This is a genomic window from Bacteroides sp. D55t1_190419_B8, assembly GCF_015558905.1.
Classification (GTDB): domain Bacteria; phylum Bacteroidota; class Bacteroidia; order Bacteroidales; family Bacteroidaceae; genus Bacteroides; species Bacteroides vicugnae.
On the sequence record NZ_JADMOU010000008.1, the window covers coordinates 173,014 to 214,847 of the forward strand.

Consider the following 41,834-nt stretch of genomic DNA (forward strand, 5'->3'; position numbering starts at 1 on the left):
GTATATTACCGTCCAATGTTTCTGTCTGTCCGTATCCGGCTCCATAGCCGTCGTTCGGGAGCAGCCAGCCCAATGGCATGTCATGTTTCTTATAGCGGTCGATTACTGCACGTGCGGAGAATTGGTAGTTGTTCTTTTCTCCGTTCAGCGTTTCTTTGATTCCACCGTTATCTTTCTGGCTTTCTTTATACCGCTTGCCGTCCTCAAACAGAATGCCTTTCTCGTTTTCTACCCAGTAGTCGCGATTATAAGCATTGAGGTGTCCCTGATAGAAGCCGAATTTTGGCAACAGAACAGGGTTTCCAGTCAGTTGGTAGAAGTCATTCAACAAGGCTACTGCCCCGTCGTTAATCATATAGAATACATCCAGATAGTCTGATTCGTGGTACAGTTTTACTTTCCCCTGTTCAGTGGCTCCGAAGTCATACTTTCCTTTCTTGAAAGTGTACCACATCATGCCGTACCCATTTGTAGACCAGTAGTAAGGAGTGGGTGATGCAACTCCCCCGTCTGTCCAGCTATTCTGGTTTTCGATGGAGATAACTTTACCTTTATGGGAAAAACGTCCGTTCTGGACACCGCCGCCGTAAAAGTATTCTTGCGGGTCTTCTTTCAAGGTCAAGGTCACTTTTCCTTTCTCAAAAAGAGGTGCTTCCAGTTCTTCTACCACAACGGTGTTAGTCGCCAAGTTAGTTACTTTGAGCAATGAGGTCTTTTTATCCAACCGGACTTTTATCTTTTCAGTAGTCAGAAAGACGAAATCGTCATTCTCTTCCAATTCCAGTTGGGAGAGTTCTTTCCGAGGATTGTCTACCAATATCTGCGCTTCCGGTTTGGCTTGAGGCTCTCTAATCACTTTTCCTGAGTTATCTTGAAATACACGGAAGATGTTTTCGCCGTAGAAATCCAATGTCATTCGCCGGTTATTGGAGAATAGAATTTCGACGGTGGTGGGATTTATCTTTCTTGCACTAACAACTGGCGATATATGTCCCGCCACCTTCATCCCGACTGTATTTGCATATAACCCGGGCTGAATTGACGAAAGAAAAAAGATCACGAATAATCCTGATACAAACAAAAGCTGCTTCATACCGCCGCCTTTTATAATTAAATTTCTCATGCGTATTGTAAGTTAGTGAATATAATCACACATAGTGAAAGTTATTTTATGCTCAATAAAAAACGTAAATAAAGAGGACACTTCGAAAAGTATGAAGCTTGTCAAGCAGCTACTTTATAAAAGTGCCCTCCATTTATATAAGAACCTATTTCAGAACTGTTAGATTAGAGTTTGCGCCCCAGTCCAAACTCAGCAACTTGCGCAGACGAACCTCCTGAACTATACGATCTATACTGTACTTTGACATACCGATAAGTTGATTCTGGTATATTAAAATACTGAATATCATACAAGTCCTCAACAATGCTGATAACTTCATCATTTATTTTTGTAAAACTTACATTGTCATTACTGCCATAAATATCTACGGACAACACCTGTAAGAAGCCATTATTCTGTTTTCTATGTTGCCAATAGAAATAATTGAAAGTTTGTGCCTCTTGCATATCAACTGTAAAGTTCGGATCTGTCGTCCCCTCATAACCATTCATTGATTTACCTGGTTTAATCATTGATAAATAAGTAGTTTGCTTACCATCCAATATATCTTCCGGTTTTCCGGTATTACCATCTGTCACGTAATTCTGTCCATTAGCATATTTTGCAAAAGTAGACACCGTCCACGAATCACGATCCAATCTGATATCACCGATAATCTCCAATGTAATAACATCCGTCACTCCGCTGTCATCAACTGCCGCCACATTGACTGTCACTTCACCTGCCGCAATCCCTTTAATCACACCTGTCTCTGACAGTTCAACAAATGCATCGCTACCTTCAGCAAGAGTAAAAATTAGATCTTGATAGCTTGCATTAGCAGGCAATACTTTGATTGCCGTATTCAAATCCAAGGTTTCGTTTATATTGATAGATTCTGGCATAGCACTTTTATCAATGCCTTCAACCAATACAGCCGGGGCTTTCCCCTGTTCCACGACAAGTTCTACCTGATGATTTTCATCATAAGTCAGAGACATCTTGGCAGTGCGGCCGTTGATATCTTCCGACAAAGCCACGTCTATCATTATCTTACCATCCTCAATATAACCGGAACACCAACTCTCGTGATTAACAATATACACTACACTCGCATCAAGCCCCTCAGCCAGCCTGTAGTCACATGTCAAACTTCCTCCTTCATAATCGATACTCATCGGTTCAGTTGATACAGTCACCCAATTATCGGGTACAACAACCGTTTTCTCATCATCGTCACAGGCAGCAACAAAAACTCCTACAAAAAGTAACAATAATGTCACTACCCATATATTCGTTATTTTCTTCATATTCTTAAAATTTTTAGATTATTATTCGTGTTATAATTCCATCATCTATAGTCATCCAGATTGGTTTCCGTAATCTGATGAACATTTGGTCGCGGCATAGGATAACCCATTCCGTTAATTTCCTCTTTCAATTGTTTAATCTGTTCTTCCGTAATTTCAAATGACTTGCTTCCATAGTCGTTCAATGTTGTCTTAACCGGATATAAGAATCCCCACTTTTCAAAGAAATCAAGCATATTCAAACCGGATATAGCACACACCTGACGTACAAAATCCAATTGGTTCATACCTTGGTTCGCCCCCTTGTCACTCGGACTCTCATGCGTACGGAAGTATTCATATAAATCATGATAAAAATCTTTCTTTTCCAACACATCTATCATGTACAATTTAAGTTGCCAAAATGGTACTAATTGAGTCTCACGAGTTATGCTTGAAATACCCGGGAGGCAATGAGGACGTTTTCCATCCACTATTAACGAGGTAGCACCTTGATAGATATTAACATATGTTCCCAATGTCTGATCGTTCTCGTCTTTTAATGTACATCCGTCCACCAACAACTTACAAGGCCTGCCAAATGATGTTTGTATAAAAAGAGACATAATATTATTGGTAACTTCAGTCTGACCAGACCATTTCAGCCCTGGACGTGTCTGGTTGCAATGACCGACCTCATGCGCAGGCCCCCAACAACGAGCAGGAAAATTGTCAGGTTTACAGAACGGTTCCGCATAGTAATCACTGGCATTATAAACCGTGCGATAATCTGACGCATTCGGGCTACTCGCCTTATAGTCAATACAAAAGTGCATCCGGTTGTTGAACATCCGGTCATATTCGACAAGCCCCATAAACTCTTCCTCCAAATACACCAAACGATCCAAATTTTCAATGGTTTTCGTTATCTCCGTATCATACTTTTTAAAATCAGATATTCTCCATGTCAGATGTGAGTATTCTCCTAAGACATCAATATCCTGATACTTGGCATTGTCACGAATGGAACTCCAATCACTTTCCCGGTTTTTCCTGACATCGAAATAACCATTCACTTTCCCCATCGCAAAATGCACTTTCACCGTTTTCATTTCAATAACCTTCTTCTGATTACCATCAGCATCCTCAAACCGAAGAGGTATGTCATCGCCTACATGATTCAGAATATAAATCAAACCACCCACTTCTACTGTCACCTCATTATATCCTTCCGACAGCTCGTAGGTTTTTGAATTATTATAGCCGCCGTTCAAATCCTGGATAAGCATTGAAACCTTACCACCCTCATAAATATCACCAACAAATATAGACAAGGTTTCACCAGCCTTTGCATAGATTCCGGTCGGATTATCTCTCAAACTATATTTGGAAGTCTTGTTGGCTGTAGCCATTATCGCAGGATTCTGATAAGGACGATAATCTGCCAATCGGTAGGAGGAGTCATAATCACCACTCAACAAAGCAAGCCCCAATTCTTTCAAATATTGATTAGGAATCTGCTTAATCTGTTTTTCTGTTACTCCTTCCTTAAGCTTCATGCCCATATTATCAGCAAAAATAACGGCCGGATCGAATTTATTATTGCTAGCTTCATAAAATTCCATCTCAGCACAACTTACCCTGTCCTCATAAGCTTTGTTTATTGTAAAACGGACATACCTGACATTTTCTATCGGTTCCGACAGCTTTATGGTAAACGGAGTATGTACTCCGTCCCCTCTCGAATAATCTCCTATCTTTATAAATTCATCAGGTTTTCCGGCAGTCGACACTTCTACACTAAACTGGTCAAATGCCCCCCATTTATTTCCTGCATCAGTGCGAGGAGTATAAACTATACTATTCAGCGTATGCTCCTTTTCCAATTCATATCTGATAAAAAACGGATATGAAACCGCCCCGAACGCAGAATTGAAATATGTTTTCTTATTTCCGTCATAAGACATTTTCAAAGTCAACGGATTCTTATCTGAATCTTTGCTTTGCGTTTCTTCAGAAGTAGCCTCTCCACCAATCACTTTTATTAATCTGTCAGCAGAACTGGGTGCAGATTCCTGAGATATTGTAATATTACATTTATGATTATCATCGTATGCTAATGTTAATACCGAAGTTCTTACTCTCTCCGTAAAAGAACGTTCGCACACAATTGTCATTTTACCATTTTCAACTACAGCAGTCAACCAATCGTCTCCTTTATTACTCAAAGCAGATATTATCCGGCTCATATCCAATCCTTGTCCTAATACAAATTCACGGCTTTCCGTCCCTCCTTCATAAGAGAAATTCATGGATTCTGTAGATATGGTAATCCAGTCATCCGGAATAGCGGAGTTTGTATTGTCACTACACGAGAAGGCTAAACAAGGGTAAAGTAAAGATAAAAAGATTATCTGCAACTTACACCACCGATCTTTTATGAAACGTATTTTTGTATTTCTCATGACTTCATTTCGATATTTTATGTGTGAAGCAAAGGTGAAGCCGGTACAAAAGAAACCGGCTTCCGCCTTAATCTATCAAGTTTTCAAACGGTTAATTCCACAACGGATTTTGAACCGTCAACTCACTCTTCTGCATCTCATTGTAAGGTACAGGATACAGTAACATTGCCTTTGACCATGGATACCTGTCTACCACAATGCGATTGTAATATGAATCGGCGCCAATTTTTTCATTAAACTCAATAGCGGTGTTTTTAGCACTATTGTACGTTTTTACAGCCGACTTACTGATATCCATACCATAACGTACCAACGACTTGTTCTCATTATCTTTAATCCATTCACCGGTAGTCTCATCTTGCGACCATCCCGCACGCATCCATCTGTGCATATCGAAGTAATAGTTTCCTTCTCCCAACATTTCAATGATACGCTCACGATAGATAGCCTCACGCTGCAAGTCCTGATTTCCAATAATATTCTTTCCATAAGGTGCAGCCTTCGTTGCCAATTCCCTATAGCCCGGAATACCGGCACGTTCACGTACCAAATCCAGATATTTGATGATATTCTCATCGCCCGGATTAATTTCATTACATACTTCCGCATAGTATAAATAGAAATCCGCCAACCGGAAATAAATCCACGGACGTCCCCAGTCCGTCGGGTTTGAGCCTTCTTTTAAAAGTGTGCGGTTATTAAATTTATAGAGCAGATAACCAGCCCTTGCATGCATAGTGTTGTCCCTGTAAGCCGCGCCTCCAGAACTGAAATACGCTCCCCAATCTGGATAACTGCTTCTTTGTATATGCCAACTCTTGCCCTCATATGTAACATCAGCATAAAAACGAGGTTCACGATTCACGTACATATTAAAGATGTGCTTGTCAACATGTTTAGTCTTATTACAAACATTTGCCCAATTAGTGAATCCATTTTCATTATAATCCGGGTCTTCACTAATATCCAACCCGCTGTCCGTAAAGAACAGGTCGATGATATTCTGATAAAAACCGACATTTCCCATTCCACTGGGAATGTCTCCGGGAATCGTACGGGCTTCCATCTTAAGGGTAACACCATCATTATAGTCATTATTTCCGTTCGCCCAAAGAATCTCATCGTTATAGTACTGAAACAATTCGTAGATAGATGTATGCGGATCCCTGTCCTCAGAATAATACAGATCCATACCATGCGATTCGGCAAATCTCAACAAAGCTTCCAGGTGTTTCTTTGCAGTTTGCCATTTATTGTCGTCACGATCAGGGAAAAGACGTTTTCCGTCTTTATTTGTCAAACTTAATGCTTCCCTATAGCCACCGTTAAACAAAGGAGAAGCTGCATATACCCATAAACGGGCACGCAATGCCAAAGCTGCCGCTTTTGTCGGACGCAAAATTTCCCGGAGATTATACATGCTGTTATCATGAGTATAATCTTGCCCTGTACCTGTCTTTATCGTTTCAGGCAAATCATCCCTATATTCACCATTTATTACAGATTCCAACAACTGATCAATATGTCCCACCATCTCATCAACAGAAGCGCGGGCATAATCTACGTTTTCATCAGATGGATCGGCAGTCTCGGGAATAATAGGCGTAGGACCATACAACTCAAACAGTAAGAAATAATTATATGCAAGCAAATAAGTGACATCAGCTTTATAACGACGCATCTCCTCTACTGAAATATAACCGTCGGCATTGATCGGATCACCTATGCTTTCAGGAGCCATATCCAAGAATATCATGGCTTGACGAATCTGTTTATAACAGTTCCACCAACGATTGTGAGTCGTGCTACTGGGAGTAAAAGTATTCTGCCCGAATTTCAGCACATTCGGATGAGCGCAAACTATTTCTCCAGAATAGATGGCTTGCGCATTAACAGTACCATTAGAATTTTGCACATCCAAACCTACTTCCGAGTAATTCGGACAAGTCTGATAGATTTCCCCATACCATTGCTTGATATATTTAGCTTTGGAAAAAACCTCTTCTTTGTCCAGATTCTGTGCAAGTTCTTTAGAAACATCCAGATAATCAGAGCAAGAAGCCAACATACCTGCCAGTGAAATGGCGGTCGCCGTACATATTGTTTTTATGATATTCATAATGTATTATTCTTATAATTGATATTGGTTAAAAAGTCACATCAAGACCAAATGTCCAGGTCGCATTAATCGGGTATCTCGCGCCACTGTTCCCTATTTCCGGATCCCACAACTTAACGTGATCCCATACGGCAAGATTACTTCCCTGCACATATACGCGAAGATTCTGCATTTTCCATTTCTGCACCAGTTTCTTATCAAACTGATATCCCAGTTCTACATTTTTCAAACGAAGGAAGCTCCCGTCCCTATACCACCATGTACTATTCAGAGTATTATTGCTATAATTATTGGTATGCAAACGAGGATACAATACGTCCATATTATTGGGATCATTTGCGCTCCAGTGATCGGCTGCCTGTACACGTGCGGAAGACTGATCCTTTCCGTTAGCAAACGGAACAAAATAGTTGGTGTTCGCTTTCAAATTGACGGATGCCTTACCCACACCCTGGAAGAATACTCCGGCATAAATACCTTTATATTGTACATTAAGGCCAAAACCATAAACGATTTGCGGGTTATTCGGAAGAACACCGCTATAGTAAGTCTGGTCATTATCATCAATAGCACCGTCACCATTCAAATCCTTATATTTGATATCACCCGGCTTCACGTCAGAAGAATAAGTCGCAATTCCATCTTTTAACTTATAGTTGTAGCTACCGTCAGCCTTTTGGGTAATAATAAAATCCTGATTGGTAAATAATCCGTCCGCAACATATATCTTGTTCGTCCCAATAGAAGTTCCGGTTTGAGCAAGCCACGGATAAGCTTGAGGGATTTCATCTTTTTCTACAATCTTATTAACCGCATAGGTCACGTTACCTCTGGCCGAAAGCACCCAGTCTCTTCCTATGTTATGTTTTACTGTTATACTAGCATCAAAACCCTTATTGGTCGTCACACCGAAGTTTTGCCAGGGATTTTCACGAAAACCGGTAGCAGTAGGAATAGTTACGCGCTGAATCAAAATATCTTCACGGCGATTACTGAAATAATCGGCAGTAATATCAACACGTCCACGGAACAGGCCTAAATCAATACCAAAGTTTGCCTTCTTCTCAATCTCCCAGCTAATGTACGGAGCAGCAAATGTATTTTCATAGATTCGTCCCATATCATTCGTAGGACCGCCGTTCACACCTGCATTTAAACCAACATTCTGGCTACCGCTATCTGTTAAGAGCTCTCTATACACAAAACGGTCACTTCCTGTATTATCATTGCCTGTAAGACCGTAAGAAGCTCTTAAACGTAATTTGCTAAGAATATTCAGGATATTTTCTTTTTGCATAAATTTCTCGGCATGTACATTCCAGGCAGCACCTACTGCAGGGAAAACACCCCAACGGTTACCGGGAGCGAAATTCTCACTACCTGTTGCACCAAAACTGGCTTCCAATACATATCGGTTATCGTAAGCATAAGTTCCGCGCATTACAATATTCTGTTTGCGGTAAGGCAACAGTTTCAAGCCACCGACATCTTGTGAACCATCCGATTTTCTGGAACCCTGGTACTGAGTTTCTTTTTGGTTGTACACAAAAGTGCCTGTAACGGCATGTTTCTTTCCAAAAGTACGCTCGTAATTCAACTGCGCTTCAATATAAATCTTCTTTGTACCACTGCTTGTGCTGACAGAAGCTTCCCCAAGCGGGCTACCCTCCGCAAATAACTTCTTGGTAAGCAACCCATTTTCATCCCGACCTGTAACCGTATACTTATCCGGGCTCATTGAACGTTTTAAAGTAGAACTGAAATCAGCGTCGAAGCTTATACTACCTTGAACGGACAATCCTTTGGTTATGAAATCGAGCTTTTGTTTCAAAGTCGCTTTGGTTTGCATGGCAACAGACCACTTTTTAGAATAACCGGAATAATTCAACAAGTTATAAGGGTTATAACGGCCGTCCGCATCCGTATCACACACAGCCGCTGTACCGTCCGACCATACAAAAGGCACCAGATGTGTGGGGAAAAGTATAATGTGCTTGAAAATCTGGTCTGAAGTATTTCCTGGATTATTCTGAGTTCTATACTGCCCACTCATATCCACGGAAAGTTTAGTCGTCGGAGTTATATCCATATCCACATTGGAACGTAAATTATAACGTTCCAGACCAATATTAGCATTATAATCGTCAAGTGGATTCGACTTGAACATACCATTTTCCTTGTAGTAAGCTCCTGATACAAAGAATTTAGTTTTCTCCGAACCACCCCGCAAATTAATCGTATAACGTTGGTTCTGTGTGTTATTTGACAATAAGTCTGTCCAGATAGAATTCGGATATAAATCCGGATCAACACCATCCCGGTATCTTGCCAGTGCTTCCGCACTATATGGAGCATTATTCTGCATATAACCGTCCCAATTAGGATTTCCAGCATCATTCCAGGACGCTTCATTCCACATTGACAAATAATCCCAGGAATTCATCAACTCCGGCATACGTGTAGGAGTCGCAATGCTATATTGCGCATTGAAACTGATAATCGTTTTTTGAGCACGTCCACGTTTGGTAGTTATCAAAACTACCCCGTTAGCTCCCTCGGAACCATATACAGCAGTGGCAGCGGCATCTTTCAAGACTGTAAATGTCTCTATTTCATCTGTATCAAGATCGTTCATACTACGAGGCACACCATCTACCAACACCAAAGGGCTTGTACCACCAGCATATGAACTTTGACCGCGAATCCAGAAATCAGCATCATCATTTCCCGGTTCACCTGAACGCTGGATAGCAATCACACCTGCCACCTGACCGGCAATCGTATTTGACAAACTACGTGTCGGTATAGCGATCTCGGCAGGTTTCATTGTATTGACAGAAGACACAACACTTTCTTTCTTTTGTGAACCATAACCAATAACGACTACATCATCCAGATTTACATTAGATTCTGCCATAGCAATGTTGATAATGCTTTTTTCTTTCACTTTCTGTTCCACGCTATTATAACCAATATAGCGGAATTCCAATACCTCACCTTCCCGAGCCTTAATTGTATATTTACCATCCATGTCTGTCAATACGCCGTTGATAGTGCCTTTCACTATTACCGTAGCTCCGATAATAGGTTCTCCCGTCCCATCAGAAACAACACCGGTGACGGTTTTGACCGTTCCTTTTTTAGCTGCCGACACTTCCTTGGAAGCAGGTGACAACACTATCTGCCGGTTCTGAAATTTGAATGTAATAGTAGTCGAGCCGAACATTTTACGAAGCGCCAGACGTATTTCTTCATTCTTACAGTTCAAACTTACCAATTGCTCTGTATTTATCTCAGTTGCGTCATAAAAGAACAAGTACCCCGAAGCCTTCTCTACTTTTGTCATGGCTTCTTTCAAAGGTATTTTACTGAACGATATGCTAATCTTTTCCGTACCGCTTTGAGCGAATATTCCAATAGAAAAGAGGCATACAATAATTAATAAATGAATTTTCTTGTATTCCATAAGTAAATTAGATATTTTATATTCCATACATTTTTTATTCCAAGTGTTTTTCAAATCAATGCAAGATCATAGTTTCACATAGGCTTTCATATTTAAAGGTTTAACAATATTTTTTACATATTATAAAGCCGGGGATTACCAACCGGCATGTTCATTCTTGTTTTCACGTGAATCGGCACTGCGTCTTTTTTCCCTTGTATAAATCCATTCGATTTCGTCTGTGCGTATTTTTCCATCATGTGTTGCGACGGCTTTTATTTTATTTATTCCATCTTCTAATGTTACATTATCAAAAACATAATGTACGTCAGTATACCCTTTACGAATACCAGTCAGTTCCTTTCCGTTGAGATATACTTTCGGAATACCAATATTGGAATAGACAGTCACAGAAGTCTGTTTCCGTTCTCGATCAGTGTTACGGCGTTGAGTCAGATAGAGTACCGGATCTTCGCTCCAGTTGGCTTTGTACCAGTAATAAGAGTCTTTTTTCATTTTCCGGTCAAAAGTCATCAACCCCTTCAGGTTACGGGCAGGTACGCCTCCACGGCTCCACATCGGCACGCCAAAGTCAAACATATTCCATAAATAGGAAGCAATGATATAAGGATGTTTCGAGATGACACTCCATTGATACTCATGTGTTTTGGTTTGGAATGTTTCGGGATAGAAAGGTTTTCCCCAGTTCAAGGCATCACCAAGATATTCTGTCTGATGATCCGGATTAGCGTCCGCGCCATATTCTGTTAACATCAGTTTCTGCCACGGATATTTCTCTTCAAGCCCTTTCACCCACGGTTCAATATCTTGCAGTTTCTTCTCATACCACCCGAAATAACGGTTCATTCCCTGAATATCAGCATTCTGATTCACCGCATGCTCAGCGTGTCCGAAGCCATTGACGGCTACTGTATAGCGGTCCGGATCCTCTGTCTTGGCAAGGTCATGAAGTGCCTGTGTCAGTCCGGCCGTATATTCGTGAGGTTGATATACTTCATTATGTAATCCCCAGACATAAATAGAAGGATGATTGAAACTCTGACGAATCAATTCACGGAGTTGAGATTGTGCGTTTTCGGCTTCATACCCTGTCACACGATTCACAAAAGGTATTTCAGCCCAAATGACAAGTCCCAATGAATCACAGCAAGAATACAGATAATCCGACTGCTGATAGTGGGCAAAACGAACAGTTGTTGCTCCTATGTCCATAATTTGTGCCAAATCAAAGTCATGTTCCTTATTAGTGAGAGCACTCCCCAGCCCCCACCAATCCTGATGACGGGTTACTCCATACATCGGATACTTCTCACCGTTCAGATAAAATCCCTTACCGGCTATAATCTCATATTTACGGATACCCAACGGTTGGACTACTTCGTCAATTACTTTTCCATCCGCCATCAGACGTGAAACAACTTTGTATAAATAAGGATCCTTACGTCCTTGCCAGAGATGAGGCCTGTTCAACTCAAAAGAGGAGACATAAGTTTGTGTTCCTTGTGGAGTTAGTTCCAAAAGAAGACGATGAGAATCCACTTTCTTTCCCTCTCGTGTATAAATGATGTTTTCAAGCACCAGACTGGCAGGAGTCAGGCTACCGTTATCCAGTTTTACCTTCACAGCAATATCTGCCGAACGTCTAGATACGTTTTTCTGGGTAATATACACTCCCGGAGAAGCACAATCGGTTACTGTTATGTTATTTTGCTCAGTAATAATAAGCCAAACCGGACGATAAATTCCTCCATACACACCGAAAAGGTTATGATTCACAGGAATAACATCCGCACGGGAAGCATTGTCAGCTTTCACCATGATTTCGTTTTCAGCACCGAGCTTTAAAGCGGTTCCGATTTCAAAAGCAAAAGCACTGTATCCTCCTTTATGTGTGCCGACAAGCTTACCGTTCACATAAACCTCGGTGTTTGCGCCCACACCTTCAAACCGAAGAAATACACGCTTCCCTTTCAAGCCTTCGCCAAAGAATTGTTTTTTTTTATAATAGCCGACTCCTTCGTAAAAGGAAGCCGCTTTTACCTGCATATCTTTAGCATTCCATGTATGAGGCAAATTTACTGTTTCCCATTTCCCATTCCACTGGGCAGCCACTTTTACCGGCTCTTCCGAAAAGGGACCGCGTTTGAACAACCATCCTTCATTGAAAGAGGTCACTTCACGGGCAGCAAGAGAGAAGAACTGCCCGAGAAGCATCAATAATATAAATGTAGAATTGAACTTCATAATCTAATTCCCTGTTTGGTTTATGTCAAAGCATCCCGATAAATTCCCTTTGTTCCTTTAGCTGCACGAACTTTAAGCCGGATGACATAAGGTTCATCCGGACTCTTCTCAGGGATAGATATGTTATACTCGTTACGGGCTGTTTCGACAACATTCATCTCTTCGCCGGTTCCCAACAAGGCAGCTTTTTCAACTGAAATTCCTTTCGGAGTTTTTACCACTAGACGTTCACTATATGGTTGATTAAATACTATCATATACACTTCACCATTTTTGCCGCGTGTGTAATATCCCCAATCCTGTTTGTCGAATCCGGCATAATCACAAGCATAGACAGCTTCTCCATAACGGTGCATCCATTTGCCGATAGCTGTAGCCAACGCTTTTTCTTCCGGACGAAAATCTCCATCTGCCTGCGGGCCAAAGTTTACAACCATATTTCCACCCATAGAGACAGCATGTACAATACGATCAATTACCTCAATCGGAGTTTTGACATAACTCAATGACCAGTCTTTGTGATATCCCCATTGGTTTTCAGGAATAGTCATACAAGCTTCCCAGTCCCATTGCGTTACTTTAAGATCTTTCACCGGATCGGGCAGCCGACGCTCGTAACCGGATTCATAGTCTCCCATCAGGCGTCCGTTACTGTCGAAATGGCGTTTTCCATTATCATCGGCGCGCAGACGGCTGTTAATAGTAACGCCTGGCAGCATTTCTTTCAACATTTGCTCCGCATGAGCAGTCCACCAGCCATTCTTCTTGATACTGGCATCCCATGTACCGTCAAACCAAAAATCTTTCACTGTCGGGTAACGCGTAGCCAATTCTTTCAACTGATTGTCCGTAAACTCCAGAAAGCGGCTGAATGCAATACTATCTTCTTCGGATTTGATACTATAACGGTAGTCGGGATGGCTCCAATCCATTACAGAGAAATAAAAGTGCACATCAATGCCTTCGTCATTATAGGCTTTTACCATTTCGCCCAATACATCTTTTTTATAAGGAGTATTCGCAACCGTATATTTTGAATATTTGCTTGGCCACAAACAGAAGCCTTCATGATGCTTCGTTGTAATCTTTACGTACTTGGCACCCATTTCTTTCGCCATTTTAGCCCATTTCTTTGCGTCAAATTTTGTGGGATTCCATTGTTCCATCAATTTCAACCATTCGTCAGCAGGTACTTTTGCCCAACTTTTCAACCATTCGGCTGCTCCACCATACACTTTCCCATTCCATTCTCCTCCGGGAATGGCATATAGTCCCCAATGGATAAAAGCCCCCAGACGATTATCGCGGAATTTTTGCATAGCAGGATCTTGTCTTTTACCGTCATTCGTAGCTCCATATTTCAAAGGAATCTCCTTTTTAGTCTCCTGGGCAAAGGTTACAGAACCGACAGTAATTAATAATAATAGCAGCGTTATCAATTTGCTTTTCATGTGATAAATAATATTAGAGGTTCAATGATGCACTAAAAATTAAAGCACCGTAAAAGTATAGGAGACATACAATTTCCATAAACGTAAATATTGCAAAAAGAAAGCTTGTGAATCCGCATGGAAGAAACGACCACATTTTATGGAAGATTTGGGTACATTTTGCTTCTTCTTTCCAATTTCTCACAAGTTATACCCCACACAATTCTAGCAAATAACAACCACAAAACAAGCTTATAAGAACCTGTCCAAATCTGTACGGTTATGGATTAATTCATTCTACAAGCTCTTGTCTTATGCATCTTACAATAAAATAGACTAAGAACCTATATGAATGATGTATTTTGTTTCTATTCACTAATCGCCGACCTCTGTTGCCTATCTAGCCAACTAGAGTCGGCTGTTTAGACAACAGTAGTCAGCTAGATAGACAACAATAGTTGGCTTCTCATATGCAAACTATTTAATTTGATAAGATTGTCATAGCTGAGATGAAGGCTACGAACTGTGAAGATACAAAACTGCGAAAGTGTAAACACTGTGAAGGCGTGAAGACCGTGAAGAAGAAAGTTACTCTTTGTCTGTTCACAGGGAACAGCTGTCAGACAGATAATTATCTTCCAGTGAAGAAAGTGAAAGAGATGGATTCAACTTTATTGTGTCTTTAGTCATTTTCGGTACGATTCGTCCATTTCAAAATGGAAATGAACAAATCAGGACTACTCTCCTTTTTTACTCCGTACTGCTTGTGGAGCAACTCCAAAATATGATTTGAAGGATTTACTGAAGTAACGAGGTGAAGAAAAACCTAATCGGATAGAAATCTCTGAAATATTAAACTCGGAATGGTTCTTTAACAGAAACATAGCTTCATCAAGTTTTACTTTTAAAATAAACTCATTCGGAGTCAATCCGGTTATCTGTTTGAATTGCATATATAGTTTGCTGCGCCCCATACAAAGTTCAGAAGCAAGTGTCGTAACATCAAATTCCTGATTTTCAAAATTCTCTTTTATAATACTGACACATTTCACCAGCAACTCCCTATCACGTTCATTAATAACTTCCGGTACAGAAGACTCTGTTACTGTTTTATCTGCATAATGAGCGATCAGGCGCTTCTTATTCTTTATGAGATTATTGCAACGGGCTAATAATACCTTTACATTAAATGGCTTCGTTACATAATCATCCGCTCCGAACATCAAACCTTCCACAACATATTCTACAGAAGTTTGGGCAGTCAGCAGAACTACAGAAATATGAGAAAGTTCCACATTGGTTTTAATCTTATAACATAATTCCTTTCCTGACATTTCAGGCATCATCACATCACTCACTATCAAATCAGGCTGTATTTGTTGTGCCATCACCCAACCTTCGCGCCCATTCCGTGCAATATATACCTTATACATCGGTAAAAAGATGTCCTCCAACATAGATAATAATTCTTCATTATCATCAACCAAAAGAACAGCAGGCTTATCTCCTTTCACACTTTCTTGCAGAGACGGATGTTGTGCCGGCTCAATAATCTGATCATGAATGGGAACGGTCTCCTGAACAATAACCGACTCCCGTCCCTCCGTAACCGCCATCTCTTCATCACTAAAATGCCGGTTTCCCAAAGGAAGAAACAAAGTAAACTTAGTCCCCTTACCTACTGTACTCTCCACATCTATCTTTCCATGATGCATAGTCATAATTCCTTTAGCCAAAGCCAATCCGATTCCTGTCCCCAAAGTAAAAGCTGAGGAAGAATTGTCTGTCTGATAGAATCGGTCAAAAATCTTCGAGATCTGTTCTGCCGGGATTCCTATACCTGTATCACAAACCGAAACCAAAGCCTGGGAAGCAATTTTTCTGACCTCAATCGTTATCATACCTTTATTAGATGTATATTTAAAGGCATTTGACAACAGATTAAAGATCACTTTTTGCATTTGTGTCGAATCAAACCATACGGAAATTGATTCTTCCACATGATTAAAACGATAATTGATTTCCTTCTTTTGAGCATATTCATAAAAGCACATATAAATCTGACGAGTAAAAGTGACTAAATTTTGTTCTTCTACCTTCAGTTTCAAATATCCTTGCTCCTGCTTACGGAAATCAAGCAATTCGGATATCAGGTCCCGCATATGCCAAGCGTTTTTATAGATACGAAGAATACGGTTATACACAGATGTACTTAATTTATCCATTTGCATCAACACTTCAATCTGTCCTAGGATAAGAGTAAGTGGAGTGCGAAACTCGTGAGAAATATTTGTAAAAAAACGTAGTTTTGCCTGATTTAGTTCTTCAATTCTCTCCTTTTCTTTCCGCTCAAATTCCAAAGAAGACTTTAAAGCAGCCTGCCGTGTTTTAAAACGGATAAATGCGATCATTACCCCTAGTAAGCAAAGGAGATAGAAAAGATATGCCCATATAGTAGCATAAAAAGGGGTGGAAACATGTACATTCAAATAAATCTCACTCTCCGGCTTCGGGTTATCCCATGAACGAACCCTAAGTATATAATCTCCGGGAGGCAAATTTGTATAAGTAATTGTGGTTCCGGAAGTTTGAGTCCAGGTCTTATCAAAACCCTCCAAGCAATATTCAAACAAACGGTTCTGCTCATTATTATAATCAAATGTGGCAAATTCCACTGTTATGTTATTTTGCTTGTAACTCAAAAATATATCCGACGTCTTTGCCAGTATATCAGACAAAATACCTGTATTGTCATTAGGAATGATCTCCTCATTAAAAATAAGTAACTTATCAAAATTCAAGAAATTTCTGACCGGTGTTGCATATAAGGATTGTTCCTGAAACAAGGCTAACCCATTGGTACCACCTATAAAAATAACCGATTTCTCACTACGATATAAAGCGGAGCCTTGACTATAAGTCTGATTGAAGAGATGATATGTATCTTCTACTGTCTCTTTTTCCCGACTAAAGACAGAAAGCCCTTTTCCATGTAAAAGATAGAGCCTTTGGTCTTCAACCGATTCACATATATAATAACAGTAATCACTCGGAAGGCTATGATTCAAAGTACTGTATGATTTAAAAGCTTGCTCTTTTTCCTGATATTTGAATATTCCCGAACCTATCGTACAGAAATATACATCTCTTCTGCTATCCTCAAAGATATGCACAACTTTAAATCTCCCTATTGCAGCAGTATCCTTGGCATCCAATAGGTAACGAGTTACCTTCGATGATGGTAAATGCACACAAATAACCCCTCCACTAGCCGACGCAAGCCACATACGATGACGGCTATCAATCAAAAAGGTTTCATATGCATATTCCCGGCTCACCAACTTTTGAATAGTAGTATCTTCCGAAAGCGGAGAAAATTTCTCCGTCATCGGATCCATAAAAATCGGACCACCCTGTGTCAAAAGAGCAAGCCCACCCTTATACTCTTGAATATCATTCACAATCTCATGCGGCAAGGATGCCGGATTTCCCCTTATATGATGAAGTGTATGTCCTTTGTTTGACTTTAAGTCCAAAATGAACAATCCTCCCAAATGGGTACCTACATACAACCGGTCATTCTCTGTCCGATAGAATATTGATTTCAGATTATCACTTCCTATACTTTTCGTATCTTCCGGATTATGCTGATACCGGATAAAGCTTCCCGTAGCCGCATGATAACAATTCAAACCTCCTCCCTCTGTGCAAATCCACAAATTCCCTTTATTATCTTCTGTCATTTTACCGACAACCGGAAAACTCAGGCAGTCTTCCTGTAAAGGTTCCGCATAATAGAAATGATTATTTATTTTATCAGGATTAAAGACATTCACTCCCCCATAATAAGTTCCAATCCAAATATTGCCTTGCATATCTTTATGAAGGGATAGAATCGAATGATGACTCAGCGTATTTGACGAATCTCCATAACGCGTATAATGGCTCCATTCATCAACCGCCGGATCATAACAGTCGAGTCCACGGAAAGTCCCTATCCAAATACGTTTAAAATTATCTTCCAATATACACCGAACCTGATTGTTCGACAATCCCTTTTCTCTTGAATCATCTCTATAATGCGTTATCTCACGGGTAGCAGAAATACGGAATGCCCCATCCCAAGTGCCTACCCATATATTGCCGTCACTATCTCCTGAAATACATTTACCTCTGCTGAACGAAAACAACACGTCCTGTCTGGCAAGATTCTTACGGGAAATGGCAATCAAATGCCTGGATGTTACGACCCATATCGAATCCTTATTTACATATAAGGCTTCTCCTGCTCCAACCTGCAATCGGGTTACAAAAACCAAATCAGGATTATTATCTGTATAATAATAAATACCGGTGCCACAACTGACCCAAAGAGTATCTCCTTCACAGAATATACCTCTTACATCTTTCTGTCGTAAACAAGTGAATTGTTCTTTATAAATATCCAACTTGACCAAGTCATTTCCAGAACGGATATATACCTTTCCTTTTTTATCCCCACACAATTCATTGATTTCGTTATTCGTCAATCCTTGGCCATCTTGTGAGGGACGGAATATTTTCACTTCCTTGCCGTTATATCTGTTCAAACCTTCCGTTGTCCCCAACCACACCACACCTAACTCATCCTGATAAATGGAAGGAATGCAAATCTGAGACAACCCGTCCGAGACTCCCAAATGTTTAAAATAGTAGTCTTTTCCGCTGGCTATTGTCATGCACAGCAAGCTCAAAATAACAGCAACGAAAACTTTTCCTTTTTCAGATATAATCAAACCTCTCATTTAGCCAAACACAATAAAAGATTAAGATACTTCATCAATCCTGTAACGACTGTCTGTCGGATACGAATTGGTTGATAGTATAAGTGCCTGCTATTTGTAAGTCCGTAACCTTACTATTTAAGAGTATTATAGGGAAGGGATACAAAAAAGGGCACAAACACACTTTCCTTCATTGCTTGGTAAGGCTCTAGCAAAGCCCGAAGTTCAAATAAAGAAAAAGCAGTCTACGCCCTTGGATAAGGGTATAAACAAAGCTTAGACTTATTATTTTGAACTTCCTTTTAAATTTGCTAGATTTAACCAAGTCAAATAACTGCCTACAAGTTATACAATATGTCTTTTAATTAATATTCCTAAAATATACCTCCTTTTTGTTTGAATTTGCCCACAAAGTTAAATAAAAAAGACGAATATACGCAAAGAAACAATAAGTTATATCAAAAACTATCAGCATTACTTCAGTAATCACCCACCCAATCCAACTTTTAAGTAGATTTATTTGACGATTCTTGCTAAAATACAGGCTCACAGTTTTTTTCTTAAAAGAAATCATCGGGTTTTACACCTAAAACCCTATCTTTGCCACAAACTAAAAAAAAAAATTGGATGTTTAACTCATTTTCATTCCATAAGGATTCCGTTCTGTAAATAATCTGTAAACCTTCCTCTCATTACAGATTATCCCTTATGTTTTCTGACATACTCTTGTCAGAGTTATTTTCTATATCTAAATTTTCAAACTATTTGTATGGTCAAATGGTTGCAAGCATCATCATATGCCTCCATTCGCCATACAACTAAAACATTAAAACAATGAGTAACGATTTTAAATCAATCCACGAATTCGATTTTACACTGATATGTAATTACTTCAAGGCATTAAAACGTCAAGGTCCCGGAAGTCCTGAAGTCACACAAAAAGCCGTAAGCTTCATCAACGAACTGTCCGACAAGGCACGAATAGCCGACATTGGCTGTGGCACGGGCGGTCAGACAATGGCATTAGCCAACTATACGAAAGGACAAATTACAGGTATCGACCTTTTCCCCGACTTTATCGAGCTATTCAACAAAAATGCAATAGAAGCCCATTGTGAAGACAGAGTAAAGGGTATTGTCGGCTCCATGGACGCTCTGCCGTTTCAAGAGGAAGAGCTCGATCTGATCTGGTCCGAAGGCGCTATCTATAATATAGGATTCGAACGCGGCATGAACGAATGGAACAAATTCCTGAAAAAGAACGGATTTATCGCTGTAACGGAAGCCTCGTGGTTCACCCCGGAACGTCCCTCCGAAATAGAAGACTTCTGGATGGCCAATTACCCGGAAATCGATACGATCCCAAGAAAGATAATGCAAATGGAAAAAGCAGGATATATCCCGACAGCCCATTTCATTTTACCGGAAAATTGCTGGACCGAGCATTTCTATGCTCCCCAATTCCCGGTTCAGGAAGCTTTCTTAAAGGAATATGCAGGAAATGACGCAGCCGCAGACCTCATCACCGGGCAACGGTATGAAGAGAGCCTATATAATAAGTATAAGGAATACTACGGCTACGTATTCTATATAGGACAAAAAAGAGATTGATTATCTGCCGGAGAAGTTAGCAAGATAGGACAACTCTCCGGCATTTATTATCCTTTACTTTGCAGAAAACATGGAGACGAAAGATATCAATAAACAGGAATATCAGTTACGGATCAATAAAGTGACCGACTATATTCACAATCACATAGACCAGCCGTTATCATTACAGAAAATGGCAGGTATCGCCTGCTTTTCTCCTTTCCACTTCCATCGCGTATTTACAATCCTGACGGGCGAAACGCCTACGGATTATATCAAACGCACCCGGATTGAAAAAGCAGCCCTATTATTAAAACGAAACAAGGAACTTTCCGCCACCGAAATCGCCCGCCTTTGCGGCTTTAGCAGCCTTTCACTTTTAAGTCGCAATTTCAGGTTACATTTCAGTATGACGATCCGGGAGTTCCGTTCATTAAAATAAAACTCTAAAGAATATGGAAAAAGAAAATAAGATTCTGATTTTTCGAACTTCTATCACCCAAAGGCGTGACATCAAGCGCATAGGAGAGCTTTTGGCAGAGTTCCCCCAAATAGACAAATGGAATGTGGACTTTGAGGACTGGGAGAAAATATTAAGAATCGAGTGCAGGGATATCTCTGCACTCGAAATATCGGAAGTACTCCGGAACAATCATATTTTTGCCACCGAACTGGAATAAAACCGGGAAGAGAAAACCTCTCAAACTCCCAACAATTGTTTCAATTCAGCCACTCCTTCAGAAGCTCCCTTCTGAATTACATGTATCGAACGGGAAGTATGCGTATCTACCGGTTTCGGATCAATCAGATACACCTCTGCTCCTCTCGGTACATAATGAAGCAACCCCGCTGCAGGATATACATTAAGCGACGTACCGATAATAACGAAAATATCCGCTTTCTCCACATATTGGATGGCTGTTTCAATTTCCGGCACAGCTTCTCCAAACCATACGATAAAAGGTCGCAATTGAGTGCCGTCGCCGGCCTTGTCTCCCATCTTCACTTCATATTCTTCCGGTTTCAGTTCTTTTATGTAATGGGGATTATGAGGATCTCTACTGGAACACACCTTCGTCAGTTCGCCATGCAGATGAATGATGTGGCTGCTCCCGGCACGTTCGTGCAAGTTATCGATATTCTGTGTCACCACCGTTACATGGAAGTTTTTCTCCAGTTCTGCCAACAATTCATGTCCACGGTTCGGCTTTACTTCCAACAACTGTTTCCGACGTTCATTATAGAAATTAATCACCAAAGCCGGGTCACGCTGATAACCTTCAGGAGTAGCCACCTGCTCTACAGGATATTTATCCCACAAACCGCCTGCATCGCGAAATGTACTAATCCCACTCTCGGCACTCATACCCGCACCCGTCAAAACTACCAGATTCTTCATTACTATTCCTCCTTCTTTTTTTAATAGCCACACAAATGTAATCAGAATCATCGAATAAAAGAACACTTTCTTACGCTTAATATAATCCGGTTTATGCAGAACTTTAAGATGAAAGATACAGATAGTTAGCATTATTTATGGCAACAACTATTCGTCTGACTACTGTTATTCTTTCGTCTGACAGTTGTCAGACGAAAAAACAACAATTGTCAGACGATTAATTATCTACATAAACCAACCTAAATAATAAGAATAAGCCGATTAAATCCTACGAATAAAAGGACTAATTCTTAAAAGAAAAGCGATTAACTTTCACAGATATAAGAATTTTTAAATAGCAAATGCTAAATCATTCAAATAAAACACGTACTTTTGCGATTCATAAATTTGCAATTGATTGAAAGCTAAAACCATGATGGTGATGCATTTCAATCGCCAACAAAAAACATTATATGGATAAATTCAGTTACGCTATTGGCCTCGGAATTGGTCAAAACTTATCAAGTATGGGAATCGGAAACCTTGCGGTAGATGATTTCGCACAAGCAATCAAAGACGTATTGGAAGGCAATCAGACGGCTATCAGCCACAATGAAGCCCGCGAAATAGTAAACAAGTATTTCGAAGAACTGGAAGCTAAAATGGGTGCCGTTGCTATCGAGCAAGGACAGGCTTTCCTCGAAGAAAACAAAAAAGGACCGGGGGTAGTTGTTCTTCCCAGCGGACTACAATATGAAATTATCAAAGAAGGTACAGGCAAAAAGCCGAAAGCTACCGACCAGGTAAGATGCCACTATGAAGGAACATTGATCGACGGTACGCTGTTCGACAGTTCTATCCAACGCGGAGAACCGGCTGTATTCGGTGTCAACCAAGTAATCCCGGGATGGGTGGAAGCGTTGCAGCTGATGCCGGAAGGTTCTAAATGGAAACTGTATATTCCGTCAGAACTCGGCTATGGCGCAAGAGGTGCCGGGGAAATGATCCCTCCTCATAGCACACTCATTTTTGAAGTAGAATTACTCGAAGTATTATAAATAAAAAATTTCAAAGCAAAATGAAAAAAGTTAGTATTTTTATGGCAATCGCCGCTGCTGCAAGCCTTGCTTCTTGTACAGCTCAAGCTCCTAAAGCAAATCTGAAATCAGACATCGACTCACTGTCTTATTCTATCGGTATGGCTCAGACTCAAGGTCTGAAAGGCTATCTGACAGGTCGTCTGGACGTTGATACTACCTACATGGCAGATTTCATCAAAGGTTTGAACGAAGGCGCAAACAAGACTAGCAAAAAAGACATCGCTTACATGGCAGGTCTGCAAATCGGTCAGCAAATCAGCAACCAGATGATGAAAGGTATCAACCAGGAATTATTTGGCACTGACTCTACTAAAACTATCAGCAAAGAAAACTTCCTGGCAGGTTTCATCGCAGGTACTTTGGAAAAAGGCGGCGTAATGACCATGGAAGCAGCTCAAGAATACACTCGTACAGCTATGGAAACTATCAAAGCAAAAGCTTTGGCAGAAAAATATGCTGACTACAAAGCTGAAAACGAAAAATTCCTTGCTGAGAACAAGACTAAAGATGGTGTAAAAACAACTCCGAGCGGTCTGCAATACAAAGTAATCACTGAAGGTAAGGGTGAAATTCCTGCTGACACTTGCAAAGTGAAAGTAAACTACAAAGGTACTTTGATCGACGGAACAGAATTCGACAGCTCTTACAAACGTAACGAACCGGCTACTTTCCGTGCTAACCAAGTAATCAAAGGTTGGACAGAAGCATTGACTATGATGCCTGTAGGTTCTAAATGGGAACTTTACATCCCTCAAGACCTTGCTTACGGTGCAAGAGAATCCGGCAACCAGATTAAACCGTTCTCTACTTTGATTTTCGAAGTTGAACTGGTAAGCATCGAAAAATAAGGAAGTTCTTTCTAAATAGAAAAAGGAAAGAGGCGCAAAACATTTGCGCCTCTTTTTTTGCTTTTTCCTATTTTTTTTCTCGGAAAAGAAGAATAATTAAAATAAATCTCTATATTTGCTTACTATTTGATAACAACAGGAAATTACAATTTATTATTATGGAAAGAATAGACAACCTCGACAGGCAGATCTTAGAGATTATCTCCCAGAATGCCCGCATCCCTTTTAAAGACGTAGCAGCCGAATGTGGAGTGTCACGCGCAGCTATTCATCAGCGTGTGCAAAGACTGATTGACCTAGGTGTCATTGTAGGCTCTGGTTACCATGTTAACCCGAAATCGCTGGGATACAGAACTTGTACCTACGTGGGTATCAAACTGGAAAAAGGATCCATGTACAAATCTGTCGTAGCGGAACTACAAAAGATTCCCGAAATTGTGGAATGTCATTTCACTACAGGCCCGTACACAATGCTGACAAAGCTTTATGCATGCGACAACGAACATCTGATGGATTTGCTGAATAACAAAATGCAAGAAATACCGGGTGTGGTAGCTACCGAGACATTGATTTCTCTGGAACAGAGTATCAAGAAAGAAATCCCCATCCGCGTTGAAAAATAATTATGATGGAGTTTCTAAATGAATATCACCTCGCAGGGTTATTCATCGGAATATGTACCTTTTTGATTATCGGCCTTTTTCACCCCGTCGTGGTAAAGGCCGAATACTATTGGGGTACAAAATGCTGGTGGATATTCCTGATACTCGGCATAGCCGGTGTGGTCGCCTCATTAAGCATCGATAATGTGATTTTATCTTCTTTGCTTGGCGTGTTTGCGTTTTCTTCCTTCTGGACGATTAAAGAGGTTTTCGAACAGGAAGAACGGGTACAAAAAGGATGGTTCCCCAAGAACCCGAAGCGCAAATATAAGTTCTAAAAATAAAGTATCGTAGTTTTTTATCAAAAGGATTTGCATAATTCGAGGGAAAATACTACTTTTGTCACCGCATCCAACAAAGGATACACCGGACTTGTAGCTCAGTTGGTTAGAGCAACAGACTCATAATCTGGAGGTCCCTGGTTCAAGCCCAGGCTGGTCCACGTTGAAAATCAAGCAGTTAGCACATCGCTGACTGCTTGATTTGTTTTTAGAGTGACCTTGAGGTGACCTTTTTGCGCCGAAACTCCGTTTTCAGTGACCTTGCGTAATTTCATGAAAACACAAATAATCTCTTATACTGTCAAAGCCCCTCTTTCCATGTGCTAGAAATGGATGATTATGTTGAATCTGCATTAATGAACAAAACTACGGCAAACGGAGATTTTATCAGAATAATCTTAGAGTTAGATGCGCAAGATAAGAGTTTAAACTGCAACAGCAAAAGAAAATACATTTTCCAACAACAATCACGATCTTCTTCTTGACAAACTGCTTATTTCTTGTAACTCACTGATACACAATGCCAACGAAAGCACAAAAACACCAAAAGAAACAAATTGGAAACAAGAATTACCGAAAACCCCAAACTACAAACAAGAGATAACAAAAAATTAACACGGAAAGATTAGAAATTTTCATTTTCTGTCATTTGATTACTTGGTTCGGATGATTCAAAAAGGGCAAAAACCAACCTCATTGGCGGCTCAACAATTGGGTTGAAATTTGACTTTGGTTGGAAAAAATACACGAAAAGTGGACTTGTCAAGTGGCAATTTATAGTATTTTCAAAGAAAATAAAGGTGTATAAGTGACTTTCCAAAAGTAAATGTCTTTTTCTCATAGAATTTTATTAACTTTACACCAAACTTTATCATTATTGAATCTTATGGGAAAGTTAAATCGACTCAAAGCAGTTCTTGCAGAGCAGGACAAAACCAGTAAATGGTTGGCAGAACAGGTTGGAAAGTCAGCTTGTACTGTTAGCAAATGGTGTAACAACAGTGTACAACCCGATCTTAATACACTTGATAAAATATCGAAGCTATTAGACGTGGATATTAAAGATTTGTTAGTTTCAAATAAGGAATAACTATGGATATACAAGAAGAAAAAATCTTTGATAACGACAAGATTGAAAGTTCTTATGTTAATCTTCTTGAGAATTGCGACGAGGTTTCAGTAGATGAATACATGGAAACTTATAAGAGTCGTATCTCCCAAGAGAGTGAAGCTCTATTTGTTAGAGAATTCCTTTTCCCAATTTTGGGAACCCGGAAAATGAAATATGTTGTTCCGCAGTATCCTTTCTTGGATTCTTCGGGACGATCACGTCGTATAGATTTTGGCGTATTATACAATGGCAAGAAATTAGCTCTTGAGGTCAATGGGGAGAGTTATCATGCTGAAGGTATTATCCCTGGTGAGCAATTTGATGATAATTTGAATCGTCAAAACGAAATACTAAGTGCAGGTTGGTTTCTGTTACGATTTTCCTATAATCAGTTAAAAGATCCAAGGTGGAGACAAAAGGTTTCTCATGACCTCTTTTCTCTACTACGCAAACATATACCCGAGATTTTGTCCGAAAAATCAATAGAGCCTAATTACCTTCAGCAACAAGTCCTGTCCGCTTTAGATTTTTATAGAAAAGGTGGTCACAAAAAGGGTGTTGTAATCCTTCCAACAGGAACAGGTAAAACATATCTGTCTGCTTTTGATACTTTAAACGCGCAGGGACGTATACTTTTCATCGTACATAAACTAGACATCTTGAGTCAATCAAGAGAGTCATACGAGAAAATCTATACTACCGCAAAGTTAGGATTATTGACTGGCGAAGCAAGAGAGCATGTCCATGATAGTAAAGTATTATTTGCGTCAAAAGATACTCTAAGGAACTGTTTTACAGATTTCGAACCAAATGAGTTTGACTATATTGTCATTGATGAAGTTCATCATGGTCAGGCTCCAACATATCAGTCAATTCTAAATTATTTCAAGCCAAATGTATTCATGCTTGGCTTAACTGCTACTCCAGATAGAGCTGACCGTAAGGATATATTCCAACTCTTTGATTATAACAAGGTGTTTGAATATACCCTTAATGATGCCATAGATAATGGTTTCTTAGTTCCATACACTTATTATGGACTAACGGATAACATAGATTATTCTAACATTCGTTACAATGGTAATAAGTACAAAGTTGAGGATCTTGACCGAGCCTTGATTATTCCAGAGCGTAACGAAAGAATTTTTGAAGAGTATATCAAAAAAGGCAACTGTAATAAAGCTTTGGGATTCTGCTGTTCAATCAAGCATGCTAATGAAATGGCAGAACTATTTAACTTAAAAGGTATTCCTGCCGTAGCAATTACTTCGGAAACTCCAGATCGTGAAAAGGTAATTAAAGACTTTAGGCAGAATGTTTATACTGTTGCTTTTACTGTTGATCTATTCAATGAAGGAATTGACTTTCCTGACTTAAGAGTTTTGTTATTCCTGCGCCCAACAGAATCAAAAACAATTTTCACTCAGCAATTGGGACGTGGCTTGAGATTATGTGGTGGTAAAGGAAATGTTGTTGTTATTGATTTTATCGGTAATTACAAAAAAGCAAATCTTATCAGGAAAATTCTTTCTGGAGGTAAATCTACAGAAAAGAAAAATGCGCAAGGTCGAATAGAAAAGGTTAAGTATCAGTATTCTCCTAAATGCGAAGTATTCTTCGATGAAGAAGTAGAACAAATTCTTGATAATCAAGACAAGGCAGATCGAGAAATAACTCGTGAGGATCTTATCGCTGCTTATTGGGATTTAACAGAAAAGCTGAAAAGAAGACCTTCAACAGAAGATGTCAATAATGAAGGTGAGTTCAAGGTTGCAAGATATGTCAGCGAATTTGGCAGTTGGGTTAAATTCCTTAAAGAAATAGGTGAACTGACAGAGTCTTCGTACCATTTTCCGCAAGGTACTCATCTTGGTCATTTGATGTATATTCTAAAAGTTGTTGGAGATGGCTCTATTGAAAATAGCCGAATAGCCCCAGAACATGTTAGATTTGAAAAAACTGAAAATGACAAAGAACCATTGACTACTTTCCAGCGACAAACTAAATACAAGTTACAGGCAGCAATGGAATTAGGATTGTTAGTAGATTTTAGGTCTGACGCATCTGCAGGAGTTAAAATTCTATTAACTCCTGAGGGGTTGAGCCTATATAATATCCTCCTTCCTTTACTCAATGAGATTGATATGAGCTTTAAGGAAGGAGGCAAGGCTGAGATAAGCTGGGCAATGAACAACGAAAGCACAATCAATGCTACTATTGGATCATTCCTTAACAAGAAACCTGCTGCTAAGACATTAATGTCAAGATTATTGTTAAGAGCTGATGCTATTTCTCTTCTTCTTCGTTACCTGTATGGAGTGGCTAAAAGTTCTCAGTTAAGCAAAAACAAAGTATATACGGAGTTTTTTGCATGTCCTTTTGTGGCTCGTTATTGTGAGATTAAAGGAATTGAAGTGCCTACAGAAGAAGGTGCGAAACACAGAATTCCATTCCTCTTTAACATACTTGAAACCTTTGGAATAATTGAACAGGGGCGTTCCGATATTACGGTCAAGTATTTCTTCCCAACTTACGATTTGATTAAATTTGAAGAGGGAGAAGATGAAGCTGTTGTTGAACAAAGAATTACCGACTTGGTGGAGGGAACTCTTTCTGATGACGACATGTCCATGTTGCGTGAAAATTTCGGTGCCGAATTTGGTTCCAATAAATACTACCTTCCAATTCATAGATAATATGGCCAACAAATCTCATCATAACAACGGTCTAAGAACTCTCGTCAAGCAAAAGCGTGATGGAGTAGAACATAGTACTGTAGTGCATGTAAAAGAGTTTGATAAAACTTTTCATGCACTGTATATACAGGATGCTGTCAAGTTTTTGAAGACTTTGCCTGACTCTTCTGTCCAATTAGTATTGATAGATCCACCCTATAACCTTGATTTAGAATATTGGGATAACTATCCGAACTATCTGGAATGGGCAAAACAATGGATTGATGAGATTTATCGCGTTATGTCCGAAAACGGCAACTGCGTCATTTTTGGAGGATTTCAATTTCAAGATCTTAAGCAAGGTGATTTGTTAGAAATCCTTCATTATACTCGTCACAATACCAAATTAAGACTAATCAACTTAATAATATGGTATTATAAAAATGGGATGAGTGCGCATCGCTATTTTGCAAATCGTCACGAAGAAGCAATATGGCTATCTAAGACAAAAAAATATTTCTTTGACCTTGATGCCGTTAGGGTTCCATATGATGAAGAAGCAAAGAAAGCAGCATTGAAAGATAAAAGATTGAATCCTGAAAGTGTCGAAAAAGGAAAGAATCCGACTAATGTTTGGGAAATTGGTAGATTGAATGGAAATTCATCCGAACGAGTTGGCCACCCAACTCAAAAACCTACAGAGATTATTCGAAGATTGGTAAAATCTCTATCTTATGAAGGGGCTCTTGTTTTGGACTTCTTTGCAGGTTCTGGAACAACAGGACGGGTATGTATTGAAGAAAATAGACATTCAATTATGGTAGATGCAGACGAATCTTTAACAGGATATTTCCACAAGCATCTTGAGAAAGCAGACTTATCCAAGTCAAAACCTTTCGAAATTATTGAAAATCCATCGTTAGATGATTTTCTTAACAAGGTTAAAATAATGTAAATTTGAAATTATGTTTTTCCAGTCAAAAGATAATAAATTTACCCTTTATCAAGGAAACTCGGAACACATATTAGGTCAATTAGAAGAACAAGTTGACATGATATTTGCAGACCCACCATATTTTTTGTCTAATGGAGGGAAAAAAATACAAGGAAGACGAATTGTATCTGTTGACAAGGGAGATTGGGATAAGGCCGAATCAATAGATTACATCGATCAATTCAATCAAGAATGGATAGATTCATGTAAGCCATTGTTGAAAGATAATGGAACAATTTGGGTCTGTGGTACATTCCATAATATATATTCTGTTAAAAAATGCTTAAACAATGCAGGATTCCAGATTATTAACATTATTACATGGCAGAAATCTGACCCAACTCCTACATGGGGAGAACTGCATTTCAACTTTTCTTCTGAGTATATTATTTGGGCAAGAAAAAATCCGAAATCAAAACATTACTTCAACTATGAGTTAATGAAAGAACTCAATGGAGGTGTTTTAATGCCTGATGTTTGGAAATTGCCAACTGTTGGTATGTGGGAAAAAACATGCGGAAAGCATCCCACACAAAAACCTTTACGTCTTTTATATCGTATTATTCTAGCATCGACCAGAATTGGCGAAATTATACTTGACCCATTTGCAGGTAGTTGCACAACAGGAATAGCTGCTAATCTCTTAGGTCGCAAATTCATCGGAATTGACCAAAACGAAGATTTCCTAAATTTGGGAAAGCGAAGAAAGATTGATATAGAAGCCCCATCACGCTCTATAGAAATGCAGAAACGCATTGCCGAAAATCCAGAAGAGGTAACAGTCATGGTAAATCATGCAAGGCGAGAAACAAAAGCAAAAATGATAGAGACTGGTATTTGTTATCTTCGTGCGGGGGAATCAAATGGTTCTTTATGTGTAACACTTGGATTTGAAAGGATGGAATATGTATTACTTCATACAGGTGGGGAGGATTGCCAACTTTTTAAATTAAAACAAAAAGGGAGCTTCCAAATATGGACAAAAGAGACATTGGAAAGTCATGGTTTCACTCCTGCACACGCAACTTACTATATCGTGCTAAAGTTTGATAATACTTCTAGTCCAAAGTTTAAGGTTCCAAATAATTTGAAAGAAAGAATCAATACTTATAGAGCCAAGGTGAGACCACTTAGTGATTTCCTTGATTTCAATAACTTATAGAATTAAATTATGGCAAAAAAAAATCAATCATCGAGATTGACAACCCAACATAAAGAAAGTCAAGGTGTTGTAGGCATCTTTGGTGTAGAAGCCAAAATGCATGATAAAGCAACTGGAGAAATTCAATATGCAGTTTTAGGTGCATTGGAAGAAAAATATCCACAGTTAAGTTTCAGATACCGTCAAAGTGTCGAAAAAAAAGAGATTAATGAGAAGCTACAAGAGATAGATCCATATCTTGGACAAACATTATTTGTTGAAAATGCAAGTATAATCCCTGACGGAGGAATTATTGAAGTCAAAGATGATAACAATAATTGGCGAGTAATTCTGGTATCAGAGGCAAAACACCAAGGAAAAGACATTGAAAACATTGAGAAGGGTGAACTTGTGGGTACGAAGAAGGATCAAGACCTTATGGCTGCAGGAAACGCTATAGAACGATCACATAAGAACATATCAGAAATAGCGAACATGATGCTTGGAGAGTCACACTTTCCTTATGTATTATTCCTTGAAGGTTCGAATTTCTTAACTGAAACCATAAAAGTTACTCGACCTGATGGAAGAGTGGTTGTCTTAGAATATAACTCAGGTATGCTTAATAGGTTAGATCGCTTAACGGCAGCTAATTATGGTATGCCTATAAACACCAATCTGTGCAAAAATAGATTTGTTAAGCATGAAGACAAAACAATTATGTTACAAGCCGCTTCAATTTACACTCAGGGCAATGGAAGAAGCTGGGATGGTGTTAAGATGTTTGAAATCATGTTTGAAATCGCAGAGACTTCCCTTCGAATGTTAGGAAGAGACTTATGGAATCAAATAAATAAATAACTATGGCAAGACAAGCAACAAATAAACTTCTACAAAAGGCTAAAAAATCCAAGAGTGATGAATTCTATACACAGCTTTGTGATATAGAAAGTGAGTTGCAGTATTACCCAAATTGCTTTATAAATAAAGTTGTGTACTGCAACTGCGATGACCCACAGGTTAGCAATTTCTTTCGTTATTTCAGAGACAACTTTCAAAGATTAGGACTTAGAAAACTAATTGCCTCTTGTTATAGAGAAGTAGAGAATAACTTGCAAGCAAACCAAAATGCATATTACTGTGAATATGAAGGTGATAACATTCCAATGCACATAACTCTATTTGCTGGGAATGGCGATTTTAGGAGTGCTGAATGTATTGCTTTGCTTCAGCAAGCAGATGTTGTTGTGACAAACCCTCCATTTTCTTTGTTCAGAGAGTTTGTTACACAGATTGTGCATTATAATAAACAGTTCTTAGTTATAGGTAATGTAAATGCAATAACCTACAAAGAGATATTTGACCTTATACAGAAGAATAAAGCATGGTTGGGTGTTAACCTAGGAAGAGGAATCTCTGGTTTCATAGTACCAGAACACTACGATTTGTATGGTACAGAAGTAAGAATAAATGAAGACGGTCAAAGAATTATTTCCACCAATGGGTGCCTTTGGCTTACCAACTTAGAACTAAACCTAAGGCATAAAGATATTGATCTCGTAAAGGAGTATATTGGAAACGAAGACAAATATCCGAAATACGACAATTATGACGGTATAAATGTAAACCGCACACAAGATATACCCAGAGACTATGCGGGCCTAATGGGTGTACCTATCACATTTTTACATAAATACAACCCCGATCAATTCGAGATTGTCAGATTTAGGAAGGGGGATGATGATAAAGATCTTAGGATAAATGGCAAATGTCCGTATTTTAGAATACTTATTAAGAACAAAAGAAATATATAATATGTTGACAACCTGTTCTTGACATGGAAGAACATAAAACTTCCATGACATTTTGAGGAATCAGTATAATCTGCATACTTTAAGTGAAACAAGATGGAAAAAAAGATAAATGCACAAGCATTGATTAGAATACTTAAGGAGCATGGTATAACCTCATTATATCATTTCACTGATAGAAAGAATCTGGAATCTATAATTCAGCATGGCGGTCTTTATTCTTGGATGGATTGTTTAGAACAAGGGATTGATATACCATATCCTGGAGGAGATAGTCTGTCACGTGTGTTGGATGAAAAGAATGGATTGGAATACTTTGTGCACACAACATCCAATGATGTATCAAGCTAAAAATGAGGGAAGAATGGAAGATCCTGTTATATTAGAAATTGATACAGACGTTATTACATGGAAAGATACAAGATTCTCAGACAAAAACTCCGTGAGAAACGATACACAGCACGGTTCAAGTCTAGAAGATTTCGTAAATATTCATTTTGACACGACACAGTTCGGTAATCATTTTGACTTGGATGATTCTGAAATGCCATTCTATCAAGCATGTAACGGACAAAGCAGGAATAGCGAAGAATAAGGAATAGGGAAACAAGCCTATAATATTAAGCTTCAGATCACCTAATATTAAATAATTCCAAAGTGTTTCAGCGCCTTACAAAGCCCGTCATTCTCCACCGTATCAGTAACAAAATTGGCTGAAGCCTTGACTATCTCCGATGCATTTCCCATCGCCACTCCGATTCCGGCAGCTTTCAACATAGGAATATCATTACCACCATCACCGCAAGCCATTATTTCCGTCATTCCGATCCCATAATAATCAGCAAATACCGAAAGCCCGGTTGCCTTACTTATTCCTGCCACATTCACGTCAGCAAATAAAGGATGCCAGCGTGACAAGGAAAGATTAGGCAGAAACGGCATCACTTTTTGTTCCATCTCATCATCGATATAAAAACAAAGCTGACAGCACTCTTTCTTTTCAAACAGATCTTCAATGTCTACAACGGCCGGAATAGGGTGTTCCACGATTTTAGCAATCTGTTCGACAGTCGGAGTCAGACGATTGACAAACACACCTTCATCCAATTCAATAGCGACTGCAAAATCAAAGGTCTTTGCTATTTCCATGGCTTTCTTAAAATCATCTTTCGGAATAAGGTGCTTTCTTATCACAGTACCATCCCGCAAAACACAGTCGGCTCCATTCAACGCGATAACTCCGTCATACGGAACATCAGCTATTTCATGAAGGTCGCCCGCCGCTCTACCGGTAGCAATGGCTATTCGAATTCCACCGTCATGAATCTTCCTAAGGGCATCAACAGAGGATGGCAACACTTTATGAGTTTCAAAACTTACCAATGTTCCATCCACATCAAGCATGATCGCTTTTATCATAACATTTATATCTTTATTCATTCTTCGACAAATTAAGGGAAGCAAATCGACTATCCTCGACTGATAATCAGAGCAGTCAATTAACCAGTGACAAAGTTACTGAAAAAATTCCCATAACAAATACAGACCTCCAACACATAAAATAAAAAAGGCAAAAGGATCTCGTTTCCTTTTGCCCTATACCTATTGATACCAACTGAAAATTGATAGTAAACGTTAGCGGAAGTCCTTCAACTCTTCCTGCAATTTCTGACGGGTAAAGAATATGCGGCTCTTTACAGTACCTAACGGAAGATTCAACTTTTCTGCAATCTCACGGTACTTGAATCCTGAAACGTGCATAGCAAACGGAACTCTGTATTCTTTCGGCAGAGCATTGACTACACGGCGCATTTCCTTTAAATCGTAAGCTCTTTCCGTACTTTCAAAACCTGAATCCTGCGGCAGGTTTAGGTGATAAAGGTTCTCAGTCTGATCGACAAATGTCTGGTCGCGCACTACTTTGCGGTAATTATTAATAAAGATGTTCCGCATTATCGTATACATCCATCCTTTGAAATTTGTGTCGGGAGTATATTTATCTTCGTTATCCAATGCTTTTAATGAGGTTTCCTGCAACAAATCGTTTGCTTCTTCACGATCGGTCGTCAGTTTATATGCAAAACGGAGTAATTCATCCTGTACTCCTATCAGATCTTTCTTGAAGCTTAAACTTTTCATATACGTTATTTTTTTAATTGTGAGTATTCGTTATCATTATTTTGATGCTGCAAGTTTACGGGTTTTCAACAAATGTGACAGGTGAAGAACAGACATTGTTTAGGGGAAAATCTATCGGCTGATAGAATTTAGGTCATTTCTGATAGTATTCAGGTGGTTTTGAGACTGTCTTTATAGCGAAAATCCCATTTTGAAGCCACACCTGACTCAAAATGGGATAACACAAACAAAACAAACAATATTAGCGATTTTCACAAACAGCTGTCTTTTTCATCTTTAAAAATTCATAAGACTTAATTTAGAATCTGTTGCTAGAACATTCTAATTGTGGGCACAAAAATATTATTTTCTGGCAAAAAGAAACGTAGGATTTAAGAATAGTTATAAAGAATAATTGTTTTATGTATAAAAAATTGTGTCTGACTATTAAGAATTATATTTGATATTTGCCATCAAAAGAGACATAAATGCTTCATTTGATGATATTTTATAATATCAGCATTCCAAAGCGATGTAAATTCTCCTACTTCTTTTTTTCACTAAGAATTAATTTCTATATTTGGAGAATATACAACCAAATTCCGATTTATTATCTATGACTGATACCATCTCTTACCAATATGCAGCTCCTTCCGCCCTGCAACGGTCGGCCAATCAGGACGAACTGTTTCTTGCCAAATACAGCGAAATAGAAAAGAAAGAAGCACCTTGTTTCTTTTGGGGAAAGTTGACACAACCCTACATGACAGCACGCTGCCTCATCGCATTATCCAACGTTGTGCAATCCAGTTTCAATCTGACACCGGCACAGCTTGCCATGCTGAAAGATCCGATTGTAACCGCAGGAAATGACCGCCTACGCTTTGAAGGATTTTCTAATTGTGCAGGTGTATATGCCAGGGTCGACGTACTTCCTGACGGACACGACGGAGAATTTCCGGAAAACGGGACAACAAACGTAGATTTTAATCCCGGAATGATTTCCGCTTTAGGAGGAATAGGCAGACAAGAGAATGTGGTAATGTCAGTCGGTCCCAAAGAGGTGGGGCTTTATCATAAAGGGGAGAAAGTGATAGAACGGAAAGTACCTCTTCCCGTGAAATGGATAAAAGGACTGACTACGGTACAGATTTATCAATCCGCTGCGGAACAGCTCTACTCCTTCAATCGCATACAAACCTTGCAACTCTTCCAGACTCTTCCGAAAAGTAGCGTGAAATGCGACTATTATTTAGTGATGCGCGGTCAAAAACCCGCCTTTTCACCGGTGAAAAGCATGAATGCCGTCTGCATTGGAGGACTTCATCGCTTACGTCTGCTCGAGCCCTTGCTTCCGTTTGCCGATGAGCTGAAAGTCTTTGCGCATCCCACCATGCAATCTACCATTTGGCAACTTTATTTCGGTCCGGTACGCTTCAGCCTTTCTCTTTCCCGCGAATGTTGGAGAGGATTTTCCGGAGAAGGCGCCGCACTGGAATCCCTGCTCGAAGACGTCCCCGAAAGATGGATAGAGGCAATGGACAAATACAGTTATGCCAACCAACAGTTCAACCCCACTCTTTTTGCCATAGAAGAACATATTGACCTGGATAAGGTGGATTCTCTCTCGGCACGATTGGCAGCAATGGGATTATTGGGATTCGATTTGGATGAAAACAGCTTCTTCTACCGCCGCCTGCCTTTCAAAACCGAACGTATTTTAAGTCTCAATCCTCGAATGATAGCAGCAGAAAAGCTACTGGAAGAAGAGAAAGTAGAAATCATATCGAATGACGAGAAACGGACAGAAGCACGCGTGGCAGGAAGCGGAGGTGTCAGGCATACGGTCATTCTCGACAGAGAAAGTGAGAAAGAGCGTTGCACTTGCACCTGGTTCAGTAGCAATCAGGGAGAACGGGGAGCTTGCAAACATATTCTGGCAGTAAAGAAACTAGTACAATGGAAGAATTAAAAAAAGAACTGGAGAAATTATCCAAAGCTTATGTGGATACTCCGGAGAACGAAGAGAAGATATTAATCCCTTTTGTCAAGAGATTACTGGAGTTACCAATGAAAGAAAGGCGGAAACTGCTGCCGGTTATCCGGGATTTACAATGGATAAAAAGCAAGTTTGCCGGTTTCAGTAGTGAGACAACCTGCAGTGCGGCACGGGCACATTTTCTATCTGCTGTCCAGTTTGTCTGCGCCAACAAACGGGAAATGGATATGGCCTATCATGTGAAGTTTGATACGCTTTGCAAACTGCTCCCGCTTTACTACCCCACCTGGCTGACAGATTTCATCAACGATGACAAAACTTGGTTTAATTTCGATCTCAATTACGAACAGCTGACGCAGCTCATGGATATGGGATACCTCAAAGATATTGCTCCAAGCCGCATTGCACATGTATTCCCCTGGATTACCCGTATCAGAAATAAAGAGCCCAAAAGAAGCGATACTTTCAACAGTGAGTTATTACTCAAGCGGGATATCACCCTGAAAGAACATATCTGGACGATTTTCGAATACGAATCGTCCATCGACTATCAAGATGATTGCGCCAAAGAGGCTTATAAAAAAGGAGTTACCGCACAGGATGAAAGTATCAGTGCTGCCCTCTACCGTTTCTCGCTGGACGGCCATCTGGATAGAGAACGCCTATTAAAAGCCACACTCGCCACTTTTCACCGGAGCTTCAAAAAAGACATGGCAGGATGGTTTGCCGGATTCTTTGAAACTCTACAACCAACTACCGGAGAACTGTTATCCTTGCAAGAAGAGATGATGCAAATATTCACCTCTTCTTATACAAAACCGGTGAATGTGATGTTGCAACAACTGAAAAGTATCGCATCCGAAGAGGGATTCCGTTATCAGGAATTCATCGAACGTGCAGCTCCCCTTTTCTTCTCCAGCCCCAAAAACTCGCTACTTACCATCCATACTATCTTTGAGAAGATCGTTGCACGGCATCCCGAAATGAGAGAAGTCTGCTGCATCACTCTCTGCCAACTGTTCCTGAAGAAGGACGAGAACCTACAAAAGAAAGCCGCCGACTTCATCATAAAATATGGAGACACTTCTTCGTCCAGTCTCCAAGAGACATTACAATCCTATCAGCCGGAGATGTTTCAAAGCGTACAAGCAATACTCATATCTTTCAGAGTACAGTCTGCCGGAATATCAAATGCGACAGACATGAATCTTGAAGAAATCATTCATACCGGAGGAAATATTACAGACGAAACCTCCTTTAACGAGGAGCCGTCTTCGGAAACCGTCCGCATTTGCAGGGAAGACAACCATATTCCCTTTCCTGCCAGCAAAGAAGATTTTCTGTTCCAACTTAGCCGCCTGTTCGATATGGAGGAAAGCTGGGAGATAGAAACAACAGTTGCCGCTATTATCGCCTTCCATCCTCAACTGAACAAAGAAGATTTCGACCGGATGGGACCTGTTTTCCAACGGGCAACCAATATCGTAGCCAACAGTTGGGAACCATACGAGGAGCTTCTGGCTACCTTCCTGTTGGAATATCAACGTCTATGGACACAGACGACAGACACCTCCCGCACAGGATTCTTGAGAAATATGTTCACCCGGCTGGAAGAAAGACTGAAAGGAAGAGATCAAAACAGGGGAGCTTATGACGAGCGTTCTTTCAAACCACTTGCCGACTGGAAACCCGGCTACAGCGACGCAACCTGTTTCACACCCGTCCAACAGTTATGGCTGAATGTAATCCGTCAACTAAAGGAGAATAATACATTGCCCTTACTTTCCACTCCTACCCATACTCCGGCATACATACAGGCCACCGAACTGATACGCCGCCTCGCCGCATATCAGGAAGCAGGCACAAAGCCCTGTCCGTGGGATTTCCAACTAGCGATTGCCCGCTGTGCCATGGAAGGCAAAGAAGAAGCCGTCACCACCGCCCGGCAACTATTGCAAGATGAATACCTCCATCTCTGCCTGTTCTTGTTGGATGAGAACACACAACCCGAACCGCCCTACAACCATCCGACCGGCTGGGTAGCCGCCGGACTGGTAAAAGCACCGGAAACTGAATTCGAAGTATTCAAGTCCTTCGCCTGCTGCACGTTGCCACACAACTATCTGGCAGGAGACTATGGGTGGAACAAATTGAAACCAAAAGAGAAATCATACGAAACGGACAGGCGTCTGCTTGAACTCGATTCCTACAAATGGCACAAATACGTCGAATTCAACAGCCATCAGCTATGGCAGGAACATCTGATTATCAACAGTAAATATAATATAGACGACTCCCGCTACATGGAACCTCTGCTATGTTACTTCCCTAACCGGCCGGAACCGTTGATAGCCCAGATCATCACCTGCTACATGGCTTTCGGCACTCCGCAGGAAGACAGCAAACGCACCCTCACCTGTGCTTTGCGGATGCTCCTTTCTTTCCACTGCCCGCTTCGGGAGATGAGCCTGCTCTTATTAGGCGGCTCACTACTTTTCGTAGACAAGACAGTCCGTTCCTATGCAGCGGAATTATGGGTAGAGGGACTTGCCGCAAGAAGAATAAACAACCGCCGGGTAGGAGAAATCCTGGCTCGCCTCATCACGATGGAGCTTGCTCCGCTAAAGCGCTTCACCACCCAAGTATACGAAAGCATGTACAAACGAAGTACTTTCCACAACCGTCAATTGGAAGAGCTACTCACAGTCTTTATCAGCGGATTGCCTGACAAACCCGTCACCGGACTCAAACAGCTGCTCGAACTCTATCTGGAACTACTGACTATCAACCATAGCAAAGTTACAGACGAACAACTCTTACAACATCTGCAAGAATGGGCAACGAACAGCAACCTGAAGAAGGTGGCAACTTCACTCAGCAATCTATAATGGATTGAAAAGACTTAATCCCTTACTTTATGCCACAGTATTAGTACAATTGTGACAGTAAGATGGTACTACCCGATCACTTAAACAACCAGAATTTAAAGGCAGCTTATTGGAGCTAAAGCCTAAAAGAAGTATCTTTGGCACACTAAATACAAAAGGCTGAATGATCATTCTGAAGTATAGTTTACCCATCCTCTGTCTGCTACTGACAGGATGCTCTTTCCTTTCGAGTCATAAAGAAGAAAAGGAAAGCATCCCCCTCGTAGAATACGAACATACGCCGGAGAATATACAACCGCGCGAAGAATGTTCCACCGTCTCGCCACCGGAGCGAAGCGAAATGGCTCTCTACATGGACTCATTAGGACTCATCAATATAGCTGATCTGGACAGCAGCCTCGTCGTAAAACTAATGTATACACAGGCTGATAATTTCACGGGTGAAGTGCTTTACGACAACTTAACGGAAGCCTACCTGCATCCGGATGCGGCATACGCTCTGATAGAAGCACAAAAAGTATTGAAGAGACTACACCCGTCTTACAGTCTTATCATTTACGATGCGGCACGTCCAATGTCAGTACAGAAAAAGATGTGGAACGTAGTGAAAGGAACGTCCAAATATAAATATGTCTCCAACCCCAACCGTGGAGGCGGATTACACAACTACGGACTGGCAGTAGACATCAGTATCCAAGACTCTCTGGGACAGCCCCTGCCTATGGGAACCAAAGTAGACCATTTAGGCGTGGAAGCACACATCACAGACGAGATCGAGCTGGTACATAATGGAAAAATAAGTGAAACGGAGCGTCAGAACCGGTTACTGCTACGAAAGGTGATGAAAGAGGCCGGATTCCGTGCATTACCCAGCGAATGGTGGCATTTCAATTTTTGCAGCCGGGACGTAGCCAAACAGAAGTATAAGTTAATACCATAACCGACATTCAACAACCCCATAATCAGAGCTCGACGATTCATTGTAATATCCTATAACACAATAACACCATGATGCAAATCTCTCCTGAAACCCAACTTTTTATTCGCGAACATTCATCGGACGATGTACGTGCACTGGCTTTACAAGCTAAAAAGTACCCGGATATAGATATGCCGACTGCCATCACCCAAATTGCAGGAAGGAAGGTAGCGGCCGAAAAGATTCCCTCATGGTGGGAGATGGAAAAGATATGGTATCCGAAACATCTGTCGCTGGAGCAATGCTCTTCAGAAATCACCGCCCGCTACAAAGCACGTCTTTTGCAGGGAGATTCTCTGACCGACCTCACCGGCGGATTCGGCATTGACTGTTCTTTTCTTGCCACCGGATTCAAATCCGCCACTTACGTAGAACGTCAGGAAGAACTCTGCGAAATAGCGGCACATAACTTTCCCGTACTGAATCTAAACCATATAAACATAAGAAACGAAGACGGAGTAGCCTACCTGCAAGCAATGTCCCCCGTAGACTGCCTCTTCCTCGACCCCGCGCGCCGCAATGAGCACGGCGGAAAAACGGTTGCCATCTCCGACTGCGAACCGAATGTAGCCGAACTTGAAGAGCTTTTACTTCATAAAGCCAACCGGGTAATGATCAAACTTTCCCCCATGCTCGATCTTTCGTTGGCACTGAAAGAGCTGAAACATACACAAGAAGTTCACATTCTGTCCGTCAACAACGAATGTAAGGAATTACTAATCTTACTCGGACAAACATCACCGTCAGAAATCTCCATTCATTGCGTGAACCTCTCCACGAAAGGGACTCAAGAAGAACAACACTTTGTATTTACCCGCGAACAGGAGCAATGCAGCGAATGTACGTATACGGATTCTTTAGAAACCTATCTTTACGAACCGAATGCCTCCCTTCTGAAAGCCGGTGCTTTCCGTAGCATTGCAGCAGCTTACCCTGTCCGCAAATTGCATCCCAACAGCCATCTTTATACTTCCGATACTTTCATTGAAAACTTCCCCGGAAGAATATTCCGTATTGTCAACCAGTGCAGTTTCAATAAAAAAGAAGTAAAGGAGAATCTGGCAGACCTGAAAAAAGCAAATGTGACAGTCCGTAACTTCCCCGCCACAGTAGCCGAACTCCGCAAACGAATCCATTTGGCTGAAGGAGGAGATACCTACTTATTTGCCAGCACATTAAATAATGGGCAAAAAGTTCTGATCCGCTGTGAGAAAGTCTGAACTATTTTCTATTTTTGCAAAAAAAGGTGCGACAAGAAGTCGTACAAGTAATTGTTCAGCATAATGTCTGAACCTGTTGTTCCATCAACAGTAGCCTAAAGAGGCGTGCTTTACGAGTAATTGTTTGGTGCGAAGCCCTCTTGACAATATGGTTCTATGCA

At 40.3% G+C, this 41,834-nt stretch carries 30 protein-coding genes and 1 tRNA gene (1 of these 31 running past the window's edge); 20 read left to right on the plus strand and 11 right to left on the minus strand.

Annotated features, from left to right (window positions below):
• The 8 genes from I2I13_RS09915 to I2I13_RS09950 form a co-directional block, all read right to left on the minus strand.
• Positions 1-1,093 carry the 5' portion of a TIM-barrel domain-containing protein gene (locus I2I13_RS09915; RefSeq protein ID WP_370540818.1) on the minus strand. 2,756 nt of this gene lie to the left of the window's left edge, so the window shows 1,093 of its 3,849 coding nt (coding positions 1-1,093); its start codon is at positions 1,091-1,093; its stop codon lies beyond the left edge, outside the window.
• Positions 1,094-1,287: 194 nt separating this feature from the next.
• A complete protein-coding gene (locus tag I2I13_RS09920) occupies positions 1,288-2,412 on the minus strand; it encodes a discoidin domain-containing protein (RefSeq protein ID WP_195649386.1) in 1,125 nt (374 codons plus the stop codon).
• 41 nt (positions 2,413-2,453) lie between these two features.
• Positions 2,454-4,856 carry a M60 family metallopeptidase gene (locus I2I13_RS09925; protein WP_195649387.1) on the minus strand — a complete coding sequence of 801 codons (2,403 nt, stop codon included), beginning with the start codon at positions 4,854-4,856 and terminating at the stop codon, positions 2,454-2,456.
• Positions 4,857-4,947: 91 nt separating this feature from the next.
• Complete coding sequence (locus tag I2I13_RS09930) at positions 4,948-6,975, minus strand: RagB/SusD family nutrient uptake outer membrane protein (protein ID WP_195649388.1); 2,028 nt, start codon at positions 6,973-6,975, stop codon at positions 4,948-4,950.
• Between the two features lie 28 nt (positions 6,976-7,003).
• Positions 7,004-10,468: a TonB-dependent receptor gene (locus I2I13_RS09935; protein ID WP_195649389.1), complete on the minus strand. Its 3,465-nt coding sequence runs from the start codon at positions 10,466-10,468 to the stop codon at positions 7,004-7,006.
• Positions 10,469-10,576: 108 nt separating this feature from the next.
• Entirely contained in the window at positions 10,577-12,685 is a 2,109-nt protein-coding gene (locus I2I13_RS09940; protein WP_195649390.1) for a glycoside hydrolase family 2 protein, read from the minus strand.
• A 20-nt stretch (positions 12,686-12,705) separates the two neighbouring features.
• Positions 12,706-14,136, minus strand: a complete 1,431-nt coding sequence (locus tag I2I13_RS09945; RefSeq protein WP_195649391.1) for an alpha-L-fucosidase — start codon at positions 14,134-14,136, stop codon at positions 12,706-12,708.
• Between the two features lie 716 nt (positions 14,137-14,852).
• A complete protein-coding gene (locus tag I2I13_RS09950) occupies positions 14,853-18,833 on the minus strand; it encodes a two-component regulator propeller domain-containing protein (protein WP_229128610.1) in 3,981 nt (1,326 codons plus the stop codon).
• 879 nt (positions 18,834-19,712) lie between these two features.
• On the opposite strand from I2I13_RS09950, the gene I2I13_RS09955 reads away from it, so the two are divergent.
• The 3 genes from I2I13_RS09955 to I2I13_RS09965 all read left to right on the plus strand — a co-directional run bounded on the left by I2I13_RS09955 (position 19,713) and on the right by I2I13_RS09965 (position 21,148).
• Complete coding sequence (locus tag I2I13_RS09955; protein WP_122135737.1) at positions 19,713-20,489, plus strand: class I SAM-dependent methyltransferase; 777 nt, start codon at positions 19,713-19,715, stop codon at positions 20,487-20,489.
• Between the two features lie 70 nt (positions 20,490-20,559).
• Positions 20,560-20,910, plus strand: coding sequence for a helix-turn-helix domain-containing protein (locus tag I2I13_RS09960; protein WP_004302575.1), 351 nt, complete (start codon positions 20,560-20,562; stop codon positions 20,908-20,910).
• A 13-nt stretch (positions 20,911-20,923) separates the two neighbouring features.
• Positions 20,924-21,148: a hypothetical protein gene (locus tag I2I13_RS09965; protein ID WP_004311131.1), complete on the plus strand. Its 225-nt coding sequence runs from the start codon at positions 20,924-20,926 to the stop codon at positions 21,146-21,148.
• Between the two features lie 20 nt (positions 21,149-21,168).
• On the opposite strand, the gene I2I13_RS09970 is transcribed toward I2I13_RS09965, so the two are convergent.
• Positions 21,169-21,867: an NAD-dependent deacylase gene (locus I2I13_RS09970; protein ID WP_148365696.1), complete on the minus strand. Its 699-nt coding sequence runs from the start codon at positions 21,865-21,867 to the stop codon at positions 21,169-21,171.
• A 452-nt stretch (positions 21,868-22,319) separates the two neighbouring features.
• Here I2I13_RS09970 and I2I13_RS09975 point away from each other — a divergent pair, with 452 nt between their 5' ends.
• The 13 genes from I2I13_RS09975 (at position 22,320) to I2I13_RS24635 (ending at position 33,064) form a co-directional block, all read left to right on the plus strand.
• Positions 22,320-22,904, plus strand: a complete 585-nt coding sequence (locus tag I2I13_RS09975) for an FKBP-type peptidyl-prolyl cis-trans isomerase (RefSeq protein WP_008775241.1) — start codon at positions 22,320-22,322, stop codon at positions 22,902-22,904.
• 20 nt (positions 22,905-22,924) lie between these two features.
• Entirely contained in the window at positions 22,925-23,794 is an 870-nt protein-coding gene (locus I2I13_RS09980) for an FKBP-type peptidyl-prolyl cis-trans isomerase (RefSeq protein WP_009001118.1), read from the plus strand.
• Between the two features lie 158 nt (positions 23,795-23,952).
• Entirely contained in the window at positions 23,953-24,417 is a 465-nt protein-coding gene (locus I2I13_RS09985) for an Lrp/AsnC family transcriptional regulator (RefSeq protein ID WP_004302580.1), read from the plus strand.
• 5 nt (positions 24,418-24,422) lie between these two features.
• Positions 24,423-24,734 (plus strand): DUF4491 family protein, encoded by a 312-nt coding sequence (locus tag I2I13_RS09990; RefSeq protein WP_148365852.1) that lies wholly within the window; start codon positions 24,423-24,425, stop codon positions 24,732-24,734.
• A gap of 90 nt (positions 24,735-24,824) precedes the next feature.
• Positions 24,825-24,898: transfer RNA gene (locus I2I13_RS09995), tRNA-Ile, on the plus strand.
• Between the two features lie 725 nt (positions 24,899-25,623).
• Complete coding sequence (locus I2I13_RS10000; RefSeq protein WP_195532067.1) at positions 25,624-25,827, plus strand: helix-turn-helix transcriptional regulator; 204 nt, start codon at positions 25,624-25,626, stop codon at positions 25,825-25,827.
• Positions 25,828-25,829: 2 nt separating this feature from the next.
• Entirely contained in the window at positions 25,830-28,544 is a 2,715-nt protein-coding gene (locus I2I13_RS10005; protein ID WP_195532068.1) for a DEAD/DEAH box helicase family protein, read from the plus strand.
• A 1-nt stretch (position 28,545) separates the two neighbouring features.
• Positions 28,546-29,478: a site-specific DNA-methyltransferase gene (locus tag I2I13_RS10010; RefSeq protein ID WP_195649393.1), complete on the plus strand. Its 933-nt coding sequence runs from the start codon at positions 28,546-28,548 to the stop codon at positions 29,476-29,478.
• A 10-nt stretch (positions 29,479-29,488) separates the two neighbouring features.
• Entirely contained in the window at positions 29,489-30,679 is a 1,191-nt protein-coding gene (locus I2I13_RS10015) for a site-specific DNA-methyltransferase (protein ID WP_195649394.1), read from the plus strand.
• 9 nt (positions 30,680-30,688) lie between these two features.
• Complete coding sequence (locus I2I13_RS10020; protein ID WP_195532071.1) at positions 30,689-31,519, plus strand: EcoRI family type II restriction endonuclease; 831 nt, start codon at positions 30,689-30,691, stop codon at positions 31,517-31,519.
• 2 nt (positions 31,520-31,521) lie between these two features.
• Positions 31,522-32,472: an adenine-specific methyltransferase EcoRI family protein gene (locus I2I13_RS10025; protein ID WP_195649395.1), complete on the plus strand. Its 951-nt coding sequence runs from the start codon at positions 31,522-31,524 to the stop codon at positions 32,470-32,472.
• 93 nt (positions 32,473-32,565) lie between these two features.
• Positions 32,566-32,820: a DarT ssDNA thymidine ADP-ribosyltransferase family protein gene (locus tag I2I13_RS24630; protein WP_195649396.1), complete on the plus strand. Its 255-nt coding sequence runs from the start codon at positions 32,566-32,568 to the stop codon at positions 32,818-32,820.
• Positions 32,821-32,833: 13 nt separating this feature from the next.
• A complete protein-coding gene (locus tag I2I13_RS24635; protein ID WP_255518813.1) occupies positions 32,834-33,064 on the plus strand; it encodes a DarT ssDNA thymidine ADP-ribosyltransferase family protein in 231 nt (76 codons plus the stop codon).
• Positions 33,065-33,111: 47 nt separating this feature from the next.
• Here I2I13_RS24635 and I2I13_RS10040 read toward each other — a convergent pair whose 3' ends face one another.
• Positions 33,112-33,888 carry a Cof-type HAD-IIB family hydrolase gene (locus I2I13_RS10040; RefSeq protein ID WP_195649398.1) on the minus strand — a complete coding sequence of 259 codons (777 nt, stop codon included), beginning with the start codon at positions 33,886-33,888 and terminating at the stop codon, positions 33,112-33,114.
• A 216-nt stretch (positions 33,889-34,104) separates the two neighbouring features.
• Positions 34,105-34,608 (minus strand): RNA polymerase sigma factor, encoded by a 504-nt coding sequence (locus I2I13_RS10045; protein ID WP_148365742.1) that lies wholly within the window; start codon positions 34,606-34,608, stop codon positions 34,105-34,107.
• A gap of 595 nt (positions 34,609-35,203) precedes the next feature.
• Between I2I13_RS10045 and I2I13_RS10050 the strand changes: the two genes are divergently transcribed.
• The 4 genes from I2I13_RS10050 (at position 35,204) to I2I13_RS10065 (ending at position 41,673) form a co-directional block, all read left to right on the plus strand.
• Positions 35,204-36,559, plus strand: a complete 1,356-nt coding sequence (locus I2I13_RS10050) for an SWIM zinc finger family protein (protein WP_195649399.1) — start codon at positions 35,204-35,206, stop codon at positions 36,557-36,559.
• A complete protein-coding gene (locus I2I13_RS10055; protein ID WP_195649400.1) occupies positions 36,547-39,474 on the plus strand; it encodes a DUF6493 family protein in 2,928 nt (975 codons plus the stop codon). The genes I2I13_RS10050 and I2I13_RS10055 overlap by 13 nt, the downstream gene beginning before the upstream one ends.
• A gap of 163 nt (positions 39,475-39,637) precedes the next feature.
• The gene (locus I2I13_RS10060) at positions 39,638-40,414 is read left to right on the plus strand and encodes a M15 family metallopeptidase (RefSeq protein WP_195649401.1); all 777 of its coding nucleotides are present in this window, start codon (positions 39,638-39,640) and stop codon (positions 40,412-40,414) included.
• Positions 40,415-40,482: 68 nt separating this feature from the next.
• Complete coding sequence (locus tag I2I13_RS10065; RefSeq protein WP_195649402.1) at positions 40,483-41,673, plus strand: SAM-dependent methyltransferase; 1,191 nt, start codon at positions 40,483-40,485, stop codon at positions 41,671-41,673.
• Positions 41,674-41,834: the final 161 nt, after the last annotated feature.

What these genes read in the sequence shown, in the direction of transcription:
- I2I13_RS09920 (WP_195649386.1), bottom strand. Translation starts at nt 2,412, where the DNA reads ATGAAGAAAATAACGAATATATGGGTAGTGACATTATTGTTACTTTTT.
- I2I13_RS09925 (WP_195649387.1), bottom strand. Translation starts at nt 4,856, where the DNA reads ATGAGAAATACAAAAATACGTTTCATAAAAGATCGGTGGTGTAAGTTG.
- I2I13_RS09930 (WP_195649388.1), bottom strand. Translation starts at nt 6,975, where the DNA reads ATGAATATCATAAAAACAATATGTACGGCGACCGCCATTTCACTGGCA.
- I2I13_RS09935 (WP_195649389.1), bottom strand. Translation starts at nt 10,468, where the DNA reads ATGGAATATAAAATATCTAATTTACTTATGGAATACAAGAAAATTCAT.
- I2I13_RS09940 (WP_195649390.1), bottom strand. Translation starts at nt 12,685, where the DNA reads ATGAAGTTCAATTCTACATTTATATTATTGATGCTTCTCGGGCAGTTC.
- I2I13_RS09945 (WP_195649391.1), bottom strand. Translation starts at nt 14,136, where the DNA reads ATGAAAAGCAAATTGATAACGCTGCTATTATTATTAATTACTGTCGGT.
- I2I13_RS09950 (WP_229128610.1), bottom strand. Translation starts at nt 18,833, where the DNA reads ATGACAATAGCCAGCGGAAAAGACTACTATTTTAAACATTTGGGAGTC.
- I2I13_RS09955 (WP_122135737.1), top strand. Translation starts at nt 19,713, where the DNA reads ATGAGTAACGATTTTAAATCAATCCACGAATTCGATTTTACACTGATA.
- I2I13_RS09960 (WP_004302575.1), top strand. Translation starts at nt 20,560, where the DNA reads ATGGAGACGAAAGATATCAATAAACAGGAATATCAGTTACGGATCAAT.
- I2I13_RS09965 (WP_004311131.1), top strand. Translation starts at nt 20,924, where the DNA reads ATGGAAAAAGAAAATAAGATTCTGATTTTTCGAACTTCTATCACCCAA.
- I2I13_RS09970 (WP_148365696.1), bottom strand. Translation starts at nt 21,867, where the DNA reads ATGAAGAATCTGGTAGTTTTGACGGGTGCGGGTATGAGTGCCGAGAGT.
- I2I13_RS09975 (WP_008775241.1), top strand. Translation starts at nt 22,320, where the DNA reads ATGGATAAATTCAGTTACGCTATTGGCCTCGGAATTGGTCAAAACTTA.
- I2I13_RS09980 (WP_009001118.1), top strand. Translation starts at nt 22,925, where the DNA reads ATGAAAAAAGTTAGTATTTTTATGGCAATCGCCGCTGCTGCAAGCCTT.
- I2I13_RS09985 (WP_004302580.1), top strand. Translation starts at nt 23,953, where the DNA reads ATGGAAAGAATAGACAACCTCGACAGGCAGATCTTAGAGATTATCTCC.
- I2I13_RS09990 (WP_148365852.1), top strand. Translation starts at nt 24,423, where the DNA reads ATGGAGTTTCTAAATGAATATCACCTCGCAGGGTTATTCATCGGAATA.
- I2I13_RS10000 (WP_195532067.1), top strand. Translation starts at nt 25,624, where the DNA reads ATGGGAAAGTTAAATCGACTCAAAGCAGTTCTTGCAGAGCAGGACAAA.
- I2I13_RS10005 (WP_195532068.1), top strand. Translation starts at nt 25,830, where the DNA reads ATGGATATACAAGAAGAAAAAATCTTTGATAACGACAAGATTGAAAGT.
- I2I13_RS10010 (WP_195649393.1), top strand. Translation starts at nt 28,546, where the DNA reads ATGGCCAACAAATCTCATCATAACAACGGTCTAAGAACTCTCGTCAAG.
- I2I13_RS10015 (WP_195649394.1), top strand. Translation starts at nt 29,489, where the DNA reads ATGTTTTTCCAGTCAAAAGATAATAAATTTACCCTTTATCAAGGAAAC.
- I2I13_RS10020 (WP_195532071.1), top strand. Translation starts at nt 30,689, where the DNA reads ATGGCAAAAAAAAATCAATCATCGAGATTGACAACCCAACATAAAGAA.
- I2I13_RS10025 (WP_195649395.1), top strand. Translation starts at nt 31,522, where the DNA reads ATGGCAAGACAAGCAACAAATAAACTTCTACAAAAGGCTAAAAAATCC.
- I2I13_RS24630 (WP_195649396.1), top strand. Translation starts at nt 32,566, where the DNA reads ATGGAAAAAAAGATAAATGCACAAGCATTGATTAGAATACTTAAGGAG.
- I2I13_RS24635 (WP_255518813.1), top strand. Translation starts at nt 32,834, where the DNA reads ATGGAAGATCCTGTTATATTAGAAATTGATACAGACGTTATTACATGG.
- I2I13_RS10040 (WP_195649398.1), bottom strand. Translation starts at nt 33,888, where the DNA reads ATGATAAAAGCGATCATGCTTGATGTGGATGGAACATTGGTAAGTTTT.
- I2I13_RS10045 (WP_148365742.1), bottom strand. Translation starts at nt 34,608, where the DNA reads ATGAAAAGTTTAAGCTTCAAGAAAGATCTGATAGGAGTACAGGATGAA.
- I2I13_RS10050 (WP_195649399.1), top strand. Translation starts at nt 35,204, where the DNA reads ATGACTGATACCATCTCTTACCAATATGCAGCTCCTTCCGCCCTGCAA.
- I2I13_RS10055 (WP_195649400.1), top strand. Translation starts at nt 36,547, where the DNA reads ATGGAAGAATTAAAAAAAGAACTGGAGAAATTATCCAAAGCTTATGTG.
- I2I13_RS10060 (WP_195649401.1), top strand. Translation starts at nt 39,638, where the DNA reads ATGATCATTCTGAAGTATAGTTTACCCATCCTCTGTCTGCTACTGACA.
- I2I13_RS10065 (WP_195649402.1), top strand. Translation starts at nt 40,483, where the DNA reads ATGATGCAAATCTCTCCTGAAACCCAACTTTTTATTCGCGAACATTCA.